This window comes from Rhodopirellula sp. SH410, assembly GCF_055811895.1.
On sequence record NZ_CM147949.1, the window covers coordinates 1,956,576 to 2,014,246 of the forward strand.

Sequence of the window (57,671 nt, forward strand, 5' to 3'; positions counted from 1 at the left end):
TCATTTGCAGCGGCTACAAAATTCTCGGCAGTGCCCAACGGCGTGTCCGGGGCGGGGTTTTGCAGCATGGCAGCCTGCTGTTGCGAGCATCAACTCACGCGGATGTTTTGCCGGGCGTGATTGACCTCGCGGCTGCTGCGGTGGATGCCGTTGCCATCTCGCAGTCGATCGCCAAGCGGATTGGTGAAGTCTTGTCGATCGCATGGCAGCCGGGCGAATTGAGCGATGCCGAGCGTCAGGCCAGCGCTCAAATTCGCTCCGATCGCTATGCTGCTGCCGAATGGACGCGGCGCCGCTGATCCGGCCGCTGCAGCGAAATCGTGACAGGATGACGATCGAAACAATCTGTCTGCAAAAACCGGATTGACATTTCGATGGCATCCGGGTGCGAAATCAACCGCTGATGTGTCGTCGACAGTACCGCATGGTCGCGTTGGCCGGGCAGATGGGTCGCTTCGATAGCGACCACGAAATCATGTTCGGCGGCGATCACGCCCACGGACATCTGCTGTAGCGGCGGCAGTCGACGTACGTAGCTATCGGGTGCCTCGGACAACTCGCAGAGTTGGGGGAACGAGGATGCGAACGGGCCCAGCGGAATCCGCGTCAGGCGAGAGCCGCCGTTGGGGGGCGCCAGCATCACGATCCGTCCGACTTTCGAGGCCCAGCGAGTCTCCAGTCCCGATTCGTGGATCGCGGCCCGTGCGATCACGCTGCCCATGGAGTGCGTGACCAGATGGATGCGACCAAATTCGGGTGATTGAGCGAGTTCGCAAAGGTCCTCGCTGAGTCGTCTGGCGTGACGCTCCATCGACCCCCGCAGACTCGGGTAATGCCAATGCCGCGTTTGATAGCCCGCCGCTTGCAGGCCATCGTCGAGTCGTCGCATGCTATTCCGCCCGGCCATGAGACCGGGGACGGTCACGACGATCTCCCCCGCAGTGATCGGGATTTGCGAGCTCACGGGTGACGTTGACGAAAAGGCAGCCATGGCATCCTTATCGGCGGCGCAATCGTAAAACTTTGCAAAATCGTTTTAGACGGTAAAAACGAATCGTTGAGATCGGCAGCATTTCGAAGTACTGCCCGGCGGGGTAGAATCGCGACACATTACGGCGCCCCGCGTACCGACCGGTTCGCGCGGGCGACTATTTTTGACTTTTGCGTTTTGACACGATATGCCTCAGCCCACTGCTTCCGCGACCGAAAAAATGCCCGATCCCACGCCGCAGGAGCAGTGGGATGCGATGCCGCTGTTGCAGCAACGAGCCGCCGTATTTCGCGTGCAGGGTTGGCGAGAAACCGCCGAAGCGATTGTAGTCGCCTTTGTACTCGCGTTACTGTTTCGGGCGTTTATCGCCGAAGCGTTCGTGATACCGACGGGCTCGATGGCCCCGGCCTTGATGGGGGCTCACAAAGACGTTTTCTGCCCCGAGTGTGGTCAGGAGTTCCCGATCGGGGCCAGCCTCGAGAATCGCAATGATGCGACCGAGCATGTGGTCGTCGGCGGAATCTGTCCGAATTGCCGCTACGTCTATCCGCTGGATCTGAAAAACAATCCGGGGGATGCCACCTTCAGCGGCGACCGGATCCTCGTCAGCAAATTCGCTTATGCGTTGGGCGATCCCGAGCGTTGGGACGTGATCGTATTTAAAGTCCCGATCAATCCGAAACAGAACTACATCAAACGGCTCGTCGGGTTACCCAATGAGACTTTGACGATCATGCATGGCGATATTTACTCGCAGCCGGGCACACCACCGGCTGATGCCGAGCCGACGATCGGAAATCCCGGCGATCCGCTTGGCGAGATCGTGCGCAAGCCGCCCGAAAAGCTGCTGGCGATGAAGAGCATGGTCTACGATAGTGCTCACCAACCCGCGGCCCTGGTCGATGCCGACTATCCGACGCGGCTACAACCGTGGCGCCCGGGTGCCTCGATCCCACCCACCGATTCGTGGTCCGTCGAGCATTCGGATACCGGCGTCATCGCTCAAGTCGATGCCACCAGCGAGGCGGCCGAGTGGTTGCGGTACTACCACCACTGGCCAACAAAGGACGAGTGGGCCAAAGCGGAAAGCGGCGACTCGCTGGCGGGAGTCGATCCATACCAGGGACGTCTGATCACCGATTTCTATGCGTACGACGCCTATTTGTTTGTCGATGCCGATCGCGTTTACGATCGCAAGCCATCGTCCGCTGGGGCATCTCGCATCCAACGGTTGCTGGGGAACTCTCGTAGTGGCGGCGTGTTTCGACCGAGCTATGATTCGGGAGCTAGCCTCGATCAGTTCCGCAATCACTTGCACTACGGGGGCTCGGGACACGCCGGAGACGGAGTGCACTGGGTGGGCGATCTGATCGTCCAGGCGGACGCTGAAATCGCACCCGGTACGAAATCCCTGACCATGGAAATTGTTGAAGCCGGTGTGAAGTATCGTTGTGAGTTTGATTTGGCGACCGGCCAGGCTCAGCTGTCGATTAACGACGGGCAACCGCGGCCAGGTGCCTTCGATGCCGGCGACCTGGATGAAACGCTCAATCCCACGGCCAGCACAGAGGTCCGGGCGGGCACGCGGCACAGCTTGCGATTTAGTAATTGCGACAACCAACTACTGCTCTGGGTCGATGGCGACGTCATCAGCTTCGATCGCCCGACGACCTATGATATTTCGAGTTTCTTAAAACCAGAAGACGTGCGACCGGTCTACAACGGCCCCGGTGACCCGTTGGACGCATCGCCGGTGGGAATCGCTGTTCAAGGTGGGGCCGCGACGCTGCATCGTCTCACGATCGATCGCGACAAGTACTACATTGCGACGACAAACGGCAACCAAATGTTGGACTATGACATGCCCTCGCTCAGCGAGTATGCGGGCGCCAACGTACGGGTTGAGGAGATTCAAGCGGTGATGGCGGAACCCAAAGTCTGGGACGAGTTCCCCGGCTGGGCGACGCGCCGGCGGGTTAGCTTTCCAATTGGCGAAGATCAGTATTTCCCGATGGGCGACAATAGCCCCGAGAGTCTCGATGCGAGGTGTTGGGCGGGTACGAAACTGCGTTACGGTGCCGATCGAAGTGTCGATCCCGAATCCTACCGCTTTGCCAATGCAGCCTTCGTGCCACGGGATTTGTTGGTCGGCAAGGCATTGGCGATTTTCTGGCCCCACCCGTGGCCGACGCCAGTCCCGTTTACTCCCAATTTCCAACGCATGCGGCTGATCCGTTGAGGGGTGGGGGGGGGTGCATGACAGGGTTTGTTAGGTAACTTTGGTTTTGGTCTTGCGATGGCGGAAGCCGTCGTTTCGCTGGCCTCGACGATGCCAGAAGGCGTCTCGGTCGTGCGTTTCGCTCAGGTCGTCCGCTTTGAGCTGCAGTAGTGGCTCAAGCGAATCGTCTCGCCAAAACTTTTCCGTCCCTTTGATCCGCTCGTTGATTTGCTTCTGAGCCGATTCCACGGGCGAGGTGGTCACTGGAAGTCCCGCACGCCGATAACGAGCATACTGCATCCGCGACGCGTTGTTGCTCAGGTAGGTGATGGCCCGACGCAGGTCTTCGGGAACATCTTCGTGACCGGCAGCTTGCTGTTGCATCGCCGTGATGACTCGATCGACATCACCGCTCCACGTCCACTCGAGCCACTGGATATACAACTGCCAGCCATCTTCGATCCGCCCGCAGGATGCGATCGCACCGCCGTAGACGTAAGCCAAGGCGTGCATGATGTCGACGATCGGCGTGTAGTGCGAGAAGTGACTCGACCACAGCGACCAGTTCACTTTCAAGCCGTCGCCCATGAAGGCTTTGATTTTGGCTTTGTTAAAACCACGCCGATACGCCTCGGCCGCCAACGCCAACCCGAGATGATCATATCCCAGTCGGGTCGCAACGATCGTTTGTACCAACGGATCACCGCCGCTCCAACGCTTGTGATCCTTGCGTGACGACTTGCTGTTTTGGCTGGCTGGTTCTGCCGAAGCTGATTGCTTTGATGACGGCTGGCTGTCACGCGATGGCTCACTCTCAGGTTCGCCTGAATCACTTGATGAACCGCTGCTGCGATGGATTTCATTCACTTTGGGAATAATCCACAGCGGATCTTTCAAACATTCTGGGACCTCGGGGTGAGGGTCCACGTCCGATGGCCTGGACTGATACGTTTGCAGCACGCCGGCCTGAGTCTCTCGCCACCAACGGTGCTTTTTGTCGCTCGGTTTGTCCTGCCCCCAAAGCGAATCGCGAATCTGAGCACGACCGCCGTCACCCTGTATCACTGCGGCACGTCCGCTCCAATCATTTGCTGGTGCATCGTGGCTTTGGCCGTGCTGTTGCTCGGGGATGCTCGCGGCGGTGTAGCGATCAATGCTTTGTTGCTGTTCGCCGAGTCGTTCGTTGCCGATGCGAATGGCGATCCGCTGACATTGCTTGGAAGAGATGGTCAGTTCAGCGAGGTCTCGCAGGTTGCGACTGGCCACCGCATAGGAACGGTCTCTCGCTGCGGCGATGGTAACTTTCTGTAGGACTGCGGGCGTTTGCTCGATGTCGATGTCACACTGCAATGTTCTCATCTGAGGGAAAAAAATCGAGGCGGCAAGCCTCGCAATGAGATACGTCGGTTTTGAATTTCACTTGGCCTCGTCTACTTTGCAGCGAGCGATGCTGAGCCTTTTTCGGTGTCATTTCCATACCGCATTTGGGACAGGCGGTCACCGGATCGGCCTCTCGAGACTGCTTGGCGAGCAGTTCGCTCATGACGATTTGCGTGACCCGGTCGACTTCCTCGATGGTCCGTTGCTCGATCGTCATCAAGTTGGCGTTGGCGAGATCGGGAATCCCGCCACCATCGATGAGCCGCTGCATGACGAGGTCAGCGATTTGTTGGGCGGTGGGTGTGGCTGATGCCGATTCCATGGCGATTCCCTCGAAAAGTGTTCTCTAAAGCTCCCAGCCTTCCCGGCTGCACGCCGCAAAGTGTAATTCATATCCAAATTCAAGCCGACCCCAATCCCAGCCGCAAACCCTGTCATGCACCCGTGGGGGGGAAGTTCTTGTACCGGACTTGCGGCACGGCGGGAAAATTTGATACCGCAGGGTGTTAAATGACCAAACAGCGGATTTTTGGGGCTACGATCCCTAACGCGGTTTTCGAAGAAGTCTGATTTCTCGCCATGGAAGGCCAGTCAGGAATGTTTGCAGGACGTCAACTATCGCTGTTTGCCGTGTTCGCGATCGGCATCGCCTCACCGTTGGGTTTGGGGCTACCTCTCTTTCCGGGTTTCCCCACGGGATCGGTTGCCTCGGCCACGGAAGCTCAGTGGATTTGGGCTGGGGGCACAACGCTCGATCAAGAGATCGCCGTCGGCGAGACCTGTTGGTTCCGCAAGGTTCTGAACCTGCGCGAGCGCGGGGACGGCTTCGTCGAGATCGCTGCCGACGATAACTACGAAGTCCGGGTGAACGGTCGTGTAATCGGTGAGGGCCAATCCTACCGGCAGATGCAGGAATTCGAAATTTCCGACTACCTGGAAACAGGCCGCAATGTTATCGCGATTCGAGTCGAAAACACGGCAGGGGCTACCGCGGCCTTGGTCGCGCGAGTCTCCATTCGTCCGGAAAACGAAGACAAATGGTACACGTTCAGCTCCGATGAGACCTGGCGAACGAGTCTCAAAGAACAGGGCATGTGGGACAACCCCACCTTCAACGACCGGACGTGGGAGTCGGCGTCCGCGTTCGGTGTGTTGGGCGAAACGGTGCCTTGGGATCGCGAACAAAACGTCGCTGTTGAATCTGAAAAAGAGCAGAGCGAACGATTCCAGATCCAACGCGGCTTCGGTGTCCAACGCGTTCTTAACGATGATCAGGTCGGCTCGGTGATCGCGATGGCGTTCGACGAATTTGGGCATGTGGTGCTATCGCAGGAGCAGGGGCCCCTGTTGATTGCCGTTGACCGTGACGATGACGGGGTCCCCGAAGACGTGCGCACCTATTGCGATCAAGTTGAATCCATTCAAGGCATCCTACCGCTCAACGGAGAAGTGTTTGTCACGGGCAAAGGGCCCGATGGCACCGCCCTGTACCGGCTCAGCGACAAGAACCGCGACGGCACGCTCGAGACGGTCAAGACACTGATGAAATTCCGTGGCGAGGGCGGCGAGCATGGTCCCCACGGTTTGCGTCTCGGCCCCGACGGGATGATCTACGTGTCCCTGGGCAGCTACGTGCAACCGATTGGCAAAGCCGGCAAGGGTGAAACATTGCGCGACATCTACGAAGGCGATTTGTTGCCACGGTATGAGGATCCGGCTGGCCATGGCCGCGGCATTCACGCCCCCGGTGGAACGATCATTCGGACCGACATTGACGGGAAAGTCGTCGAACGTGTCGCCGGTGGACTGCGCAATACCTACGATCTCGCATTCCATCCATCGGGCAGCCTGTTCGTGCATGACGCGGACATGGAAGCTGATTTGGATACGCCCTGGTATCGACCGACCGCATTGATGGAAATCACCGAGGCGGGCGAGTTTGGTTGGCGTCCGGGTTGGGCCAAATGGCCGGAATACTACTACGATCGATTACCCAATCTACTCGATACCGGTCGCGGGAGTCCGACGGGCATCGAATGTTATGAGCACCACATGTTCCCCGTTCGGTACCACGACAGCCTGTTCTTGGCGGATTGGTCGGAGGGGCGCATCCTGAATGTGCGTTTGAAGCCGGATGGCAGCGGCTACTCGGCCGACAGCGAAGTCTTTCTGAAGGGCACACCGCTGAATGTGACCGACTTGGCCGTCGGTGCGGATGGTGCGTTGTATTTTAGTACCGGCGGTCGCGGAACCGCCGGCGGTGTGTATCGGGTTGTTTATCAAGGCAAGGTGCCCGATGCGATGAAACAGATGGGATCGGGCATCGCCGCGGCCGTTCGCCAACCACAGCTCGACGCCGCATGGGCCCGTCAAGCCATCGCCACGGTTCGTCATGAACTGGGCGATGATTGGGATCGGCAGGTCGCTGGGGTTGCATACAGTGATGAAAATCCCGCCGCATATCGCATTCGAGCAATCAACTTGATGCAAATGTACGGTCCTGTACCGAGCGAAGAGTTGCTGATTGAACTTTCTAAAACAGCAAACGAGGCTGTCCGCCGCCGCGCGACGATGCAGCTCGGACTGTCTCCCTCGCACGGAGCGGCGAAGCGTTTAGAGGAGTTACTCGGTGATGGAGATGCCCGGGTCGCGCGCACCGCCTGCGAAGCGATCCTCCGCAGCAATCAGTTCCCGAGCGACCCCGACGCAATTTTTCCGCTGCTGTCCAGCCGCGACCGCAACGTGTCCTATGTGGCGCGACAGGTATTGCAGCGGTTGCCCGTGAATGATTGGAAGGAAACCGTCCTCAGCTCCGATGACACACGCACCGCCATCGTGGGCATGCTCGCATTGGTGGCTGCCGAGCCTACTGCCGAGACGGGAGACGAGGTGCTGCAGCGGACCGGCGAGTTGATGCAGGGGTTCCTCAGCGACAAGGATTTCGTCGATGCCTTACGGCTGTGCCAAGTGACTTTGGCGAGGTGCAAAATCGAGCCGAACGCCGTGCCGTGGTTGCGAGACCGAATCGCAGCGGAATTCCCCTCCGGTGACTCCCGCATCAACCACGAATTGATTCGCCTGGCGACGTACCTCCAGGCCGACGCCATCGTTCCGCGAGCAATGGAATACATCGAGTCGGACGCTCCCCAGCTCGATCGGGTGCTGACCGCGATGTGCCTGCAGTTTATCGATCACGATTGGACGGCTCAGGAACGCTTCGCGATGCTGAAGATGTACGAGCGTATCGCCAGCGAGGAATCCGAGGGTTCGCTGCCGATGTACATGGTCGCCGTCACACGAGACTTTGGCCGCAATCTGTCGATTGATGACGTGCAAGCGATCCTGGACGAAGGAGCACGCTGGAGAAACGCGGCACTCGGAGCGATCTTCCGCCTGCCACGTCCCATTGACGATGCGACCGCTGCGAAGCTGCGAAATTTGGATGACCAGCTCGTTGCTGAACCCAAAATTGACGACGTTCACCGTCGGTTGAGGACCGGTATCATCGCGATGCTGTCAACGGCCGACGATCAAGAGTCTGCCGAACACCTCCGTAAAATTTGGCGGACCGAGCCGGAACGGCGTGCTGTGGTGGCCCTCGCACTCGCCCAGAAACCCGATGGAGAGAATTGGGATTACCTCGTTCGCAGCCTGAATATTCTCGATGGCCCGTCCGCCGAAGAGGTCGTGAGGAGACTGAAAGAAGTACCGATTGCGACCGACGATCCGATGGCGCTCCGCGCCCTCGTGCTGATGGGTTTGCGTGCCGAGCAACAGGGGACTGCGTTCGAAAAGGTTGAGCGGCTGCTGGAGCACTGGACCGGCATGCAGCGTCCTACCGGCGCCGCCCCCACCATGGAACTGTGGCAGCGATGGTATGCCAAAACGTTCCCCGATCGTCCGGCCGCCGAACTACCCAGCGACGATGAGTCGAAATGGGATCTCGAGCAACTGCTGACCTATCTCGATTCGGATGAGGGTGAAGCGGGAGATACTCACGCGGGGGCGGGAATTTTCCAGACGACCCAGTGTGCGAGCTGCCACCGCCATGAAGGAACGGGCGTGTCGATCGGCCCCGACCTGACCAACCTTGCCAAACGCTTCACGCGGCGTGAGATTCTCGAATCGATCCTGCATCCTTCGCATGTCGTCAGTGATCAGTACGCTAGTAAGCAGGTTTTGACGACGTCAGGACAAGTTCACGTGGGCATGGTCAGCAACGTCGGCGACGGTCTGCAAGTCCGTGACGCACGAAATGAGCTCACAGTGATCCCTCAAGACGACGTGGACTCGGTGGCGCCCAATGGCACGAGCATCATGCCGAGCGGTTTGATCGATGATCTCACGCAGTCGCAAGTACGCGACCTGATGGCGTACCTGGGACTGGTTCGCCCCATCGAGATTGCGACCCGCCCGTAGCTGAGGAATCAGACATCGATTTGCTCGGGGGCAATGGTCCCGAGCTACGTCGCCCTCGAGACGGCGCGCCAGGCGCGCATGTCGTTGGGGCCGCAGAACTGCAGCAGGATCGCGCCGCGAGCGGCGTACTGGTCGAATACCTGTTCATGGAATTGGTCTTCGCCAGGCCATGGGTAGCTGTAGACGACAGCAAAGTCATCGAGGCCCCAGCCCAGGGTGCGATAGGCGGACTCGGCAAGGTGCCCCAGGCTCGGCAGGGTCGGGTCATCGGCCAGATCTTCCGCACCCGGGGGCAAGAAATTTCCCAATACGAGTTCGGGCGGCGGGGAGGTCGATCCGGGGAGATCCTCACGCAGCGGTCCACACCAATCCGCCAGCGTTCGCCGACCGTGTTCCATTAAAACGGCTTCGGATTCGATCCCCAGGGCATCCCACCCCAGTGCATCGGCCATCAGCGTGACTGCGGCGAAACCACACCCCCACTCGACGAAACGATTGCCGATCATCATCTGTGACTCACGCAGCCACGCGAGTGTTTGGTAGACCAGTTGATAGTCAGCGGCCACAAACTGCTCGATCTGAGGCATGTCCCAGCGGTCTTGGAAGGCTTCGATTCGGCATCGCAGGTCATGCACCATCGCATGCACGGGAGCGGGGATGGGGCGACTGTCGAGCTGACGCGGCAGTGGAATGGATTGCAACATGTGGGGGCCTTACTGGTTTTCGTCCTGATACCAACTGGCATACATCAGGTAGTTGGTGGCAATTTTTTGGATCATCTCACGGGCTTGTTCGGGATCGACATCCTTGATTCGCCTCGCCGGCGTGCCTGCGTAGAGACTGCCGGGTTCGATCTGCGTACCAGATAAAACGACGGAGCCGGCGCCGATGATCGAGCCTTCGCCGATGTGAACGTGATCCAGGATCACGGAGTTGATACCGATCAAGCAATTTTGGTCGATGCGAGCGCCGTGGACGCATACGTTGTGCCCGATCGAGACGTTGTCAGCGATCTCGATGACCGATTTCTGATAAAGTGTGTGAAGTACCGACCCGTCCTGAATGTTGACGCGGTTGCCAATACGGATCGAATTCACGTCGCCCCGGACCACCGTGCTGAACCAGACCGAACAGTCGTCCCCCATGACGACATCGCCCACGACGACCGCATTGTCGGCAAGGTAGCACCCACTTCCAAACTGGGGCGTGAAACCGCGTACGGATTTGATCAGAGGCATGGCGAGCTGGGACGGTTCAAAAGAGATGGGCGACAGCAAATGGATCCACGAGTAGCCACATTCGCCAGAATATGGATCCCACGCTCTGGCGAGCCCAGCTACCTTGGATTCGAAGCGATTTAATTGTCTCGCTGTTGCTTGGTAAATGAAAGCAGCCGAGAGTGTAGCGAAATTCCCAAACGAGACTGAGTACCGATGCAACTACCGAAATACGCCCTTCTGTGTTTGATCCTATTCCCCGTTGTCGCCACGACGCTCGCCGCCACGACGCTCGCCGATGAGGCGTCCGCTGGCGAGGCGTCCGCTGGCGATGCCAAACCACACGTCGTGATGCTGATTGCCGAGCGGGAATACGACACGCGGGAAACCCTGCCGAAATTCGCTGGAAAATATCTCGCCGATGATTACGAGGTGTCCTTCGTGTACGCGGATGACGAGGACCCGAACACCTTCGACGGGATCGAGAAGGTGCGTCAAGCAGACGTTTTGTTGGTGAGCGTCCGACGGCGTACCCCGCCGCCGGAACAGCTCGACATCATCCGAGCGTACGTTCAGAGCGGCAAACCGGTGATTGGTATTCGCACGGCCAGTCACGCGTTCTCTGTCCGCAACCAAGCCGTCCCTGAAAAACGCGTTCAGTGGCTCACGTGGGATCAAGACTTGTTTGGTGGCAACTACACCAATCATTACGGCAAGGGAAGCGACGTCACGGTGACCTTGGTCGCCCCCGAGTCCACACCGGCGATATTGCTGCAAGGGTTAACCACCGATCAGACGTGGACTTCCGCAGGGACGCTCTACAAAGTCTCCCCGCTGGCGGCGGGCACCGAGGTGTTGCTGACCGGAAAGATACCAGGCCAACCGGGCGAACCGGTCGCGTGGACTTTCCGCCGTCACGATGGTGGGGCATCCTTCTACACCTCGCTCGGTCACCCCGACGATTTTGCGGGACCACTGCTGCCGCAATTGCTCGTCAACGCGATTCAATGGTCAAGCGTCAGGGCGGCGAAGGGGGCTGATGACGGTCGATAAGCGGGCGTCGGGCCTCCCCGGAAGATCTCGCTGAACGCGAGATCCCGGCCCCTCGTCTCGATCGATCAATCGATCAATCGATCAATCGATCGAGCATCGCCGTCGCGAGTCCGAGGACCAGGAAAAAACCGCACATGTCGGTGACCGTTGTTAGCAACGGGCCACTGGCAACGGCGGGATCGAAACCTAAGCGTTTGAGCAGCAGTGGTACCGTGCCACCGATGGAAACCGCGATCAGAGTATTGATAAACAGGGAAATCCCCACCACCAGCCCGAGGTACGGATTACCGTCCCAGATGATCGCAACGATCGCGACGAGCAACCCGAGTGCGGCGCCGTTGACGAGCCCCACGGCAGCTTCCTTCATCCAGACGCGCATCATCTCCGTCGGCCGGACCAAACCCAGCGACAGTTCACGCATGCTGACCGCGACGGCTTGATTGCCGCTGCAGCCACTCATGTCGCTGATGATGGGTAAGAACACGGCCAGCGCGATCACTTGGGCGAGTGTGTCTTGGTACAGCGCGATCACACCCGCGGCGCCGATATTGAGCACGATGTTGATGCTCAGCCAACTCAGGCGGCGGCGTGCACGCTGCATCAATGGCATCGTTCGCAGTTCCTCGCCTCCAATGATCCCCTGGCTCTTCAGGAAATCACTCTCGGCGGCCCGCGTTGCTTCGTAGTCCACCGCGTTGCGGTGGACTACGCCGAGTAGCCTGCCATCGGCGTCAACAATCGGCACACCGAGAAAGCGGTGGGTGTCGAAGAATTCGATCAAATCGTCGAGTGGTGTGGAGTCCAGCAACGATAGCGGGTCCGCGATCATGATATCGGCGACCGGTTCTCGCCGGCGAGCAAATAGCAAATTGCGCATCGGCACCACGCCGACGAGTCGTTCGTTCTCGTCCGTGAGGTAGGCGTACTGCACGTCATAATCACGGAACTCTTCAGCGTTTTCGGACAGGGTTTCAATGACCTTCGCGACGGTCGTCGAGCGGTTGAATCGCAAGATTTCGCGGACCAGCAATCCCCCGGCGACGTCATCGCTATAGGCCGCCAATTCGCGTGCGGCCGTCGCGTCGGCGCGCGGCCAGGCCTCGAGAATCGCAGCGGCTTGGGCGTCATCCAAATCGCCCAACAAGTCGGCTTGCTCGTCGCTGGGCATCTCGTAAACGATCGCAGCCGCTTCATCGGCCGGCAACGATTCAACGAGTTCGGCAGCCTGGCTCTCACTCAGGTGACGCAGCAATTCGGCAGCGTCCCCGACGGCCAACGTCGTTAGCACCAGTTGATGGTGCGCCTCGTCCATGCGGCTCAGCGCGAGCGCTTGATCACCCGCTGAGAGGCTGTCGAGGTATACCGAGAGCGACTCAGGGTCGCCATCGTGAGCGAGTTGCTCCAATCGCTCCCAGGGGCGATCATTGTTTTCAAGCAATCCCGCGATCGTCGGTGCCGACTCGGTCTCATCGGGTAGGGGAGACATGCTCATCTTAGCTTAAGGTAACCTCAGCATAGGTTTCTTCACTCTCCCACAGACGGATTTTGTAGGCGTCCGCCCCGCTATCGCCGAGGATAATGGGGCAGACTTCCTCGAGAAAATGCTTCGCCATGTTCTCGGCGGTCGGGTTGCAATCGAGCTCGTAGATGCGGTGGGGCTGGGAACTGCGGATTGCCGCGAGTCCGTTTTGATCCTGATCCCAAAGCACGAACGCATGATCCCAATGCTCATCGATCCAGTTCTTGCACCGCACTTTCAATTGTTTGAAATCGAGAATGCGGCCGACCGCGTCCTGCTCATGCCCCGTCACGTAGACCTCGAGCACGTAGTTGTGTCCGTGCAGGTTTTGGCATTTTCCTTCGTGGCCCACCAATCGGTGGCCGGCACAGAAGGTAAATCGACGCATGATGGAAATCGACACAGGCACTCCGCGAAGAGAAGATGGTTACAGAGACGAACGGGACAGCGGCAGAAGTGGACGAGTTGTCTGGTTTCAATTTAACGAGTCGACCCCGTGGCGCAAGGTGCTCCCCAACTTGTTGACTGCTTTTACATAACTATGCTTGGCGAATGGCCGCTGCGCTGCCATACTGTTACCCCGCCTCGCAGCATCTCGCATGCGAAACCCCTCTTTTTTGCGTTCGTCTGGAGAACCCACTCCGTGGCCAAGATTTTGCTTTTTCCGCTTCGTTTGGCCGTCGGCTACGGGCTATCGCCACGCATTCTCGGATATCTGGCAGTTGCGATGCTGGTGATTCTGCGGATCACCATCGGATTCCATTTCCTCAGTGAAGGAACCGAAAAGTACGCGCAGGGCGATTGGTCGGCCAAGCCGTTTTTTGCCAATGCGAAGGGCCCCTTTGCGGCCGATTTCCGCCAAATGGTCTGGGATTATGACGGTGCCACACGCCTGGATAAGAAGCAAACGCAGATTATCTGGGCGACGTATCGCAACAACGTGGGCGACCATTTTGGCTTTGATGCCAAGCAAAAGGCGGCTGCCCAGGACAATTACATCACCGCCGTTGAGCAATACGAGTATGTGATCGAACTCGACGCCAACGCGATCCAAGAATACAGGCTCGGCCTGGATCGAATCGCGGAACTCGATGCCGATCCTGTTCGCGATGGGGTGACCTCCCTCGGCGGGCAGCGTGAGATGGTCCGAAAAGAGCTCAATAGTTTGATTTCGGCCACGTTGGAACAGATCGACTTGATCTGGGAAAATTACGAAACCGCTCAGAATCAGCTTGCCACCGACGAACAGCTTGCCCAGCATCCCTCGTACAAACTGGTACGCCCGCGACTGGCGATGATGGATACAAGCGTCATTGATGGCATGATCCCCTATTTCGACATGGCGATGGGGTGGCTGTTGATCCTTGGACTGTTTACTCCCGTCGCGGCTTTGGCGGTCGGTGTGTTCCTGTTTTCAGTGTTCCTGAGCCAGTATCCACCGACGACAGGACCGGGGTCCTCGAACTACCAATTAATCGAGAGTTTGGCATGCTTCGTACTGGCCGCCACGGGTGCCGGACGTTTTGCAGGACTCGACTTTTTCCTGCACCTGATCGTACGAAAAGTGTACGGTCCGGGCGAAGCGGCACGGACCGTTTAGACCACCTCTCCCCACCTCTAACAACACTCCTCACGGGACCTTGACTGCGATGGTTGATAAACTCTCTAAAGACCAACGTGACGTTGGCGAATCCAATTACTACAACGCCGTGGGTAGTTATTACGACGTCAACCGCCGTGACTTTCTACGCGGTGTCGTCGCAGCCGGAGCTGTCGGCGGGGCTGGCGTCGGGGCCGCCTACTTCGGTTACGAAAAAATCGCCGATCCCGTCCGCGTGGCCGTTATCGGCACCGGTGACGAAGGCAACGTGCTGATCGGTGGCTGTAACCCCGAATACATCGACGTCAAAGCGATCTGTGACATCCGGCCTTTCGGACAGCACCGGGCGTTTCATGGCGATTGGTCCAGCTCATCGGCCCTCAAACGCCGGCCCGGACTGATCAGCGTCGCGGGCTACAAAGACGAAGCCGAAGCGAGAAAGAACGTCAAAGTCTATGACGGCACGACAACCGGCGGCATTATGGAGTGCCTCGATAACCCCGATATCGAAGCCGTCATCATTGCCCTGCCACTCTGGCTGCATGCTCCCGTCGCCGCCCAAGCGATGAAGCGCGGGCTGCACGTGCTGACTGAAAAACTGATGGCCCGCAACGTGGCTCAGTGCAAAGTCATGTCGCGGATGGCGGGTGAACTCAAAGATAAAAACGGCAATCCGATCCATTTGGCCACCGGCCACCAACGCCATTACAACATCAAGTACGAGAACGCCGTCAACCTGATCCGCTGGGGATTGCTCGGGCAACTGCACCACATCCGCGCCCAGTGGCACCGTGGCAACCTGCCGGGCTCAGATAGCTGGTCCATGCCGATCCCCGGTGGCGAAAAAATTGCGAATGGTGGGGGAACCTTCGATCGCATTGCAAGCGATCTGAAGTACCGTCAAAAGGCACTCAAAGAGGCGAAAACCCCCGATGATATCATGCGTCTTCAACAAGAGGTGGCACTGTTCACCGCTTGGGATGCAGACAAAAACATCGATCCGAAGGAGTTTGGCTACGAAGATTTCTCCGTCGGCGACAAAATGTTCTCCGCCGAAGAAGAACTTCATCGTTGGCGTCTGTTCCAACGCACCGGCGCGGGACTGATGGCCGAGCTTGGATCACACCAACTCGACGCCGTCAGTATCTTCCTCAGTTCGCTACGGGACGACGGCAAGAAGGCTCATCCGCTGACCGTCCACGCTGTCGGTGGCCGTGAGATCATGCCCTTGGATCGCGAAGTCCGGGACCACATTTACTGCATGTACGAATTCGCTGGACCGGAATACCCCGCGTCCTTCGATGTCGGCTACTACGACCGCGTCGAGGACTATCCGAAGTCCAAAAAGACGAAATCCGGATATGAGCAGATCGACCCTGTTGCAGGCTACAACAACGATCCCAACAAGAAAATTGTGGTGACCTATTCGTCGATCAACGGCAACGGTTTCGGTGGCTGGGGCGAAGTCGTGATGGGCACCAAGGGAACCTTGGTCATGGACAAGGAAACCGACGTCTTCCTCTACCGCGATAGCGACACGAGCAGCAAGGCAGGGGTTGCGAAGAAGTCCAGCGGTTATGCCCTGGATACTTCCGCATCCGGTGACTTTGCCGCCCCCGTTGCTCAGGCCGCGACATCAGGTCCTGTCAGTCGTGGATATCAAGAAGAAATCGAGCACTGGGCGTACTGCATCCGTAACCCCGACCCAGAAAACCACCCACGCTGCTACCCCGCTGTCGCAATGGGCGACGCTGTGATCGCGCTGGGGACGAACGTGGCCTTCGCCCGCGCCGATCGGGGCGAAAGTGGTTACATGAAATTCGAAGAATCGTGGTTTGATGTCGATGACGATGCCACCCCCGATGGCAGCGATATCGCTGCCGAAACCGAGTTCATGAAGAAGCCGGTCGCCTAATCGCCTCGGTTAGTTCCGGCGGCAGCGACCGTAGATGCAAATCTCGCTGAGGGAATGCGATTTCAATTCCCTCAGCCTGGAATGCTTGGTTGATTGCCGTGTGCAATCCATGGATAGAGCTCAAGCGATTTTCCAAATCTGCTAAATAGCACCGCAGCACGAGATTCAAGGTGGAGTCCCCGAACCCTTCAAAGGTGACCACCGGTGATGGATCCTCAGCGACCCACTCAACCTCGGCGCAGACCTTGCGCAGTACCTCGCAAGCGTGATTGGTGTCGCTGCCATAGGCGATGCCCACATTGATCACAATGCGGTTGGTCGTGTCGGTCAACGTCCAGTTGATCAATCGGCCGGTGATCAAGTCTTTGTTGGGGATCACCAATTCTTGGCGGTCCCAGTTCGTAATGGTGGTTGCCCGCATCTGAATGCGCGCCACCACGCCGGTGGTGTCTCCGAGTGTGACAACGTCGCCAACGCGGATCGGTTGCTCAAAGAGCAGAATGAGCCCACTGACGAAGTTCGCAAAGATCTCCTGTAAACCGAATCCTAGCCCCACGCCGAGGGCAGCGACCAGCCACTGAATGTTGTCCCAGCGCAGGCCCAGTGTTTTCGCACTCATCGCCAAGCCGATGAACATCAACAGGTAGGTCCCGAGGGTGGTGATGGCGTAGCGAACCGGCTTTTCCAACGGCAATCGCTCCAACAACACCGCTTCGATCAATCCCGGCAGGTTGCGCACGGAGGCCAATGTCAGCACTAGAATCGGGATCGTCTTAACCAAATCTGCCAGCGTGATGTAGCCGATTTCACCTTTCTCGTTGACGCTCGACCATAGCCGAATTGCTTCCAAGTAGCCGACCGCGGGGAGCACAGGTGACCAGATCCAGGCGATGCCAATCACTGTCCCGATTGCGAGAAACGTACTGACGAGACGACTCGTTTGGGCGTTAATTTCCGACGCTTCCAGGCTCGCTGTCGGTTCGACGTCCACGCCGGTCAGCCCCAAACGCTCGGATTGCTCAATTCGCTCGCGATGGACTGCCCAGGCCAGTCGGCGCCGCTGCGTGAGCAACCATCGCCGAGTTGCCCCGCTGATAAAGAACACGAGGATGAGCAAACAAAAGGTATAGTAAAACTGCCGGATCAATACTTCCGATGCACTGCCATAGCCCATCATCGAAGTGATCGCAAAGACGATCGGTGTCCAAACGATGGGCAGAAACCAAATGTTTCTTAGACGCGCCAACCAGCCGTTGGGATGCTCTCGAATGGAAACGGAGAAGATGCCCCTGTTTGGCTCGAGCGTCCGCCACAGCACCACGCTCAGCAATACCATCCCCGACATCAACATCACACGACTGAGTGCCTGGGTTAGCTGATACCGTCCCAGTTGAGTCGCGGTGACATAGAGAATCAAAAGCGGCAGACCGATATCGATCAGGATTCGGAGCCACCGCCTCAATCCGCGAATTGAATCCTCGTCAGTCCGAAAGTGCGCGATGGCCAGGCCCTCGGGACGTAGCCATTGGCGAAGTAGTTCGATAGGGCACACCGCGATCGCGGCAATCGAGAGCGCGTGTGAAATCGCCCGGACAATGGGCTCCTCACCTCCGGACGCAGCGAACGCCTCGCTACAGATCCATAAGATGGCAACGAGCGGTAGCATCAATACGAACGACCACAACGATGTTGTCAGCGTCGGCTGGAGCGATAGGTTCTGGCGACTCGATGCCTTTTTGCCGAGTTCGATAATGAGGCGGCGCAGTCGACTGCCCAAAAACACAATGGTAGTAAACGCCAGCAGACCAATCGCGATGAGAAGAGGGCGTTCCCAGAAACCCCAGCCCAATCGCACAGCCAGCAGGCGAATGTATCGGGGGCGAACCATCCACCGAAACGCTTTCCATGCTAAGGGGATGTCGCCGAGTTGAAACATGGAGTCATTGCGAATCCAAATGACATGCGCATCAATCTCCGCACTCAATGCCGACAGAGTCTTGCGTAGACCCTCGAGCTCACTGCGGCGCTCGGCGAGTTTCGTAAGGTGAGTCTGGAGATCGAGTATGAATTTACCCAGCAGTTCCGCCTCGGCCGTCGGCAGATGGTTCGATGTGCGATTCATTCCCAGCAGCACGCGATCGGAGAACATCTCCATCGGCAACTCACCGGCGACCGAATCGTCCATCCCTTGCAAACTCAGTTCGAGTTGTCGCTGGAGATCGCGGCGTTCCTCGATGAGCCCGTCGATGACATTAATCTGGCTGCTGATTTGACCAATCGACGGCAATCGATTCTTCATCAATTGGAGTTGCAATCCCATACTGCTCGACAATCGCTCGCCCCCGCGTTTGGCCTGTGCGATTTGAGCTTGCGTTTCAGCGAGCTGGGCCGACCACTTGACCGTCTCTAACTTTTCTTTGGCGAGGTTCCGATCGGCTTGATCGGTTTCGCCGATGATGTCGACCCACAAAGTTTCCAGTCGCAGGATTTGTGACTGATCGGCGTCTCCGCCCGCACCCTCGACTTTCTCCTTGTATCGCCTCAGTGCTTCCTTAATTTGGCTCTGCCGCCGGTCCTTCAACAGACTCGACCAGCGGTCGTAGATCAGCTCCGCTTGCTGTACGTTGCGTTGTTCGGCGGCGAGTTGAAGGGGCAATAATTCGGCCTGCGCTTCGTGCAGCAACTGCTCTCTTAGCAATCGGTTCAGCCGCAGTTTGGCGGCTTCTAGTTGTGCCGTCCGCAGTGACTCATGCACGAATCGGACACGCCCGTCGGGGTCGTCGTTGAACTTGCCAACCGACGACGCCTCGATGGCTTCGATCTCGCGGCGAAGCGAGGTGATCTCCGTGGGCAATTTTTCCAATCGCGTCGTCCGCGCCGAGATCGATGCTTCGGCTCGGTGCAATCGCTCCCGGGCCTCCGCCAGTTCCGTCGTTGCCTGCAGTTCGTTCTGTTTGACTTCATCGATGGAAAGAAACCGCTCATCGATGGGTTCGAGTTCAGCCAACGGCTTTCCAGCGAGCCGCTTCGCGGCGGCTTTGTCCGATTCGATACTCGCCAGCGCTTTCTCGACGCCCGCCAGTGAATCGGCGGTGGCCCGTTGATCGGTGTAGACCTTGGTGAGTTCCTGTAGCGCTTCCAGCACGAGGTCCCGCAGCATCGGGTCGATCGATTCGTCGGCCGTCACCCGCTCGATCTCGGCCGCCACGGCGTTGGCATTGGTCAACGGTGCATGCTCGACCGGCTTTGCCTCGGCGTCCGTCACGCCGGCTCCGGATGCGGTCGCGCCCTCACCCTGGAGGGGGCTGACGTAGGCAACCTGCTGTGTTGAAGCATGACGTGCCTTAGAGCCGGGCGGCAGCGCGAACGCTCGCGTGCCTACGAGGCACCCCGTGATGGCAATCATCGCCATGAGGACATGTGTTTTGACGCCACACGGCTGGGCAGGCAGTGCGGTGCAGGAGTGATAAACAGAGCGATTGCGTCTTTTGAGTGTCAACATAGGAACCAGTGTCGGAAATCGAGCACACTACTCGAAAGCCCAAAATCACTGCGATCGCTCTTGAAACCGACTCGTTGAATCTGTTAGCCGTTCAGATCATGGATAAGTCCTTTCATCATTCACGCGTTCCCACCAAAGCCGTCATGCGAATCGATCGTCAATGCTTCGGCATCGTGCTCAGCATGAGCCTCAGCGTTTTTGCATGGATGAACGCAACGGCTCAGTCTCCGTCGACGTTAAAAACTCAAGGTCAGTACGTCCTGCTGGACAACGACCAGGTGCTTTCGGGGACTGTTTTTCGCCAAGGTACGTCGGTCATCGTGCGACGCGGCAATGAAGCTGAATTGACGCTGCGGGCCGCTCAAGTCATTGCCGTGGCGGAGGATCTACCGACGCTCTACCAGGCCAGAATCGAGTCGCAGCGGCGACGCTCGTCGGCGACCCTGGTCGAGCGAATCAGCGACGTCCGGTGGTGCATCGACAATGCCATGCCTGCCCACGCCACCGAAGCCCTGATGAGCGTCTATGCTGTGGCGCCGAATCATCCTGTCGCCATCCAGCTCGAAGGCCGCTTGCGACGTTTGCTCGAACAGCCCACGCCGTCCGCGCCGGCGACCATCGCGACCGCCCAATTCAGTGACGACCCGTTCCGTCGCGATCTCGCCGGTAGAGATGCCGTTGAAAGCGTCGGATATACCGAACCCGAGGCGACCCACAGCCCTGCGCCACTCGATTCCCGGACGCTCGTCCATGCCTCGTCGGCGCCCGCTTCGCTACACGAATTCACAGCCAAAATTCAACCGATACTGCTGTCTCGCTGTTCGCAGTGCCACCATCAACAATCCGGTATGGCGACGAAGTGGAACCTCGACCTGCCGCCTGGCGGAGCAATGCGGCTGACCCAGCGAGGCAGCCTCGTGAACCTGAATGCGACGCTGCCCCTCTGCAATCCGAACAACCCAAAACAAAGCAAACTCTACCTGCAGGCGACCACAGCCCACGGCGGCACACCGACCGCGAAGCCACCTATCGCCGAACACGAGACCAATCTAGCGAGAACGTTAGCTCACTGGATCGCTACCCTCGATGCACAGCCGCCCGAAGCAGCCCCTGCACCCAACAATGTGGAGCCGGCAGCTTTCGCAACGAAAACGAAAACGAAAACGAAAACGAAAACCAGCTTCCCACCGCTCAGCCCAATCAATCCCGCCGATGTGGCTTCGTCCTTGGCCAGTCCTGAGCCGTTCTCGACGATGCCTGAATCACCTAGCGACCCAAAAGCGGATCGCGATCCTGACAATCAAGGCCGCCCCTCTCGCCTGCCGTCGGTCGACAACCCCAATGACGTCGAGCAGTTCAACCGCCAAACGCGACTCCGCCGCCGCCTCGGACTGCACTAGAACGCATGCGCGGCGATGCCCACGTGGCGAAACGAAAGACGGGATCGAATGCGTCTATTCCGTCTCGCCTCTCCATCACGCTTCGCGGGAGAAAGGGGGTGACGGTGAGGGGGGGCAGGTTGAGCACATGCCCTGCGGCTACGAAATAGAGCCAGAGGACGGGGAATTGAAAAAGCGAACCAGGAGAATGAAAACGGCCTGACAAGCCTGTGGTGTCTTGCAGGGGTTCATTCCCATTGAGCTCCTCGCGATGAATCATGCGAGCCAATGAGCCGTATCTCGGCTAGCAATCAGTCCACACGGGTTGTTGGATTGCGCAGCGAGGGCTTGCGGACTTCCAGCGGTGGTGGTCGCAGTCGATAGCACGCTCCATAACGCGATCACGCCACCGAGGAACAATGCTAAGGCCGCGATACTGCCGGCACCCAACGCAACTACCAGCCACAGCGGGATCGCACTTGCACCCATGCTCGCCTGGGAGTGGTCGGCCTCAACGGGTGCGAACCCAACGGGGTTGGGAGCAGCGCTCTGCAGCGGTGTGGACTGTCGATAGGGATTGTCTGCAAGGCTGTCGAAATCGAGCGAATCGGGTATGGCGTGCTGAGCCGGTCCTGCATCGAGCGATGCAGTCGTGAGCACGGACGGCGTCGGCGCACTCGTTGGAGCCGGTGTCGGTTGGTTGTTCTCTGGCGGAGCAGAGTTCGGCGGCGAGGCCTCCGGTGTCGATGCGTTTGAGGGTGGCGTGGGTGCTGCTGGAATCGTGAGGATTTCCTGGCACGCCGGACAACGCGCACGCCGGGCCTGCACCGCGGGCGTCGTCCGAAGTCGTTTGGAACATTGGCTGCACTGAATGACTATCTTTTCGCTCATCTGCGATCCCGTATTCTGTTTTGGAAGGCTTGGTTAGTGCCCCGCGGTCGACCATGCCGAGTTGGGAGCGTTCGCCGACTTACTTTCCGCTCAGCGACTGAGGCAGTTGGAAGACTTCGACTAAACTGCCGATCGGAGCGCCGACGGCGGCGCAGTGGATACCGTCGGGCGAGAATGCGACGTATCGAACGTACCCTGAATCGCTCATTGTCATCTCTTTCAGAATTTGTCCGGTAGCAACATCCCACAGCGTGATCTTGCCCGAACTGCCTGTTAATAATTGCTTTCCGTTGGGCGAGAATGCCGCCGACCATTGAATCTGTTTCCCATCGCAGGTGGCAAGTTTCTGGCCGGCGACCGTATCCCACGTTTCCATCTTGTAGGTGTCCCCCGCACTGACCCGTTTGCCATCCGACGAGACCGCAACACTTTGGCCGCTGCCCCGTGCTAAATCCATTTTCTGAAGCAGTTTGAAATCGTTGACGTTGACCAGCACGGCGTTTCGGGTATCGCAAATCAATGCCTGCGCATCATCGCTGGAAAAGTGAAGTGCAGCCGTCGACCCGAAACGGAAGTCGCGATAGCGGGCAAGAATATTGCCGGTTGCAAGTTCCCACAGACAGGCATCGCCACCGGAATGAGCACTCACGACATGCTTGTTATCCGATGAGATGGCAAGCGCCTTGACCTCTCGTTGGTCGATTTTGAAACGGTGCTCGGGAACCGGTGGCTTGCCTGACACCCGCTTCCAAACCAGTACGTACCCGTTCTGGGTGCCTCCCAGAATACGACTGCCATCGGGCGAAACCGCCACGCAGGTGCGGGTACTTGCTTCCCGGTCGTCGAGCTTGAACACCTCAGACTTGCCCGTGTCGATGTTCAAGAAGCTCACGTTATCACTCCCGAACGTAATCAGTTCAGAACCGTCGCGTGTGAACACGAGACCTTTGTAACCCCATGATCCCGATCGGAACTGTCGGATCGAACCCGAGTCGTTGGTGGGCGGCACATTGATCTTCGAGACTCCAAGATCGGTGGCTGAACGATTCGACGCGCCACTCGGACCCCTCACCAACAACTGATCCAAGTTCAAGGATACAGGCAACGACTTGATGCTCAGTTCAGTGCCACTATCTTGGCTTGGCGATTTCGTGGCGTCGGCAGATGGATCCGGATCGAATTCAATCGACCCCTTCATACTCGCTTTTCGTTGCTGCTCGACGAGGCGTGCGGCTTCCGCTTTGGCGAGTTCAGCCGCGAGTTGTGCTTTCGTGACGAGCGAATACTTCAGCTCAGTAGGAATCGTCAGCGTGATGTTCTCCTGCGAGATCAGAACGTCGGCATGGTATTCGAAATCCAGCATCAGACCCGTCTTCTGATTGAAGTGCCCCGTCCCGGTACCGACGACCTTTAGCATATCGGGCTCCCCATGCGACTTGCTCGGAATTCGGAGCTCGTAGTTTTTCGTGACCTCGACGATATCTCCGTGACGCGCACCGACACTAAGCGAACTTGATTCCGTTCCCGTATGAGACTCGCGTGGCGTCCCTCGATCAGGAGTCGAACGCATCCACGGGCGTCGAAAGCGGTCTGGCAGGCGGGCATAGGGATCCAAGCGAGACGAGCGATTGCCCTCGGGATCGATCTCAATCGTGATCACTCGCTGCTCGGCGATCCGCCCGGGAGCATGGTTGGGGAGTCGCTCAATCCCGATTTCGGCGGCATTGCCGAGCAGGTAGGGTAGCGCCGACCGATTGTCGAGTTCGGTGGCTTGTCCCAACGAGTCAAAAAATGCTTCACCGGAGAAATGGGCGTGACGTGGTGGCTGGAATCTCGCCATTTGTCCGAATCCACGCGGATCCTTTTGGCGAGTTGATTCCATCCAGAAGTTTGAAAACTTCATTTCGCGGGCGGGCGTGCTGCCGATGCCACCGGGACCGCGAGTCACCTTCAGCAGCACAACCGCGGGACTCACCTTGGCAATCAAATCCGGTGGTGGCAGAACATTCGGTTTGCTGTCGAACTGAACCGGGAGATGATGACGGCGTGCTAAGTTGGCGACCTCCTGGGCGGGAATGGCGAATCCGACCTCCGAAATCCCCAGCCCTGCCAACAGAGCATTGGCAACGCCGATGACATGACCGGAATTGTCGATCACGGGGCCACCGCTATTTCCCGGGTTGATGCTCGCATCGATCTGCAATCCCGAAGCCCCGTGGGGGCCACCCTTGCCTGAGACCTCACCCCGTGTCACCTTCACCGACTCGCCCAATAGATCGGACAGCGGGAACCCGACGACGCGTACCTCGTCGGCCAATCGCACATGATCGGAATCGCCCATTTTCAGGAATGGGAACGCTTGTCCTTCGATTTGCAGGGCCGCCAGATCGAGGTTGTCATCGATCGCGATCGCTTTTGCTTCGTATGTGTCGCCACCCTGGACAACTTCGATACCGGTCGCACCATCGATCACGTGTGCGCAGGTGATGAGGATGCCGTTGGGGGTGACCAGAAATCCGCTGCCCGTCCCTTCGTTGACGGGCTCGTCGATCGTTGACGCTGCCGGTTTCCGACCCGTGGGACTCAATGTATTGCGTCCGTTAAAAGAAACCACGCTCGAGCCAATCTCGGCACTCCCGGAAAACTGGTAGACAAAGGATTCCTGGGCAGGCCATTGGTACGCCAATCGCGTTAACGCTTCGGAGGAGTGCTGTTGGTTGCTTGGCTCTTCAGCGTTGGCCACGGCGGGTGGGCTGGTTTCCACAGCGGTGTCCGATTCCGCAGAGAGGGTGGGCGCGGTCGACGTCGGTTCGGATTCGTGAACGCCTGCCGTGTCGGTGGCAAGTGTCGCGGCTAGCGACGGCTCCGTGCCGGAGGCGGGCTGGGACTCCGATTGGCGTGCGTCCGCGGTCGCGTCGAGTTGCACGCCCGGTTGCACCGGAGTGTTCGTCGCCAGTGGCGCGGCACCACGGGTGGGCTGCGCCGGTGATGGATGCGCCGGTGATGGCTGTGCCCCGGCGGCCGTGTCTGCGACGGTTGCGGAATCGCTGAGGCGTTGCGAAAGATAAATCCCAGCGGCGACTAACAGCATGCACAGGCCCATCAGGGCGGTCGTGGAAATGCCAATCAACGAGTACGTGACGATGCGATCGCGGCGGCGGGCAGACGAGTCCATACGATTTACCTCAGAGTTGCAAAATCGGGGCACTCTCGGATCCTTGGGATCGGTGCGCTGGAACGGATCGGCAAGGGACGAGGCCCGGGCTCGAACGCGGCGCTAAGGATGGGCGAGTGACACCCCCATCATAGCGAGTCCCTCGGCCGAGTGCATGAGACGCTCGACCGAGAGCCCCCGCGCGTAAGACGCTCGTGTGATTCGAAACAGGATCCGACTTTCCCGAAAGCGCGTGTTGCTAGCTGAAACCCAGCGGTCCGCTGTGCCAAAACCGGATCGCTCGGATCGTTTTGCCCACCGATTCTGCCGAAGCGTCATCGGTGAACGTGGGGTTCCACAATAGCTCGACTTAGGCCCCTGCGGTGCGAGTTGGAATTTGCACCAACACGTCCGCGATCGAGTACAGTGGAGAGCACCCCCCTACACTCCGAGGATCGCGGGAACCGCGCCTGAATCATCCGCGTCCTCTCGTCGTGGATCCGATTCAAGATCGGGTGACGGCGGATCGGTAGCAAAATCCGCTACGCTAGCTATTGTCCCCATGATCTCCAGCACTTTGATGAGTACCGATATGCGACGGCATGCCTTGCGAATCCCCCTCTTGGTCGCCGCGATATTGGTGGCAGGTGTCGTTCGTGGCGAGCGTCCGAACATTTTGATCGCGATTTCGGATGATCAGTCATACCCACATGCGTCGGCCTATGGCGACGCGGCCGTTCGCACACCCGCGTTCGATCGCGTCGCGAAAGCGGGCGTTTTGTTCAATGCGGCCTTCACGCCGTCGCCAGGTTGCAGCCCGATGCGAGCAGCGTTCCTGACGGGCCGCGAGATTTGGCAAATTCGCGAAGCGGGAACCCACGCCAGTTCTTTCCCCACTGACCTACCTGTGTTTCCCAGCCAGCTAGAGAGGTCCGGCTACCGTGTCGGCCTGACCGGCAAGGGCTGGTCGCCCGGGAAAGCAACCGACTGGCCCCATAACCCTGCTGGGGCGGACTACGGAAAAAGAAAACTAGATAGCCCGTCGGGAATCTCTAACAAAGACTACGCGGCCAACTTTGACGATTTTCTTGCCACACGTGACGACGACCAGCCGTTCTGTTTCTGGTACGGCGGCCATGAACCGCACCGCGGCTACGAGCCTGGCATCGGCGAGCGGAACGGCATCGAAGTCGATAATGTCACGGTCCCTGGGTTCCTGCCCGATGCACCGGAGGTGCGATCGGATATGGCGGACTATCTGTTTGAGATCCAGTGGTTCGATCAGCATCTCATGCGCATGCTCGATCGTTTGGACAAACTCGGCGAACTCGAAAATACGCTGGTCATTGTCACCAGCGACAATGGCATGCCGTTTCCTCGCGCCAAGGCGAATCTGTATGAATACGGGATTCATATGCCGCTGGCGATCAGTTGGCCGGCCCGCATCGACGCGGGTCAAGTCAACGATGATCTCGTCGGTTTAGTGGACGTAACGCGAACGATTTTTGCCGCAGCGGAAGTCGCTCCCGAACAATCCGATCAGCTAGCCGGGTTCAATCTGCTGCCGCGAATTGGCAGTGCCGCCAACCGAGTGCCACCACTGCGATCAGCGGTATTTAGCGGTCGCGAACGGCACTCGTCGTCCCGGTTCAACACGCTGGGGTACCCCTGTCGCTGCATTCGAACCCAGGATTTTTTGTACATCCACAACTTCCGTCCCGAACGTTGGCCAGCGGGTACGCCACGCAAGTATGAAACCGCCAAGTACGACGTCGATGGTGAACTCGTCTCGGCGACGCTCGGCAAAGATCACGGTGGCTATCACGACATTGATAGCTGCCCGACACTCGACTACATGATCCAACAGATCGACGATCCCGCAGTCGGGAAACTGCTCGATGCGTCAGTGGGACTGCGACCGGAGCACGAGTTGTACAACATCGCCCATGATCCAGCGTGTCTGCATAATTTGGCGAATGACCCCAACTTCCAGCCTGTGTACGAAGACTTGTCACAGAGGTTATCAGAATACTTGGTCGCCACCGGGGATTTGCGAGAGACCGATTCGCATGCGAGTGAAGTTTGGGAAACGTATCCGCGCTACAGTCCACTGCGTTGGTTCGAGACACCCGAATGGGCCAAGGAATCGCCGGAGAAAATACCCCAGCAAAATTGGGTCGAAAAGAGGCGACCGCACTGATTCGTTCTCTGTTGCGTCGACGCGATGGTCGACGCTTCCCGCGAGAGAATTCAATGGGTCAGTTGATTTTTGGTTGACATCGGTTGTGACTGCACCGGAGAAACCCGTTTCTCCTGCTTGGTCGGTGGACGCTTTTCCCATCACCACCGCGTCAGCAAGTTCGTCTTATCGAAAAAATCCGCCACCCTTCATGCAGCGATGCTAGCCTCGGCAGGCGGAATACTGAAAAATGAAGGGGCGACCGCAGTGTCAGTAGCTGATCTCACTCTCAGCGACGTGGTAGACTACGCTGCGATTTCATTCATAGCATTCACGATGTTCCAAGGGAGCGAGACGATGAGAGCCAAACACAGAGCTCAGCGAAGACGCTGGTACACGATCGCCGCAGTTGTCTCCATCACCACTGCGGTTAGCAGTTGGATGCTTGTTGGCGGCGATGTCTTAGCTGCTCAGCCGGAGGCACCCGTGTTTCGCGCCGGCGCTGCCAAGGTGGAGATCAAAACGCCGCTGGGGATGCCGATTGTGGGCAATTGGAATTCACCGCCAGCGACCAATATCCATGACGAGTTGCATGTCCGCTGCTTACTACTGGACGATGGCCAAACCCGTATAGCATTCGCGATCTGTGACAATGTGGGGATTCCTCGCGACGTGTTCGATGCAGCCCGGAAATTGATCGATGCGGAGACCGACGTCGATGCGGGAAACGTTCTGATGGCGGCCACGCACACGCACAGCGGAGTGTCCGCTCGTGATCCACGAGTCGTCAACGGCGAACAGATCCTCAGCGCGTATCAACAACTCGTGGCGCGGCGGATCGCTGACGCGGTTGCTAAAGCGGAGCAGCGGTTGCAACCAGCAAAGATTGGTTGGGGCAGCGTCGAGGTGCCGTCGGAAGTCAACAATCGTCGGTGGTATGTGGATGACGAGAAATTGCTCACCAACCCATTCGGTGGCGTCGACAAGGTTCGCATGAACCCACCGCGAGGGAACGACGCTTTGGTCAAGCCCGCGGGCCCCACCGATCCGGAAGTGTCCTTCATCAGTGTGCAATCTCGTGATGGCAAGCCGCTCGCGTTACTGGCCAACTACTCGCTGCATTATGTGGGCGGTGTACCGGTTGGTGACATCTCAGCGGACTATTTCGCCGCCTTTTCGGAACGCATCGGTGGCTTGATCGGCGTTGAGGATGCCGACTCTGATTTCGTTGGCATCATGACCAATGGGACCAGTGGCGACATTAATAACATTCGCTTCGCGGAAAAGAATTCGCCCTCTAAAAAGTCATATGAGCGGATTGATGAGGTTTCGAAATTGGTGGCTGAAAAGGTTGCCGCGACGTACCCCTCGGTTACCTACCAAGATGACGTTTCACTCGATGCGGCGCATGCGGAGTTGACGTTGGCGATGCGCAAGCCTGATCCCGAAATGCAGCGTTACTTTGCGAGTCTGCCTGACGAGGCAGACGATTCGGCCAATGTCCATCGTTTCGCTAGGATCTATGCAGGGCGTATCAAACGGTTGCAGGAAGGCCCTGATGACGTTTCGGTTCTATTGCAGGTCTTTCGCATTGGTGATCTCGGTGTGACGTCGATTCCCTTCGAGGTATTCGCCGAAACAGGGCTGGATCTGAAAGCTCGCAGCCCGTTCGAGGACGCGTTCACGATCGAACTGGCCAATGGCAGCTATGGGTATTTACCCACACCAGCGCAGCACAAGCTCGGTGGCTATGAAACCTGGATGGGAACCAATCGAGTTCAATTGGACGCGTCGGACAAAATCTCCGATGTACTGTTGTCACTATCAAAGCAGATCAAGAAATAATGACGTTTCAAAGAATCCCACTCGTGATCTTGGCGATCGCGAGCAGCGCCGTGTTTGTGACGCTGCCAGCGACCGGGCAAGAGATTCCTCGACAATCAGCGGCGGCGTCTGGGGACCATTCGCCGGATGAAACGGCGCGGCAGCTACGGGTCCGTGCCGGTGAGACCGTCGCCTTGGCTGCCGCCGAGCCGGACGTTGTCGATCCCGTCTCCGCAGCCTGGAGCAGCGATGGCAAGTTGTGGGTCGTCGAGATGCCAGACTATCCGCAGCCGCGTCCCGGCCAGACGGAAATGCATGGTCGCATTCGCGTGCTCAGTGACCGGGACGAGGCTGGCCGATTTCACACCGTGACAACGTTTGCAACCGGACTGAATTTCGCTACCGGGGTCCTGCCTTGGCGCGATGGTGCCATCGTCACGGCCGCCGGCCAGATTCTGTATCTGAAAGATACCGATGGTGATGGCCGATCTGACGCCCAGGAAGTCTGGTTTTCAGGATTCACGATCGATAATGAACAACTCCGCGCTAACCACCCCACCCTCGGTCCCGATGGGCTGGTCTACGTTTCAGGCGGCCTGCGCGGCGGCCAAATCACGGCAGTCGCCGAGCGTTTTGATTCGCATTCCAAATCGCTCAGTTTGCAGAACCGTGATTTCTATTTCGACCCTCACGGTGGCGATTGGGGCGTCGTGTCGGGAAAGAGCCAGCATGGACTGACGATCGACGATTTCAATCGCCGGATCGGGTGCAGCAATCGCAACCCTGCGATTGAATCCTCCATTCCCGCTGACTTGATCGATCGTGATCCGTACTTGAACGCCGCCGACGGCATTGTGGATGTCGGTCGGGCTGGCTTTGAATCGTCCGTCTCTCCGATCAGCAATGCATGGACGACCAGCAATCTGCATGCGGGGCAGTTCAGTGCCGCGTGTGGCGTTTGTGCTCCTGGGTGGGAGAACGGCCCGGATGCGGAGTGGTTGTTGGTTTGCGAGCCGACGGGGTCCTTGGTGCAGCGTCAATCGTTGCAGCTGATCGACGGAACCTGGCGGAGTGAACGCGAAGATCAAAAAACAGAATGGTTGGCCTGCGCCGATGATTGGTTTCGGCCCGTCGATGTGGTTCCCGATTTCAATGGTGCCGCCTTGGTGGTCGATATGTCGCGGGCGGTGATCGAGCACCCGCATTGGGCACCTCCGGAGCTCAAGAACCGACCCGACACCTGGGACGGAAATGATCAAGGCCGGATCTGGCTGGTCTATTCCGGCGAAGCCGTCCCGCAGGTCCATTCGATCAAGAATGATCGCGCGGCTCAGGCGGCGATTACGGCAGAGGATCCGCTGCGGCGAAGCTTGGCATCGTCGTACTGGTACGCGAACTACACGGCCGATTCGTTGCCCGACGCCGCCGTCCTGGACTCACTCGTCGCGAGTTTGGACCAACCGAAGACGCACCCCAGCGGTGTGGCGAGGATCGCATTGCTGCTCAATGGATGGGGCAAGCTCACCGCCGATCAACTCGAGCGGCTGAGCGCAAGCCAACACGCCAAGGTCCGTGGTTTGGCGGCCGGAATGCGTGATCGCAATCGACCCGATGGCTCACCCCGACGAAGTCTTCTGCAGTTAACGCAATCGTTAAGTGACTCGTCTTTGTTGGTACGTCAGTTGGCACTGCAGTCGATCGCGGTCTCGATCGTCGATAGCGATGACATCGATGTCGCGGCATTGATCGGCTTAGCCGTCCAAGATGCCAAACACGCGCGTATGCAGAAACTATTGGTTTCCCTACCGCCCTCTTCGACGATCGAACTGCTCGGTGCCAGCCTCGATACAGGGGCCGATGTCGCGGTCCCGGTCATGGAGGGTTGGATGCTGCGTGCGTCGGCACAGTTCCCCGCCCGCAGCGCGACGCTGTTGGCCGATTGGATCGACAGCCGAGCGAAGCTGGATGCTCGCGGTTCCGATGCGGACCTCGCGATGCATTTGGCGATTGCGTGGAAAACAGGCTCCGCCACCAAGAAGCTCTCCGAGGCCGGAGACGATCCCTGGAATGCTGAACGTTTGCGCCAATCCATGGCGCGGTTTGCTGTGATCGATCCGATCGCAGTAGCGATCGCGGTCGACGACTCGCATGACGTTTCCACACGTTTGGATGCTCTCGCGTGGTGCCGGACGTTGAACCCACTGCCCACCGAGATCCGTCAGCTCGTTGAATCACGCAACCCGTCGCTGCTGCGTGCGGCCGCCTACCGTGTCTTGATGCAGCGTGATACCGCGTGGTGTCAGGACTACATTGGCGAGCACGCTGATGAGATTCCCCCGTCGGATCGCGCGGCGATCGTGTCGGCCGCCCAACAGCAAACGGCCACGGCGGTTTGGTTGCTAACCAAGATTGAGCAGGAAGAACTTCCACGGACATTTGTCGATCCCGCCGCCATGGATTGGTTCCGGAATCATCGCAATGCCGATATTTCGGAACTGGGTAAACGGACGTTTGCTCCGCCCGGTGATGTGGCGGCGGCGATGCAAGAGTATGCACCGGCGCTGCAGCAGGTCGAAACCGCCGACGTTGTGGCGGGCAAAGCTTTGTTTGCTGAGCACTGTTCGAGTTGCCACCGCATCGATGGGATTGGACACGTCGTCGGGCCCGACATCAGCGACAGTCGCACCAAGACCCCAGCGGCGTTGCTGGCGGCGATTTTGGATCCCAACGCTGGTATCGATGCGTCCTTCGTCACCTACCGTGTGCTGACGGCCGATGGCGAGGCCATCACCGGGTTGCTCGCGGGTGAATCGAGCGATGCCATCACGCTGCAACTCGCCGGTGGTCAAACGCGACGAGTCGATCGGGACGAGATCGAAATCTTCCAGCCCTCGGATATCTCACTGATGCCGAGCGGACTCCAGCGAGTCCTCACCGTCAATCAGATGCACGACCTGATCGGTTACCTCAAACGCTGGCGCTACGCGGCCTCGCCGTAGTGCGGATGGATGACGAGGGGGAGCACTCAGCCGATATCGAGCAGGTGTGCTTCCATCGTGACGCCACCTTGGATCAACTTTGAGATCGGGCAGTCTTTTTCTGCCTGTTTGGCGGCCTCGATAAATCGCTCCGGTGAAGTCCCTGGTATGATCGCGTGGACGTTCAGGTGTGACCTGGTGACGGCCAATCCGTGGGAGGTCTCTTCGAGCGTCACGGTCGCCTCGGTTTCAATCTTGGCCACGGCGAACTCATCACCCCGAAGAATCATTGAGAGCGTCAATGAAAAACAGCTCGCGTGGGCCGCGGCGAGCAGTTCCTCGGGGTTCGTCGTGCCTTGGTTTTGAGTGCGAAAACTGGAGGTAAAGGGCGTTCCCTCGAACGCCTCGTTGCCGCCCGATAGGTAGCCATTGCCCTGGCTGATGCCCCCGCGCCAAACTGCGACCGCCTTACTTTGCATCGTCTGCTCCCTCACTGGAATTGATAGTGGTGAGCCCTCTACTATAGCATTTCACTGCGTGATGGCGGCGTAGGTTCGCTTGCCTTGACGGCCGATCCACAGTCCCATGGGTGTCTCGCCGCAGGATTTCATCCGGCGATTGAGGACAGCGGGATCAAAATCGCCACCACGCACTTTGATGACTTCGGGATACCCATCATGGGCGCGAAACCAGCGGCGAAGTTTGCGATCGTCGCAGCCGACGACATCGATCACGCGGGCTGCGTTCGCCATGTGAGCCCAATCTGCCAAACCCTCTGGATCGTCACAGGTGAGGAAACCACTGGGGCCGCCCACCGGCCGTGTGCCGGTCGCCTGGGCGAAGGCTTCGGTTAACCCCGCCGCACGGATGGCCGGGTCGGGGTCGATGATCCACTGTCCCACACCGCTACCGGAGTGATCCGTGGTGGGGGGCGCGTCGACGGCGACGGCGAACACGCTCGCCACGCCATCGCGAATCGAGATCGCCGATCGGCCACCGAGCGCCATCGCGTGCTCGTTGACCCACGGATGGTTGAGAACCTCGCCGGCCAGCACCGTCTGTTCACGGACGCTACCCCCGGCCGCGATCCAGGTTCGATGGAAGTTTGCCGCAGCCTCGTCGGGAAGTTGCGTGGCGGGAGCGAGTTTGATCAATCCGCCGCGACAGGCGCGCAGCAACTCGGTCACTCGCGACCAATCGGGCACGAGATCACTCGCTGTCGTATGCCGCTTGCCGTCGGCGCGACGATCTGGATCGATATGAATGAGATCCATCTCCTCGATCAGTTGCATGACGGCATCGGTGGTCACGTCGAGTTGATAGAGCGGTGCCGACACCGCGGCGGCGCTCAAATTGGCAGCGTTAAATGCGAGCACGTCCTTGTCGACGTCGACTCCGAACGCGGGGCCACGGCGGGCCAATGCCACCAAGTCACTGCCGAGTCCGCAGCAGAGATCAGCGACGCGACCCGTTCCCATCCAGGTTGCTTTGAGGCCCGCGACGGCATGCTGGGTCGATTGCTGTAGCGAATGACGCGTTACCCACCATGCCTCATCTGCCTGTGCCGGAGGCCCAAACGTCCGTCGGGCTTTGACCTGCAGCGACGCGATGTCGATCAACACCGCGCGGGTTGCTGACGAGAGTGAATCCGGCTTGGATTTCGACTCAGGATCACGACTCAGTTCAGCGAGTCGCGAGCACAACTCCGGCGTGATCTCACCGAGCGCGCTATGTTCCAAGGTGGCCGTTGGCATCACGTTCATTCTTTTCCAGAGCGTAGACATTGTAATTGATTCAGCGCCGACTCCGCGTCGCTGGCATCGGCAATCGCCTGGATCCATCGTACCTGCCGGGCGTTGATCGGCAGTGGAGCGTCGTCGGGCAGTCGGTCGGGACGTAGTCGATGGGCGATGGCGGCAATCAGATCATCGATACCGTCGTTCGGCGGCGCCTGATCGACGCCACCCATTGCACCGGAGTCAAGGGATGTGGCGATGGTTTGGATCAAGCCGTCACCGTTCATGCCAATCAGATCGCTCGCATCGATGCGATCCGATTTGTTGAGCACCCGCAAAATACCTGCGGTACTGGTCAGTTCACCAATGGTATGCTCGATCGCCGAGCGGTCGTTCATCGTCATGGGATCGACAACGACCAGGATCAGATCGGCGGCGCCAATGGCCAGTGAAGCGCGACGGATGCCCTCCCGCTCAATCACACCACCGCCCGCGTGAATACCGGCCGTGTCGCCCAACCGGATTGGCAGGCCGGCGATCACGGTATCGCTGTCGACCACGTCACGCGTGGTCCCTGCTTCGTCGTGAGTGATGCTGCGCCCGTAACCGACGATGCGATTGACCAAACTACTCTTGCCGACGTTTGGAGGGCCAGCCAAGACAACCCGGTAGGGCTCCGTCAGATGCAGCCCCACCGAGCGGCGTTTCGCTAGCTCGGCCGCGGAGAGTTTGAGTTCGCCCCAACATGCGGGCTGCTGAGCGAGTCGTTCGCTCCAGTGGCGTGTCCAATCGAGTAACACGCCACGGCGTTGGTGCAGAGCAATGGCCGCATTGGGCCGCGTCGTGCAGCGGATGAGGACCCGTTCGGCTTCCGCGATCAAGGGCTCATCGGGATCGTGGTGACGTCTGTTGAGCTGCTGGTTCCACGTCGCTGCGTCCACCGCCGTGGCACCGAGTTGGACGAGCGAGCCCATGATTCGAGACACCGCCGCAGCACCGCCATGCCCATGGATTTCGAAATGGTCGCCCGCCATGGGCGTCAATACCACCGACTCACCATCCACCTGTTGGACAACCGAATCGTGGCTGGGACGCCACATGCCGTAACGGATCTGACCCGCTCGCCAGGGTGATTTCGTGGCTGGTTCAAAGCATGCGGATAGAAATTTTTCCGCATCGGGCCCACACAGCCCGACCACGGCAACAGCCGATCGCCCGGCAGCCGTCAGGCGACTGACAATGGTCTCGGTCATGACCGCTTGGCAGCATTCGTCCGCGGTGACAAAGACGGCAGCATCGCCCACAAACGTGCATCGCCAAGGGTGTCAGCGACTAGATGGACGCCATCGAACGGTTGGTCGTGAGAGTGCTCGTTGGGGACTGCGACGGTGATCGCGCCGGCCGCCATGGCGGCGGCAGCCCCGTTGCCACTGTCCTCGAGGACGAGCATGTTGGCGGGGGCAATCGACAGTCGTTCCGCCGCTCTTAAGTACATTTCCGGATGCGGTTTCCCGTGCGTGACATCATCCCCCGTCAGCACAAAGCTGAGTTGATCATGCCACGTTGTCGTTGGCAAAATCATCTCGACGAATTGACGCTGGCTGCTGGTGGCGACGCCGAAGGGCACCCCCGATCGGCTGAGGTGATCGATGAAACGGTCCAGGTTCGGCATCGGCTCGAGATTATCGAGCAGCAACTCCGCATACACGACATTCGATTCGGCAAGCAGCTCGGCAGGCTCGTCATCGAGTTGATGGAAGGCAATCATTTCACCGATCGCGCTCAGTCCCACGCGTCCCATCATCTGCTTCTGCAGATCACTACTAAAGCGATAGCCACGCCGTTGCAGCACGACATCGCCAACTTGGAAATAGATCCGCTCGGTGTCAAACAGCAAGCCATCCATGTCGAGCGCCACACCACGAACATCATGCGCCGATGATGCCTGTGATGGGTTGGGTTGATGTGGGTGAGTTGTCAAAGTTCCATCTCATCAAGCGTATCGACAAGCCGGTCGAGCTCATCTTTGGGTTGGGAGTTGCGGGCGGCTTGGCGTTTACGCAGAACAGCGTCGACACCCACGGTACCACGGCCGGCCAGCAACAACTGTTCGTCACGTTCGCGAGCCGCCGTGGCGATGGGATCGTCTCCACCGGCGGGGGCACCAAACAACTGTGACAGGTCGATTTTGAAACCCTCGTCACCTTCGGTTTCAGCCCCCGCGATGGCGGGAGCCTTGTGCTGTGGGAAAATGATCGCGTTTTCGGGGCAGACGCGACTGCACGCGGGGCAGCCCTTGCGGCAATTGTCCGGCTGCTCGACAAAAATACTCTCGACGCCATCGAGCCCGTAGACTCCGAAGAGACAGAAGTCGACGCACTCCATGCAGTTCGTGCAGCGACTGTAGTCGATCACCGGGTACCAACGCCGGCCCGTCGTCTCCTCAACCGTTTCGATGGTCCCGCCGACGATCGGCAGCGTCCGCGTCGGGGCGACGCCAACGCCCATGATACGCTGGATTTCAGCGACGAAGTCCGACGTGGTTTCGGATGTCCGGAGGTCGATCGAGTAAATCTTTCGTTCGGGGCGAGGGTACATCTCCGTCATCCGCAGCACCGCTTCGGGTTCGCTCGACCCGTTGGGCACCTGACCGTTCGACCCGTTGTCGGGCACCTGACGGCTCGCAACGGCGGCCTGCTCCGGCAAATCATCGGCCGCTTCTTCGCCGCCCAGTTCCACGGTCCCCACCCGGCCACCGATCCCGTTGCGGTCGAGTACCCAGTGGGCAGCGCGGGGAAAAATCCAACTCGCGAGGATGATGTCCCCACCAATTTCGCGCAGTCGGGTCACCGTCTCACCACTCTTGGGCAAGTCATACAGGTGGGGGACCACCACCACTTCTAGCTCAGGGATCTTACCGCCCGCGTCCGCAATCGCGTCTTCCAAGGCCCGTTTGGCGGGGTTCCGCGACTGGCCCTTGGAAACCACCAAGGTGAACGATTGTGTTTTCTCGGCAAGGATCATGAGGAGAATTCAGTGGGAAGATGGCGGCAAACATCACCACTCTATCGTGACCACTCCCGCCCGGATGATCAAGCCACCCCGCCTCGCCCGTCAACGACGCAGTCGGGTGGTATGGATCCATCCAACGTGCCCGCAACGTGTCAAAAGGGGTTAGTTTTCGGCGGTGGTCGTGATGGCACCGTTCGCTTGCGAGTCTTGGTCCGTATTTTTCAGCCTGACGAGGATCTCGTTGCGACGCAGCGGAGCGGGCGTGAATGGGGGATCATAACCGGCCGCTTCTGCGGTGGTTTCCCCCTCTAATCCGCGTTCCTCTAACCACGCCCGTAGTTTTGCCTCTTGCTCTTTGGCGACCTTGGAACTCAGACGCCCCGGAAAACGGATCACGGCAAATTGACCGCCCTTGCGTTCGCGAACTTTCACCCCATCACCACTGGGCTCGGGAACGCCTTGTTCAACGACTTCTTTGGGCACGACGAAGCCCATCGATGTGTCGGACTGACCCGCTCTGCCCTCCATGAACACGGGGGTGGTCATGGCGATTTTTTGATCTGCCGCGTTGGCGCCACTGATATATTGGAACAGACGCATGAAGCTGCCGTCACGGCCGTTCGAATCCATCTTCGAATCAGTCGCGACCAACATCAGATCCGGGTACTCGCGAATCTCGATATTTCCATCGGTCTCGACGACTTTGTAATCGGCAGACTCGTACGCCCCACGGGCGGTCAGCGTCCAAGCAGCCGTCCCGATCAAAATCAATCCGAGGACGGTAGCGGTGTAAGTCATTTGTTTCTTCATAGCCTGGTAACTCTTTAATAGAGGTGGGGAGATTATCAAGGTTCTAGCAGGGCAATGAGAATTGACCAACAAAATGAGGCGCTGAGTCTCCATCTGACGACGCCGATTGCTGGGTTAGAGACCTTGAATTCGGCGCGTTCGATTGTCTTGCGGTCGCTTACCTCGGTTCGTCCTCCGCACCCTTCCCGCAGCCCCGCAGGCGGACGCCCAATGCAAAACGCTGCCGCCGCTTCGCCATTGGCGCGTGTCTCACGCTGAGTGAGGTCATCCGTCTTCAGTCGACGTCGCTCACGATCCGGGGCTCGGTCATTAGCAGGCAGTACGCCCAGAGAAGCAGCCGGTACGCCCAGCGAAATAAGACGAATCGAACAAAAACGCAGTCTTCGAAAGCAACGAGACTGTTTTTTGCGGCAAGAGAAATCTGTCGCTGATGGCTAACTTATTTGGGTCGCGTGGCTTACGATGGGTTTGGCACCGCACCACACCATCAAGGAAAACGCCATGAGCAGCATCGAAGTTGGCTGCCGACTGAACTATCGCGTCCGCTCACCCGCCGTGTTTCTGTTGAATGTTTCTGTCGCCCGAAACATTCACCAGAGCGTGAGTTCGGAGACTTTGGAGATTCAGCCTTTCCAAACGGTGGAGGAATGTGAAGTCGGTGCGTTGGGCAATCGGATCGTTCGGCTCAATGCACCGCCAGGCGAATTGGCGATCAATTATCGTGCCACCGTGGGGCTGCAAGCGGATGCAGTGGACTCCACGAATGTTTGTGAAACGGATTACGAACAACTTCCCGCCGATGTCCTTTCGTACCTCAATCCGAGTCGCTATTGCGAGTCGGACAAGTTGTATCGATTTGCATTTGAAGAATTTGGTCAGTTGCTTCCAGGCTATTCGCGAGTCACGGCGATCTGCAATTGGACATTTGAGCAACTCTCGTACACCCCTGGCAGCACGGGGCCGACGACGACAGCCTGCGATGTGTTGCTGCAGCGGACGGGTGTGTGCCGAGATTACGCCCACGTCGCGATCAGTCTGTGCCGGGCGATGGGGATTCCCGCCCGCTATGTCTCTGGTTACGCCGTTAATCTGCAGCCGCCCGACTTCCACGGCTTCTTCGAAGCGTATTTGGACAGACGCTGGTTCCTCTTTGATGCCACCCGTCTGGCGCCCGTTGGGGGTCTGGTCCGCATTGGAACCGGTCGCGATGCCGCTGACGTCGCATTTGCGTCGATTCGAGGGGAAGCGGAGTGCGTGGGCATCGATGTGTGGGCAAATAACATGGACCCGAGCGACGGCCTACTCAGCTCCGACAACGTGCAGACGGGTGTGAGTTCGGCATAGCAGTGCTCGTTGAGTCGCCAATCGCTGACTTTGCGATTGCGTGGCCCCAGGGGCGTGGTAGCATACCACGTTGGCCTGCGCGAAATGATGCACTCAGGTGCCCCGCCGATCTGCCGCTGTAAATCGCGGTCGACGACTCCTTTTTCGCAACCCGCTATTTGCTTTCGCCGAAGACTCTCTTCGCCTGACAGATCGCAGCAGGTCTTTGCATTCGCCCAAGGAGGCGATCATGGTGGCTGGATCTGTTGAACCGGCTGTGTTGCTCCACGGATTGGTGGCGACGCGTTTCAAAACTCAGTGGGGTGAGCATTGAGGGCCTGACCGGCAGCGGGTGTGCCACCCGCGATCGTGGCAAACTCAGGCGATGAAAACGACTCGTTATCAACGGGTCCGACCCCTGTTCGAATTGGCCCCCAGGAAAATGTAAATGGAACGCATGGAAGGAAAGACGCTTTCGAGTGGGCTCGCCCAAGGGGTTGCTGTCGTCGTTGGCTACGAGTTGCAGCGAACGCTTCCCACTACGAACTTTGGTGAGCCCGACAGCATTCTCCGCGCAGAGGTTCAGCTCGAGTGTGATCGAATGGATGGGGCGTTAGAGAAATCGAAGCAGGACCTGAACACATTCACTTCGGTCGCTAGCGAAAAACCGTCACTTGCCGCGGCAGTCGAACTGTTATCGGCTCATACGGCGATGGCTGGCGAAATTGCGTCTTCCGTCAAAGACCGGATCTCGAGCAGTCTTGTCGGTGTCGAAGACGCACTCGATGCGGTGATCGGCCAGTGGATCAGTCGCATGCAAAAGATCGACAACGAGTACCTTCGCGAGCGAGAGACCGATGTCAGAGACGTCGGGCAGCGTCTGATGCGGCATCTCATCGGCGTCGCGCCCGTCGGCGAAGTTGAATATCCGCATGGCTCAATCGTCGTCACGCGTGAGCTCATTCCATCGGACGCGATTGCCCTGGCTAACTCGGGTGTCGTGGGGATTGTGACGCAGTTCGGCGGGACACTCGGACACACCGCCATCATCGCTCGATCACTCGGGATTCCGGCTGTATCGGGGATCCCGAATGTCACCCAGCAAATTGCCAGTGGCATGACACTGTTGGTCGACGGAGATGCTGGTATCGTCATCGCCGAGCCAACGAAGGAGCAACGGAAAACGTTTTCAGACGCCATGGCTGATGCCAAACGCGAGTCGCAGCGAGACGAAGGGATCGACGTCGGGCCGTGTCGAACCCTCGACGGAACCGAGATTTCGCTCTTCGCGAATGTTGGATTGCCGGCTGACCTCGACCACGTTTTGGCTCGCGAATTCGCGGGCGTGGGGCTGTTCCGTACCGAGTTTCTGTACTTGCAATCGAACGACCGCCCGAACACGGAATCTCAACGTCGCATCTACACTCAGATGGCCGAAGGGCTTAGCGATCGCCCCTTGGTCATCCGTACCTTCGACCTCGGCGGAGACAAGCTTCCGCCGTTTCTATCGCTTGACCCTCACATTGCTCCCTCGAGTTTGAGCTTGCGAGGTTTGCGATTCTCGCTGGTTGAGCGAGATCTGTTTCGAGAGCAACTGACGGCGATCGTGCAAGTTGCACAAACCGCGGACGTTAGAATTCTGTTTCCCATGGTGATCGGCGGGCACGATTTTGGGCAGGCCATCGACATTGTCGAGGAAGTGATGAACGAATGCGAGGCGTTCAGACGCCCGCAAATTGGCGCGATGATCGAAACGCCTGCTGCCTTGTTCTGTTTAGACGAAATCCTCGAACTCGCCGACTTCATCGCCATCGGGACGAACGATCTCACCCAGTTTCTGCTGGCAGCGGATCGTGAGCTCTCTGATGAAAGTGATCATTTCACCGCGATGCATCCGGCGGTCTTGCGAGCGATCCATCAAGTGGTTGTCGCGGCGCAGAAGTGGGATTGCCCCGTATGCGTCTGCGGTGAAGAAGCAGGCGAACCGGGGTTTGCGTCGCTATTGATTGGATTGGGGATTGATGAACTAAGCCTCAGTGTTTCGCGGGCGAGCGAGATGCGTGCTGCCATCGCGAAAATGGATGTTGCAGTCGCACGCGAGTTGGCGAAACGAGCGCTCGCGTGTGGAAGTCCGCATGAGGTGCGCGAGGTTTTATCGGAGGCCGGCCAATCGATGGCTCGATCCGAACAGCAGCGCACTTCGTCACAAGTGCAGGGCGCCAGCACATGACCGCCCGACTGTCGAGCTCACTGCTAGTACAACCATGTGACGTCCGCCCCTCACAGCGAGGATGGGAGGTTGTTGGAGTTTTTAATCCCGCCGTCGTGATGGTCGGCGATGAACTGGTCATGCTAGCGAGAGTCGCCGAGCGCCCGGCGGAGAAGCGGCTCGGCTGGACAGGGCTTCCCCGCTGGTCATCGGGTGGAGAGGCGACCGTGGATTGGACGCGTGATCAGGACCGGCAGCCAACCGATGCGCGGGTGGTCGCGTTAAAAGACAGTGGCGATCTTCGACTGACGTCGGTTTCTCACTTCCAGCTGCTTCGCCAATCGACCGAAACCAGAGCTTGGCAAACCGTTGCTGCGCTGCTGCCCGAGGGCGTTTTGGAAGAGTACGGCATCGAAGACCCTCGGATGACCAAGATCGACGAGACCTACTGGATCACCTACGTGGCCGTCTCGCGATCGGGTGCGGCGACAGCTCTGATGTCATCGACGGACCTCGTGACGTTCCAACGTCATGGAATCATATTTCCAAGTGAGAACAAAGACGTCGTTTTGTTTCCCGAACGCATCGCGGGTGACTATGTGGCACTGCATCGCCCGAACCCACGATCGCACTTTCACCCACCACAAATCTGGATCGCCCGCTCGCCCGACCTTATTCACTGGGGCCGCCATGCTCCGTTTCTCGGCGGGGCTCGTCCTTGGGAACGCGACCGTGTGGGCAGTGGAACGCCACCGATTTTAATCGATCAAGGGTGGCTGACACTCTACCACGGCAGTGCATCCCCCCACATCGCTGGCACGGTCGGCCAATATGCCGCGGGCGCACTGTTGTTGGATCGGGACGATCCGAGTCGCGTGATCGCTCGTTCGAGCGCGCCGATCATGTGGCCCACGATGGACTATGAAATTAGCGGTTTTGTGCCGAACGTCGTGTTTCCAACGGCAATGTTGGATCTGGGCGAGAAACTACAAGTATTTTACGGAGCGGCCGACACCTGTGTCGCTACTGCATTGTTTTCAAAAGCGTCTGTTCTGGGAGCGTTTGGGAACGCGGAATGAATCAGTGTGCCCGAGCGTTCTGCGGTCGGCAGCCACCCCAGCGAACGCAGCGCGTTCGCCCTCATTCGGAACGACGCTATTTATTTAAAGGTAAACTTCAATCATGACCACACACGGCTTACTCAAAATTGCATTCGTTGGCGACTACCTGCCACGCAAATGCGGCATTGCAACATTCACTCACGACCTGCGGGGCGCGATCGCAAAGAGTTCAGGCGCGGAGTGCATTGTTGTTCCCATGGACGACATTGCGGGCGTGTATACGTACGAGAGTGAAGTGCAATTTCGGGTCGCCGAGCAAGAACTCGAAGACTACCGAGCGGCAGCCGATTTCCTCAATTGCAGCAATGTCGACGTGGTCTCGCTGCAGCATGAATTTGGCATCTATGGCGGTTCTTGTGGCAGTCACGTTTTGGCACTTTTGCAAGATCTGCGAATGCCGGTCATCACCACGTTGCATACCGTGCTGTCGGAGCCCAACCAAACGCAGCGTGCTGTCATGGGCCAGTTGATTCGGTTGTCGACGCGGCTGGTCGTGATGACGGAGCGTTGTCGCCAAACTCTGATGAACACGTACGCCGTTGATAGCGACCAGGTGGACGTGATCGCACATGGGATCCCCTGTGTTCCCGACACCGATCAGCGAGTTCTGAAAGAGCAGTTCAACATTGAAGACAAGGCGGTCGCACTCACGTTCGGTTTGCTTTCACCCGGCAAGGGAATCGAGTACGTGCTGCAAGCGATCCCCGAAATCGTGGCTAGTTTCCCCGACTTCGTCTACCTCGTGCTGGGCGCGACGCACCCGAGCTTAATTCGAGAGCAAGGCGAGCGTTATCGAATCAGTTTGGAACGCATGGCGAAAGACTTGGGGATCACGAAGCACGTGAGCTTCTATAACCGGTTCGTTGAACTCGAAGAGCTTACGGAATTCATTGGAGCTGCGGATCTCTACATCACGCCCTACCTGAATGTCCAGCAGGCGGTTTCGGGAACGTTGGCATACGCGTTCGGGTGTGGACAAGCGGTCATCTCCACGCCGTATTGGCATGCCGAAGAACTACTGGCGGATGATCGCGGAGTGCTCGTCCCCTTCGCTGACTCGTCGGCGATTGCCCATGCGGTCATTGATTTGCTCGGCGATGACGATAGGCGTTTGGCGATGCGGGCAGAGGCCCACCGGCTGGGGCGAAGCATGACCTGGGACCGAGTTTCCCAGTTATATGTCGCTTCGTTCAACCGCGCGCGAGAGGAACGCAGCACCCCGCGGAAACCGCTGGCCGTTCGCACTCTCGATGAACAGCCACTCGCGCTACCGAAGATGCAGCTCAGTCACCTGCGGCACCTCAGTGACTCCACAGGCATCGTGCAACATGCCATCTATACGATTCCCGATCATACCCACGGTTACTGCACCGACGACAACGCCAGAGCCTTGATCCTGACAGTGTTTCTCGAAGAGTTAGGGAAAGATTCACCGGAGGTTCATTCACTCGCCTCCCGTTATGCGGCATTCCTCAACGTGGCATTTGACCGGGACAAAGGTCGCTTTCGAAACTTCATGAGCTACGAGCGGCGATGGTTGGAAGACGATGGCTCGGACGATGCGCAAGGCCGCGCGTTGTGGGCATTGGGGACATGTGTCGGTCGGTCCCGTCGGGCGGGATTGGTCGCTTGGGCGGGCGAGCTATTTCATCGGGCGCTGCCAGCGTGCGAGAACACAACGTCGCCTCGAACATGGGCTCTTGGGATCCTTGGGATTCATGAGTACCTCAGACGCTACAGTGGCGATCAAGAGGCTGTCACGATGAGTCAGCGACTCGCCGAACGGCTCATTACGATGTACGACGCGACCGCGACGGAGAGTTGGCCGTGGTTCGAGAATATCATGACGTACAATAATGCGAGATTGTCGCAATCATTAATCACTCATGGACGCTGCTTCCACGAGCCGCGTGCGACCGAGATCGGCTTGGAGTCTCTGCGTTGGCTCTGCGAGCAGCACCTTTCGCCTCGAGGCCGTTTTCGACCGATTGGCTCCAATGGATTCTCCCGTGAGGGTGGCGTGGCGGCGGTATTTGACCAGCAAGCGATTGAAGCTCACGCGATGGTTGCGGCATCCATCGAAGCCTTTGTGGCCAGTGCGGATCCTTTCTGGGTGGAACAAGCGCATTTAGCATTCGACTGGTTCCTGGGGCGTAACGACCTCGGGGAGCCCATTTACGATGCGTCCACAGGCGGTTGTTATGACGGCTTGATGGAAAACCAAGTCAATCAAAACCAGGGTGCCGAATCGACGCTTGCGTTCCTACTCTCGCTAGCCGAAATGCGCCAACTCGCCATGCGGACACTCGAGCGATAGCCAAAACCACTATCCGTCGTCGTCGACGATTTATTCGTTTGCCGACAGTCGTCACTCGTGGCGAATTCCGCCACGAGATTTGATGTGAATCCCAAGCAACGCTCCCCAGGCATATTATGCAAGTCAATCGAACCGGAATCGTACTCTCGCCCAATAAACAACGTGTCGTACTGCGGCCGTTCCAGCCGCCGGGAAACGAGCGTGTGCTGCGGGTGATCGCCCGTGTTTCGACACTCTCGGAACTGGAGGTCGACAACCTGCTGGCGCAAGTCCTCAAAGAGTTCTATGGCCGTCATCAAAAACCGAAGGCATTCTTTCAACAGCGGTTTCACGACCTGCGTCACCACCTGCTCACCGATACGCCCTTGAGCGAGAACCGTCAGTTGCTGCTCGGCGCATACTTCACGCAGGAATACGCCCTGGAATCGGCTGCATTGTTCAATCCCTCCCTGGTGTGGCATCCCGACCAGACGAATCTAGCGCCGGGATCGAGGCGGTTTGCCATGAGTCTGAGGGCAGTCGGTGAGGGACATATCTCGTCGATCGTCTTTCGCAGTGGGACCATCGGCAGTGATTTAAAGATCACCATTGACGACCCCATCCGGTTCGTCACAACGCCACGATACGTGCCGGATTCCTGTTACGATAATGTTTTATTCCGACGCAAGTTAATCGAACTGGGCCTGGGCAATCCATTTACCTACGATGTTCTAGCGGAGCTCCCTGTTGAGTTCACGCTGGATCAACTCGAAACGTGTTTGAGGACTGCACTGCGCGAGCAACGAGCTCGCCACAACGAGCTCGCACCGCTGGTGGAGCAAGTCGTGATGTTGGCGAAATCCAATTACGAAATTCAATACACGCCCGATCACGAATTATCCGAACGCGTGATTTTTCCATTCAGTCCGACGGAAACCAACGGCATCGAAGACGCACGATTCGTTCATTTCCACGATGACGACGGCAGCTGCCGTTACTATGCGACCTATAGCGCCTACGACGGTGAAATGGTGTTGCCCCAACTGCTTGAAACGAAGGACTTCCTGCGGTTCAGAATGCACACGCTCAATGGGCCAGCGGTCTCCAATAAAGGCATGGCGTTGTTCCCGCGAAAGATCAACGGGCACTACGCGATGCTGGGGCGGCAGGATGGCGAACACCTGTTCTTGATGTATTCGGACATGCTGTATTTTTGGCACACGAAAGAGCTCATCGTCAAACCCACCAACCCGTGGGAATACGTCCAGATCGGTAACTGCGGCTCACCGATCGAAACGGACTCCGGCTGGCTCGTGCTGACCCATGGCGTGGGTCCGATGCGAAAGTACAGCATCGGCGCGATGCTGTTGGATCTAGACGATCCATCCAAGATCATCGCGCGACTACACGAACCCCTGATCACTCCCAACGAAGTCGAGCGAGAGGGTTACGTTCCGAACGTCGTCTACTCCTGTGGTGCCATCGTACACGGAGATCACCTGGTGATCCCGTATGCCATGTCCGACTACGCCACCACATTTGCGACGATTGAAGTCGCTGAGCTCATATCGGCCATGACGCCACAGTCGCCTGCGGAGTAACGGTCGATCGAAGTGCGCTTGCTGCATGGATACTCGACAGGCGGAGCAAGTTTGTCGGGAACCGATGGTCAGCCTGCTCCCCTTTCTGTTCGGTTTGGAACGGCCTATGCTAGGTACGTTGTCGCGAATGGATTCGTACTTCGTTCTATTCTGTCTTGCACCATGGAATTGCGGGCTCAGTGATCACCATGCCAGCGAGTTGCCGAATGCGTAATCGAGGAAGTCGCATGTGGATGCCAATGGCGGCGGGTGCGCTTGGGATTTTGGTGACGGCATCGCAGGCGGCTGCTCAGATTCCAGAGGTCTTCGATCCCGCGGGACCGGCGGCCGAGTCGATTGTGAATTTGTTCTGGTTGGTGATCGCCGTCTGCGGCGTCATTTTCATAGCGGTAACCGGGGCGCTCCTCCTGTTTATCTATCGCTTTCGTGAGCGGGCTGAGGATGGTGAATCGGAGCCACCCCAGTTGTACGGAAGCCAGCCGATCGAAATCGCTTGGACGGTCGCTCCCTTAATGATTGTGTTGGTGTTGGCCTTGGTCGTCATTCGATCTGTGGTCGATTTGCGAGTCGATCCACCCGCGGAGAATGCCGAGCGGGTGCGGGTCGTCGGGCATCAATGGTGGTGGGAGTTTGAGTATCCCGATCACGGTTTCACGACGGCCAATGAGCTGGTCATTCCGGTCAGCGATGAGGACACCGATCGGCCGATTTATCTCCAACTGGAAGCTGCGGACGTGATCCACAGTTTTTGGGTGCCGCGGCTGGCAGGCAAGACGGACTTGATTCCTGGCAAGACGAACGAAATGTGGATTCAGGCTGATCATGAGGGGACATTCGCTGGTCGCTGTGCTGAATACTGCGGGACGCAGCACGCAAAGATGTTGATTCGTGTGCGTGCCGTCACGCCCGCGGAGTTTTCCAAATGGATCATCGCCCAGCAGCAGAGTCCAGCATCCTCGGAGACTTTATCCTCGGCAGCCACGGCCGGGCGAGCTCGCTTCATGGACCTGGCATGTGCGAACTGTCACACGGTTCGCGGGACACATGCGACGGGCAAATTCGGTCCTGATCTGACCCATTTGATGAGCCGGCAAACGATTGCCGCAGGGATCATGAAGAATGATCGGGAGCATCTGACGCGATGGATCAAGGATCCCAATTTGGACAAGTCGGGATGCCGGATGCCCGACATGCGATTGTCGGATACCGATGTTGAGCAAATCGTCGACTACATGATCACCTTGGAGTAAACCATGACGATTGCCGAATCCACCATCGAATCGAACACGCCACCCCTGGTCACGCGGCTGCATGGGTGGGTGACGACGGTGGATCACAAACGTGTCGGGTTGATGTACCTGATGATGAGTTTGTTTTTCCTGGTCATCGGTGGCCTGGAAGTTATCTGGATTCGCATGCAGTTATGGTCTCCCAATAACACCCTGGTTGACGCTGATACGTTCAATCAGCTCTTCACGATGCACGGTACCACGATGATTTTTTTCGTGGTCATGCCGATGATCGCGGGGTTTTCTAACTACCTGATCCCGTTGATGATCGGGTCGCGTGACGTGGCGTTTCCGAGGCTCAACGCGTTGGGATTCTGGATGTCGTTGTTTGGCGGCACGATTCTGTACCTGAGCTATTTCACCGGCGAGGCTCTATACGGGGCTGGATCGGCGCCCGATGTGGGCTGGTTTGCCTACGCACCGTTAACCTCTCCTGCCTATTCACGCGGCAGCAGTGTCGACTACTGGATTCTCGCGACGCTGATTAGCGGCGTGGGAACGCTGATGTTTGCAATCAATTTGATTGCCACGATCGTGTCGATGCGTGCCCCGGGCATGACGATTGGTAAATTGCCCCTGTTCGTTTGGATGATGTTAGTCGACGCGTGGTTGATTGTCTTCGCGTTTCCGCCGCTGACCGCTGCGCAGGTGATGCTGTTGATGGACCGGCATTTGGGGGCACACTTTTTTGATACCCAGGCGGGCGGATCGGCGGTATTGTGGCAGCACCTGTTTTGGTTTTTTGGGCATCCTGAGGTGTACATCATGGCGTTGCCCGCCTTCGGGATCATTTCGGAGGTGGTGCCGGTGTTTTCCCGCAAAGTCATTTTTGGACACACGACGCTGGCCATGTCGACCGCAGCGATCGGATTCATCAGCATGGGCGTGTGGGCTCACCACATGTTCACCGTCGGCTTGGATGATGCGTTGGACGCATTCTTTTCGGCGGCTAGTTTTCTGATTGCCGTGCCCACCGGGATCAAGATTTTCAATTGGACCGCAACGCTGTATGGCGGTCGTCTGCGGCTGCAAACTCCAATGCTGTTTGCACTTGGTTTTCTGTCGATGTTCTTGATCGGCGGGCTGACGGGGGTGATGTTGGCGGCGGTGCCCGTCGACTGGCAAATTTCGGATAGCTACTTTTTAGTCGCCCACTTTCACTATGTGTTATTTGGCGGCAGTTTGTTTGCGTTGATGGCGGGATTCTATTATTGGTACCCCAAGGCCACCGGACGGATGCTTGATGAGACGTGGGGCAAGTGGCATTTTTGGCTGCAGTTGATCGGATTCAACCTCACCTTTGCGCCCATGCACATCACGGGGCTGATGGGCATGCCGCGGCGTGTCTACACGTACCAGCCCGGACAGGGGTGGGAGATTTGGAATCAGATCTCGACGATCGGCGGCTTTGTGATGGGTGCTGGTTTCGCGGTCCTGTTCGTCAATTTGCTCTGGTCGCTGCGGCATGGCAAGGTTGCTGGCGACGATCCTTGGGACGCGTGGACGTTGGAATGGGCGACCAGTTCACCACCGGCGTCTTACAATTTTGAAAAGATACCCGTCGTTTGCAGTCGCCGCCCGTTGTGGGATCAAAAACACCCCGAAGATCCGGATTGGTTGCATGAGTGAGATGATTTCCGCGAGCGATACGCGGCCCATGCGTGAACCGGCACCGTCGAAGCACGAACGGATGCCTTCGGCGACGAAGGTCGGCGTATTGACGTTTTTATGTTCGGAGGCTGTGTTCTTCGCAACATTGCTGATCGCATACATCACCTACAAAGGGGCGACGCTGCATGGACCGACACCGGAGACATCTCTGAGCTTGCCACTGGCCATTTTGGATAGTGTGTTCTTGCTGACCAGTAGTGTGACGATTGGGTTTGCGGTCAGAGCATTTGGACGCTGCGACGTTTCGGGATTCACACGCTGGATGTTGGTGACGATTTCACTGGGGGCGATGTTTCTGTGTGGCACGGCCTACGAGTGGTATCAATTGATTGTCCATGATGGGTTGACGATCAGTCGGAATTTGTTTGGTTCGACATTTTTTACGTTGATTGGTTTTCATGCCGCGCACGTGACGATCGGATTGGGCGTGATGAGTCTGTTGGTTTGGAAACATCGGCGACGACAGATGGCCGAGGATAGCGAGGTGCCTGAGTTGGTGTCGTGGTATTGGCACTTGGTCGACACGGTGTGGATCGTGATCGTGGCCGTGGTGTATTTGTAGTCCTCTGCGGCGAAGGTGAGTGAGCATTTTATGAGCGAAGAAAGCGAAGAGACCGAAACGATCGCGATGCCGGCACCGACGGCAATGCCGATGTTGACGGCTGCCGGTGCGGCCTTGGCGGCCGTCGGGATCGCGACCAATCCGTTCATCTCCGTGGCAGGTGTGGTTGTGTTGCTGTTTGCGATTCGCGGGTGGCTGGGTGAGTTGGCACCAGGCTGCGGGGAAATCGAGGAGGCCTGGGTGCCGCGAGAGCAGCGTGCCAAAGCAGTCGCCGTGTCGACTCGTCGCGTCGCCCAACCGCGTCCTGGTTTGCCGGGCCATCGCAGTCACTTTCCTGAACGTGTGCATCCCTATGCCTCCGGTGTTGTGGGAGGGTTACTCGGCGGAGGTGTGATGGCGTGTACCGCGATGCTGTTTGGCATCGTCAGTGGCCGTGGGATTTGGTACCCGATCAACATGCTCGCGGGGATCGTGCTGACACGATTTGACGACGTCAGTAGTCTGGAGCTGGGTCGTTTTAACGCGACCGCTTTCGTCATCGCACTGGTGTTGCACCTGATTGCCTCGGCCTCGGTCGGGTTGTTTTTCTGTATCGTGCTGCCCACCCTACCGATGTCGCCCGTGTTCTGGGGCGGCGTGGTGGCGCCACTGATGTGGACGGGCGTACTCTATGGGTCGATCGGCATTCTCAATCCTCTCATGAGTCAGCACATCGTGTGGTCGTGGTTCATCGTGTCCCAGTTTGCGTATGGATTGACGATGGGGATGTACGTGGTGAGGGCGAAGAAGGCGACAGCCAGGCGCGTCGACGGTGGTTCGCCTGGTGGGGGTGAGTCATGAAGCGGTTCGGTATGGCTTGGCTGGTCGTTGCCATGGTGGCAGTCGGGTGTGGGAAACCAAACCCCGCGGATCGCTATGTCCGTCCTGATCAGGTCAGCGATTTCGCGGCTTTGTTTGGCGAAAATTGTTCGGGCTGTCACGGAGCGGATGGGCAATGGGGGCCCGCGCCGCCATTGAACGATCGATTGTTCCAAGCAATCATTTCCAGCGAGGATTTGACCCACCTCGTCGTTGGTGGTCGTGCCGGCACGCTGATGCCCGCTTTTGATCGCACGCAGGGCGGCTCGCTGACAGACAAACAGGTCCAAATTCTCGTGTCGGGGATCCGCGATCGGTGGGCACAACCGCTCGAGGAGCCACCTGGAAATTTGCCGGAGTACCGGGTCAGCGCCGACGATCCGGCGGGAATTCAGCAGGGGAATGTGGCTGAGGGAGCAAGCCTGTTTGCAACGGTATGTGCGACGTGCCATGGTGATGAGGGACGCGGTGGTGACGCCGGTTCGATTGCAGGTCGCGAATTTGGGCAACTGATCAGCGACCAACTACTCCGCCGGATCATCATCACGGGCCGCCCGGATTTGGAGATGCCGAATTATATGGAGAGCGGCAAGGAGTCAAAATTGGGGCGTCCATTGACGTCGCAAGAGATCGTCGACATCGCGGCCTACGTGCGAATGATTCAACAGGGGAAACATGAGAATGAGTGATCAAGGCAATGGCGATTGTCCATGCAAAAGCGCCGCGTCGGTTTCGCGGCGAGGCGTCTTGGAGTGGAGTACGTACGTGCTCGGCGGTCTGGCCGCGACGGTTACCGGGATCCCGATCATCGGGTTTTTACTCGGGCCACTCGCCAAGGACCCTGACCAGTGGATCGAGGCGGGAAGCGTTACCGAATTTCCCGAGGGAGAAACCCGCCTGGTCGATCTCCGCAACCCACTGGGGAAAACGACTGATGGCGATAGCGGGAAGATCGCCGTCTATGTGCGGCATGTGACGGGTGCGCAATTCCAGATTTTTGCAATCAATTGCACTCACTTGGGATGCCCGGTGAACTGGATCCCGACGGCGGGCTTATTCATGTGTCCCTGTCATGGCGGTGTGTTCTATGACGATGGTTCGCATGCCTCCGGGCCGCCGCCGCGGGGGCTCTATGAATACGAGCACCGCATTGAAGCGGGCAGCTTGATGGTAAAACTCGGTCACCTTCCCACGCTGCAGCAACCCGCATGAAACCGCTCATCGCCATCAAGAAGGGAGCGATCGATTCGCTGAACTGGTTCGAATCACGGCTGCAGTTGCGGCAGTCGATCTGGCCGGTGATGCGGCATCCGATCCCCGCCGAAGTCGCTCAGAAGAAGGGCTGGTGGTATGTCTTTGGCAGTGTGACGATGACGTTTTTCCTACTGCAGGTGGTGACCGGGATTTGTTTGGCGATGGTTTATGAGCCGACGGCTCAGTCCGCCTACGATAGTCTCATCGAACTCAATGAGGTCACACCGTTCGGATGGCTGCTGCGTTCGATTCACTATTGGTCGGCCACGGGGATGGTCGTCATGCTGATCGTTCACATGACACAAGTGTTTTTAATGGGGGCGTTCAAGTATCCGCGTGAAGTCACATGGCTATTCGGCGTGGGATTGTTGGTGTTGACGCTGGGGCTCGCGTTCAGCGGACAGGTCCTGCGGTTCGATTCGGATTCCTATTGGGGTGTGAGTGTTGCGGCAGCCGCGGCGGGCCGGGTCCCCTGGGCTGGTCCCTCGATCGTGCACCTGATTTTGGGCGGAGAGATCATCGGCACCAACACACTGGGGCGGTTCTATTCGCTGCACGTCTTTGTCCTGCCCACGCTGTTGGTTTTGTTGCTCTCGGGGCATATCTATTTGGTGGTCAAACGTGGCATCTCCGAACCTCCCGAACCTGATGAACCGGTCGATCCAGCAACGTATGATGCGAAGTATGAGAAACTGCTCGACCGCGGTGTGCCGTTCTTTCCACATGCCGTGTACCGGGATGGGATCGCCTGTGCCGCGGCAGTGTTGGTGGTGGTGGGGTTGGCGGTGACGCTCGGGCCCAAGGGGCCGATGGCGCTACCGGATCCAACCATCGTCCACGCCGAACCGCGACCTGACTGGTACTTCCTGCCTTTGTTCGCGGTCGCGGCATTGTCCCCAGCATCGATGGAGACATTTTTGATGCTGGGCATGCCTGTGCTCGGTCTATTGGTGCTGGTCGCGATCCCGTTCATCTCGGGGACAGGACAGCGCAGTGCCCGTCGTCGGCCGGTCGCCGTGTTGGTGGTCACGATGATGTTTGTGTGTCTGACGATTCTGGGCTGGTATGGGCAGGTTTCGCCATGGTCCCCCCAAATGGATGCCTGGAGCAGTGAGGCGGTGCCCACGCGAATTGTCAAGGAACTCGCACCGCTCGAATTGCAGGGGGCCGTGGTGCTGCAGAACAAGGCGTGCCGTAACTGTCATGCGCTCGATGGCCGGGGCGGCCAACGCGGGCCAGACTTAACCGATGTGGGGACGCGACTGAACCGCGAGGCGATGATTCGTCAGGTGGTCCAGGGTGGTGGGAACATGCCCGCTTACGGTCAGAAACTCAGTAGTGCCGAGACGAAAGCATTGGTAGCATTTCTGATGGCGATGCGGCCCGCGGGGCAACCGCCCGCGAAGATGCCTGCGGCCCCAGCATTGACGGCGCCAGTGGCAAAATCGTCGGCGCCCGCACCGGCCTCGGGTACGCCCGGTGCGACAAATCCTGCGATCGGTTCTGACGCCGCAAGAACAACGCCGTGAGTCAGGCCGATTGGATCGCGATCCTCAGCTCGTGGCAGTTCAGCCCGACGGTGTTGCTGGGGCTGATGTTGAGCGTGATCGTCTACATGCGTGGCTGGTGGCGTTATCGGCAGAAACGTGATTCACCGTTTTCGGGCATGCAGGCTGCATCCTTTGCGATGGGGATGGTCGTCGTCTTCGTTGCCCTGCAGTCGCCGCTCGACGCGTTGGCGGGTTTTTCGCTGCAGGTACACATGGTGCAGCACTTGCTGCTGATGATTGTCGCGCCGCCGCTACTGCTGTATTCCGCGCCGACGCTGCCTGTGATTGCGGGACTGCCCAAGGGATTCCGTGATGGATGGATCACGCCGTTCGCGACGTGGCGTCCACTGCGTGGGTTGCTCTCACGCCTCTTCCATCCGGCGTGGACGTGGTGCCTCTTTGTCGCCTCGTTATGGATTTGGCATGCGCCGTACTTTTATGATCTTGCGCTGCGGTCTGACGTGTGGCACCGTGTCGAGCATTTTTGTTTTCTGACGACGTCGATTCTGTTTTGGTGGCCGGTCATGCAGCCGTATCCATCACGGCGGCCGCAATCGCAATTTTGGTTGGTTCCCTACCTGTTTTTAGCTGGAGTTCAGGGCACAGCCCTCGCGGGTATCCTGACGTTTTCGGATCAGGTTCTCTACACGAATTACGAACGAATGCCCAGCCTATGGGGGATTGATCCGCTGACCGATCAAGCGATCGCGGGCGCGATCATGTGGGTTCCCATGTCACTCGCGTTTTTGATTGGGCTGGTGCACGTTGTTGGTCGACTGATGGCGACGGCCGATCCTGTTCGCCGCGTCGGGGCTAGCACCCAGGCGGCTAGCACCCAGGCGGCTAGTCAGGGTGACGCTGTCCCGCGAAAATCAGCGTCTCGCGGTCGATCGGTCGGCCTAGCAATCGCAGGTGTCTCGGGGCAGTCGCGCGGAAACCGGCAGTCATGCGTTCATCTGCTGTTTCAATCGGCCGTCACCCGTTCGGTACTGCGAGCGGGGATGTTCGCGTTGGCGCTGCTCGTCATCGTTGACGGGATCTGGGGCCCTCAAGTATCGCCGCTGAACCTTGCTGGTGTGCTGCCATGGATCCATTGGCGAGGCATCCTGGTGCTGACGCTGCTGGTGGGAGGTAATTTCTTTTGCATGGTGTGCCCGTTCACCTCGCTGCAGAAGTGTGTCAACGCGATCGTGTGCTGGCTACACCTACCATTGCCTCGGCGGCGGCAATGGCCGCGGCCGCTGCAGAACAAATGGCTGGCGATTGGAACGTTGGTGTTGTTCTTTTGGGGTTATGAAGCGTTCGCGTTGTGGGATCGGCCGTTTTGGACGGCGATGATCGCGATCGGGTTCTTTTCGGCTGCGGTTGGCTTCGAATTATTTTTCGTCCACGCACCTTTTTGCAAGTATGTGTGTCCGATTGGGCAATTCAATTTTGTTCAGTCGATGATCTCCCCGACTGAGATCGGCGTGTCCGACAGCCAAGCTTGCTCGAACTGCACTACCAAAGACTGCATCGCGGGGAACGCGGCCGCGCCCGGTTGTCAGACACATTTGTTTCAGCCCCGCAAGCACGGCAATATGGACTGCACCTTTTGCTTTGACTGCGTCACCGCTTGCCCGCATGACAATGTGGTCCTCATGTCGGTGCCCCGCACCTTGGACTTAACGAGCGACCGCTCGCGGTCGAGCATCCGCCGCTACAGCGAACGCCCCGATTTAGCGGCCATGATTATCCTTCTGTTCTTTGCCGCTTTGGTGAACGCAGCATGGATGACGGGGCCGGTGCTCGGTTGGGAGGACAGGATGGTGGGTTGGCTCGGTGTGGGGCGATTGCCGGTCCTCACGGCGGGGTTGTTCGCGGCCCTGATTCTGGTCCCGTGGATCATCGTGACGACGATGACACGGCGATCGGAAATTGCCCGTTTCGCGCCCGCTCTCGTCCCGCTGGGGTTCGGAATGTGGCTCGCTCACTATTCGTTTCATCTTTTTACGAGTGCGGACGCTGTGCTGGTCGCGGGAGCTCGGATGTGGAGCGACTGGACGGGCGGGGAGTTTACGGTCGGCCCGGTCGCCTGCTGTTGCTGTCGGGCTGATTCGATACCCTGGCTGTTGCCGCTGGAATTGATTTTCCTGGGCGTGGGCCTCTGCATGTCGTTCGTGGTGGGCTACCGGATTGCCCATCACGCATCCGATCGAGGCCGTGTTGGCTGGCGTCCACTGATACCCTGGCTAACACTGATGATCGCGTTCTATTTCTGCTGCGTGTGGGTGCTGCTGCAGCCGATGCAAATGCGTGGTGCCTTGATGACAGGGATGTGAGATGCGTTCCATTTTCGTCAGCACGTTGATCGGCATAGCACTGATGAGTTCTGCGATGGCACCGCACGCGATTGCCGATGGCGGTAGGCTGCAGTTGAGCCACGTCGTTGACGGACGCCGATACACCGCCTTCACTTCTCCGACACCGCTGCAGCCCGGGATTGCGGATATCAGTTTGTTGATTCAAGACGTTGCTCAAGGACACGTCATCGGCGAAGAAACGCTGCATGTCACGTGTCGACACCGGCAAAGCGACCGTGTCGTAGAGGGCCGAGCAAGTCATGCTGATTCGACGAATCGGCTGCTGCAATCGGCGAAGTTGATGCTACCCGATACCGGGGCATGGCAAATCGAGATCGTCGACCTCGCGGCAGAGTCGCCGACCGAACCGGTCGCCAGCTTTGCTGTGATGGTCGAGGTTCAGCGATTCAGTATCCCCTGGACAGCGGCGCTGGTGACAGCGCCGCTGTGGTTCATTGCTATCTTTCTACTGCGGGAACGGATCCGATTTAGAAAGTGAAGATCGCGTCCATGCCGAAGATAGCCTTGTTGCGTGCCTTGTCTTCGTTGACGCCGGTCCGGTCGTAGTCGACAATCCAACGCACTTCAGGACGAACCATCAGGTTCGAGTTGACTTTGTAGTTGATGCCAACGGTTTGGTTGAACAGATCGGCACTCTTCAGTCCCGGATTTGCAGCACGTACTTGTGGCGTTGCCCAGTTGAAATACTCCGTACGGCTTCCCAACGCCAAACGGTCCGACACTTCATAGATGAAGTATGTATTCAGACCGTAGGTGCGACGCACGAGCGCGTCGGCGGCGTCCTCGGTTCCCAAGTAATCAAACTGGGTCAAGTTCAGCAGTTTGTCGGTCAACTGTGTTGTCGCGATGAAACTTTGAACCGAACCGCGTTCGCCGTAGTTAGGGCTGGCAACGTCGTCGTTGAAGCGTCCGATACAGGTCGCATAGAGCAAGTTGAAGTTGTCCGTGAATTGGTGGCTAATGCCGCCCAAGAACGCGTCTCCATTGTCGCTAAACGCACTGTCCCAACCTGCTACCCAACCACCGTGCACAACCGTCTTGTCGTTGTCGAAAGTGTGTGTTGCCAGCACACCGCCGTGGGTGAAGGGCTCGGCATTGTAGAACGTGAATTGACGGCTGTAGAAGAAGTTTCCGGTCGCTGCGACCACTTCATTACCGACGATGGTGAAAAAGTGACCCACTTTCACCTTGGTATTGCCGTAGGCCACTTCGCCGTAAAGCTGTGGGATTGCGTGGCCATAGGCACCACCATTATCCCACGGGTTGTCGAAGCTATTGTTGGCGATGCCGAATGCCTGGGTGTCAGGACCATCGGTACCATAGAGATAGTCGATCCGACCACCGAAACTCAGTCCGTCGCTGCCGTCGGTCGCCTTCTCAGCGTAGAGCCACTGCTGCTGCAGCTGGACGTGGTCGGCATAGTTGTTGAAGTTAGCAGGGGCTCCGCCAGCTCCGAGGATGCCATTTCCGGCGTTATTGCTGGTGAAGTAGCCGAGTTCCGACCAGCCACCGAAGGACCATCCGTTGCGGTCTTCAAAGAGCTGCCACGGGTCGCCGAGGTCCTTCCCGCCGCACAGGCCGCTATCGCAACCGCCTGCGGAATCGCACCCGCCGTCACAAATGTCTCCGTCACAGCTGTCCAGAGCGAAATCTCCGAGATCGTAGGTTGGCCCGGCGGATTCGCATCCGCAAACGGGTTGGCCACAATCACACTGTGATACGTGCGAACTCAATTGGATGTTGTTGTTTTGCTCTGCTGAGGCAGTGCCCGAGTGGATGCCACATGCGATGGCTGCG

41 protein-coding genes (2 of these 41 cut by a window edge) are annotated in these 57,671 nt (G+C 58.3%); 24 read left to right on the forward strand and 17 right to left on the reverse strand.

Annotated elements, in window-relative coordinates; all coding sequences use genetic code 11:
• Positions 1 to 299: the 3' portion of a lipoate--protein ligase family protein gene (locus SH410x_RS07380; RefSeq protein ID WP_473675847.1), read on the forward strand. Its footprint begins 517 nt before the window's first position; only the last 299 of its 816 coding nucleotides appear in the window; the start codon falls outside the window, past its left edge; it ends in the stop codon at positions 297 to 299.
• On the opposite strand, the gene SH410x_RS07385 is transcribed toward SH410x_RS07380, so the two are convergent.
• Positions 266 to 964, reverse strand: a complete 699-nt coding sequence (locus SH410x_RS07385) for an esterase/lipase family protein (RefSeq protein ID WP_473675848.1) — start codon at positions 962 to 964, stop codon at positions 266 to 268. The genes SH410x_RS07380 and SH410x_RS07385 overlap by 34 nt on opposite strands.
• A 214-nt stretch (positions 965 to 1,178) precedes the next feature.
• Here SH410x_RS07385 and lepB point away from each other — a divergent pair, with 214 nt between their 5' ends.
• Positions 1,179 to 3,230, forward strand: a complete 2,052-nt coding sequence (gene lepB / locus SH410x_RS07390; protein WP_473675849.1) for a signal peptidase I — start codon at positions 1,179 to 1,181, stop codon at positions 3,228 to 3,230.
• Positions 3,231 to 3,260: 30 nt separating this feature from the next.
• Here the strand turns inward: lepB and SH410x_RS07395 are convergent, their stop codons facing one another.
• Both SH410x_RS07395 and SH410x_RS07400 read right to left on the reverse strand, forming a co-directional pair.
• A complete protein-coding gene (locus SH410x_RS07395) occupies positions 3,261 to 4,568 on the reverse strand; it encodes a hypothetical protein (protein WP_473670264.1) in 1,308 nt (435 codons plus the stop codon).
• Positions 4,549 to 4,911, reverse strand: coding sequence for a hypothetical protein (locus tag SH410x_RS07400; protein WP_473670265.1), 363 nt, complete (start codon positions 4,909 to 4,911; stop codon positions 4,549 to 4,551). The genes SH410x_RS07395 and SH410x_RS07400 overlap by 20 nt, the downstream gene beginning before the upstream one ends.
• 257 nt (positions 4,912 to 5,168) lie before the next feature.
• Here SH410x_RS07400 and SH410x_RS07405 point away from each other — a divergent pair, with 257 nt between their 5' ends.
• Positions 5,169 to 9,008 (forward strand): DUF7133 domain-containing protein, encoded by a 3,840-nt coding sequence (locus SH410x_RS07405; RefSeq protein ID WP_473675850.1) that lies wholly within the window; start codon positions 5,169 to 5,171, stop codon positions 9,006 to 9,008.
• A 44-nt stretch (positions 9,009 to 9,052) separates the two neighbouring features.
• On the opposite strand, the gene SH410x_RS07410 is transcribed toward SH410x_RS07405, so the two are convergent.
• Positions 9,053 to 9,712, reverse strand: coding sequence for a class I SAM-dependent methyltransferase (locus tag SH410x_RS07410; protein WP_473675851.1), 660 nt, complete (start codon positions 9,710 to 9,712; stop codon positions 9,053 to 9,055).
• Positions 9,713 to 9,721: 9 nt separating this feature from the next.
• The gene (locus tag SH410x_RS07415) at positions 9,722 to 10,246 is read right to left on the reverse strand and encodes a gamma carbonic anhydrase family protein (protein ID WP_473675852.1); all 525 of its coding nucleotides are present in this window, start codon (positions 10,244 to 10,246) and stop codon (positions 9,722 to 9,724) included.
• Between the two features lie 195 nt (positions 10,247 to 10,441).
• On the opposite strand from SH410x_RS07415, the gene SH410x_RS07420 reads away from it, so the two are divergent.
• Positions 10,442 to 11,278, forward strand: coding sequence for a ThuA domain-containing protein (locus tag SH410x_RS07420; RefSeq protein ID WP_473675853.1), 837 nt, complete (start codon positions 10,442 to 10,444; stop codon positions 11,276 to 11,278).
• A 73-nt stretch (positions 11,279 to 11,351) separates the two neighbouring features.
• On the opposite strand, the gene mgtE is transcribed toward SH410x_RS07420, so the two are convergent.
• Both mgtE and SH410x_RS07430 read right to left on the reverse strand, forming a co-directional pair.
• Positions 11,352 to 12,764, reverse strand: coding sequence for a magnesium transporter (mgtE, locus tag SH410x_RS07425; RefSeq protein ID WP_473675854.1), 1,413 nt, complete (start codon positions 12,762 to 12,764; stop codon positions 11,352 to 11,354).
• A gap of 7 nt (positions 12,765 to 12,771) precedes the next feature.
• Positions 12,772 to 13,185, reverse strand: a complete 414-nt coding sequence (locus tag SH410x_RS07430) for a 6-pyruvoyl trahydropterin synthase family protein (protein ID WP_473675855.1) — start codon at positions 13,183 to 13,185, stop codon at positions 12,772 to 12,774.
• 255 nt (positions 13,186 to 13,440) lie between these two features.
• Here SH410x_RS07430 and SH410x_RS07435 point away from each other — a divergent pair, with 255 nt between their 5' ends.
• A complete protein-coding gene (locus tag SH410x_RS07435; RefSeq protein WP_473675856.1) occupies positions 13,441 to 14,397 on the forward strand; it encodes a DoxX family protein in 957 nt (318 codons plus the stop codon).
• 49 nt (positions 14,398 to 14,446) lie between these two features.
• Positions 14,447 to 16,312: a Gfo/Idh/MocA family protein gene (locus SH410x_RS07440; RefSeq protein WP_473675857.1), complete on the forward strand. Its 1,866-nt coding sequence runs from the start codon at positions 14,447 to 14,449 to the stop codon at positions 16,310 to 16,312.
• On the opposite strand, the gene SH410x_RS07445 is transcribed toward SH410x_RS07440, so the two are convergent.
• Positions 16,290 to 19,814: a mechanosensitive ion channel domain-containing protein gene (locus SH410x_RS07445; RefSeq protein ID WP_473675858.1), complete on the reverse strand. Its 3,525-nt coding sequence runs from the start codon at positions 19,812 to 19,814 to the stop codon at positions 16,290 to 16,292. The two genes, SH410x_RS07440 and SH410x_RS07445, sit on opposite strands and share 23 nt — an antisense overlap.
• 98 nt (positions 19,815 to 19,912) lie before the next feature.
• On the opposite strand from SH410x_RS07445, the gene SH410x_RS07450 reads away from it, so the two are divergent.
• Entirely contained in the window at positions 19,913 to 21,214 is a 1,302-nt protein-coding gene (locus tag SH410x_RS07450; protein ID WP_473675859.1) for a hypothetical protein, read from the forward strand.
• A 255-nt stretch (positions 21,215 to 21,469) separates the two neighbouring features.
• Here SH410x_RS07450 and SH410x_RS07455 read toward each other — a convergent pair whose 3' ends face one another.
• Both SH410x_RS07455 and SH410x_RS07460 read right to left on the reverse strand, forming a co-directional pair.
• Positions 21,470 to 22,084, reverse strand: coding sequence for a hypothetical protein (locus SH410x_RS07455; protein WP_473675860.1), 615 nt, complete (start codon positions 22,082 to 22,084; stop codon positions 21,470 to 21,472).
• A 79-nt stretch (positions 22,085 to 22,163) separates the two neighbouring features.
• Entirely contained in the window at positions 22,164 to 25,259 is a 3,096-nt protein-coding gene (locus tag SH410x_RS07460; protein WP_473675861.1) for a trypsin-like peptidase domain-containing protein, read from the reverse strand.
• A 541-nt stretch (positions 25,260 to 25,800) separates the two neighbouring features.
• Between SH410x_RS07460 and SH410x_RS07465 the strand changes: the two genes are divergently transcribed.
• From SH410x_RS07465 to SH410x_RS07475, 3 genes are all read left to right on the forward strand, one after another.
• Positions 25,801 to 27,438 (forward strand): sulfatase family protein, encoded by a 1,638-nt coding sequence (locus SH410x_RS07465; protein WP_473675862.1) that lies wholly within the window; start codon positions 25,801 to 25,803, stop codon positions 27,436 to 27,438.
• Positions 27,439 to 27,774: 336 nt separating this feature from the next.
• On the forward strand, positions 27,775 to 29,262 hold the full coding sequence (locus tag SH410x_RS07470) for a hypothetical protein (protein WP_473675863.1): 1,488 nt from the start codon (positions 27,775 to 27,777) through the stop codon (positions 29,260 to 29,262).
• Positions 29,262 to 32,240: a PVC-type heme-binding CxxCH protein gene (locus tag SH410x_RS07475; protein WP_473675864.1), complete on the forward strand. Its 2,979-nt coding sequence runs from the start codon at positions 29,262 to 29,264 to the stop codon at positions 32,238 to 32,240. The genes SH410x_RS07470 and SH410x_RS07475 overlap by 1 nt, the downstream gene beginning before the upstream one ends.
• Before the next feature lie 26 nt (positions 32,241 to 32,266).
• On the opposite strand, the gene SH410x_RS07480 is transcribed toward SH410x_RS07475, so the two are convergent.
• The 6 genes from SH410x_RS07480 to SH410x_RS07505 all read right to left on the reverse strand — a co-directional run bounded on the left by SH410x_RS07480 (position 32,267) and on the right by SH410x_RS07505 (position 37,777).
• Positions 32,267 to 32,698, reverse strand: a complete 432-nt coding sequence (locus tag SH410x_RS07480; protein WP_473675865.1) for an OsmC family peroxiredoxin — start codon at positions 32,696 to 32,698, stop codon at positions 32,267 to 32,269.
• Between the two features lie 51 nt (positions 32,699 to 32,749).
• Positions 32,750 to 33,973, reverse strand: a complete 1,224-nt coding sequence (locus SH410x_RS07485; RefSeq protein WP_473675866.1) for a class I SAM-dependent methyltransferase — start codon at positions 33,971 to 33,973, stop codon at positions 32,750 to 32,752.
• A gap of 5 nt (positions 33,974 to 33,978) precedes the next feature.
• A complete protein-coding gene (locus tag SH410x_RS07490; RefSeq protein WP_473675867.1) occupies positions 33,979 to 35,208 on the reverse strand; it encodes a GTPase in 1,230 nt (409 codons plus the stop codon).
• Entirely contained in the window at positions 35,205 to 35,936 is a 732-nt protein-coding gene (locus SH410x_RS07495) for an HAD family hydrolase (protein WP_473675868.1), read from the reverse strand. Before SH410x_RS07495 ends, SH410x_RS07490 begins: the two co-directional genes overlap by 4 nt.
• Positions 35,933 to 36,979, reverse strand: a complete 1,047-nt coding sequence (locus SH410x_RS07500) for an ATP-binding protein (protein WP_473675869.1) — start codon at positions 36,977 to 36,979, stop codon at positions 35,933 to 35,935. The genes SH410x_RS07495 and SH410x_RS07500 overlap by 4 nt, the downstream gene beginning before the upstream one ends.
• Before the next feature lie 150 nt (positions 36,980 to 37,129).
• Entirely contained in the window at positions 37,130 to 37,777 is a 648-nt protein-coding gene (locus SH410x_RS07505; RefSeq protein WP_473675870.1) for an SOUL family heme-binding protein, read from the reverse strand.
• 501 nt (positions 37,778 to 38,278) lie between these two features.
• Here SH410x_RS07505 and SH410x_RS07510 point away from each other — a divergent pair.
• The 14 genes from SH410x_RS07510 (at position 38,279) to SH410x_RS07575 (ending at position 56,352) form a co-directional block, all read left to right on the forward strand.
• Complete coding sequence (locus SH410x_RS07510; RefSeq protein ID WP_473675871.1) at positions 38,279 to 39,121, forward strand: transglutaminase-like domain-containing protein; 843 nt, start codon at positions 38,279 to 38,281, stop codon at positions 39,119 to 39,121.
• A gap of 427 nt (positions 39,122 to 39,548) precedes the next feature.
• On the forward strand, positions 39,549 to 41,330 hold the full coding sequence (gene ptsP / locus SH410x_RS07515; protein WP_473675872.1) for a phosphoenolpyruvate--protein phosphotransferase: 1,782 nt from the start codon (positions 39,549 to 39,551) through the stop codon (positions 41,328 to 41,330).
• Positions 41,327 to 42,388 carry a glycoside hydrolase family 130 protein gene (locus tag SH410x_RS07520; RefSeq protein ID WP_473675873.1) on the forward strand — a complete coding sequence of 354 codons (1,062 nt, stop codon included), beginning with the start codon at positions 41,327 to 41,329 and terminating at the stop codon, positions 42,386 to 42,388. Before ptsP ends, SH410x_RS07520 begins: the two co-directional genes overlap by 4 nt.
• A 103-nt stretch (positions 42,389 to 42,491) precedes the next feature.
• A complete protein-coding gene (locus SH410x_RS07525) occupies positions 42,492 to 44,747 on the forward strand; it encodes a glycosyltransferase family 4 protein (protein WP_473675874.1) in 2,256 nt (751 codons plus the stop codon).
• Between the two features lie 116 nt (positions 44,748 to 44,863).
• Entirely contained in the window at positions 44,864 to 46,327 is a 1,464-nt protein-coding gene (locus SH410x_RS07530; protein ID WP_473675875.1) for a glycoside hydrolase family 130 protein, read from the forward strand.
• Between the two features lie 227 nt (positions 46,328 to 46,554).
• A complete protein-coding gene (gene coxB, locus SH410x_RS07535) occupies positions 46,555 to 47,577 on the forward strand; it encodes a cytochrome c oxidase subunit II (protein ID WP_473675876.1) in 1,023 nt (340 codons plus the stop codon).
• Between the two features lie 3 nt (positions 47,578 to 47,580).
• Positions 47,581 to 49,245: a cytochrome c oxidase subunit I gene (gene ctaD, locus SH410x_RS07540; protein ID WP_473675877.1), complete on the forward strand. Its 1,665-nt coding sequence runs from the start codon at positions 47,581 to 47,583 to the stop codon at positions 49,243 to 49,245.
• On the forward strand, positions 49,238 to 49,849 hold the full coding sequence (locus tag SH410x_RS07545; RefSeq protein ID WP_473675878.1) for a cytochrome c oxidase subunit 3: 612 nt from the start codon (positions 49,238 to 49,240) through the stop codon (positions 49,847 to 49,849). The genes ctaD and SH410x_RS07545 overlap by 8 nt, the downstream gene beginning before the upstream one ends.
• Before the next feature lie 30 nt (positions 49,850 to 49,879).
• Complete coding sequence (locus tag SH410x_RS07550; RefSeq protein WP_473675879.1) at positions 49,880 to 50,689, forward strand: hypothetical protein; 810 nt, start codon at positions 49,880 to 49,882, stop codon at positions 50,687 to 50,689.
• On the forward strand, positions 50,686 to 51,396 hold the full coding sequence (locus tag SH410x_RS07555; protein WP_473675880.1) for a c-type cytochrome: 711 nt from the start codon (positions 50,686 to 50,688) through the stop codon (positions 51,394 to 51,396). Before SH410x_RS07550 ends, SH410x_RS07555 begins: the two co-directional genes overlap by 4 nt.
• Positions 51,389 to 51,919 (forward strand): QcrA and Rieske domain-containing protein, encoded by a 531-nt coding sequence (locus SH410x_RS07560; RefSeq protein ID WP_473675881.1) that lies wholly within the window; start codon positions 51,389 to 51,391, stop codon positions 51,917 to 51,919. Before SH410x_RS07555 ends, SH410x_RS07560 begins: the two co-directional genes overlap by 8 nt.
• The gene (locus tag SH410x_RS07565; RefSeq protein WP_473675882.1) at positions 51,916 to 53,490 is read left to right on the forward strand and encodes a cytochrome b N-terminal domain-containing protein; all 1,575 of its coding nucleotides are present in this window, start codon (positions 51,916 to 51,918) and stop codon (positions 53,488 to 53,490) included. Before SH410x_RS07560 ends, SH410x_RS07565 begins: the two co-directional genes overlap by 4 nt.
• Entirely contained in the window at positions 53,487 to 55,832 is a 2,346-nt protein-coding gene (locus SH410x_RS07570) for a cytochrome c oxidase assembly protein (protein WP_473675883.1), read from the forward strand. Before SH410x_RS07565 ends, SH410x_RS07570 begins: the two co-directional genes overlap by 4 nt.
• A 1-nt stretch (position 55,833) precedes the next feature.
• On the forward strand, positions 55,834 to 56,352 hold the full coding sequence (locus tag SH410x_RS07575; protein WP_473675884.1) for a hypothetical protein: 519 nt from the start codon (positions 55,834 to 55,836) through the stop codon (positions 56,350 to 56,352).
• Here the strand turns inward: SH410x_RS07575 and SH410x_RS07580 are convergent.
• On the reverse strand, positions 56,342 to 57,671 hold the 3' portion of the coding sequence (locus SH410x_RS07580) for an outer membrane beta-barrel protein (RefSeq protein WP_473675885.1). Its footprint extends 26 nt past the window's final position; 1,330 of the gene's 1,356 nt are visible here — the last part of the coding sequence; its start codon lies off the right edge, out of view; the stop codon is at positions 56,342 to 56,344. The genes SH410x_RS07575 and SH410x_RS07580 overlap by 11 nt on opposite strands.

Excerpts from the sequence above, each read along its gene's own strand:
- ptsP (WP_473675872.1), top strand. The coding sequence starts at position 39,549 with ATGGAACGCATGGAAGGAAAGACGCTTTCGAGTGGGCTCGCCCAAGGG.
- SH410x_RS07430 (WP_473675855.1), bottom strand. The coding sequence starts at position 13,185 with ATGCGTCGATTTACCTTCTGTGCCGGCCACCGATTGGTGGGCCACGAA.
- SH410x_RS07420 (WP_473675853.1), top strand. The coding sequence starts at position 10,442 with ATGCAACTACCGAAATACGCCCTTCTGTGTTTGATCCTATTCCCCGTT.
- SH410x_RS07400 (WP_473670265.1), bottom strand. The coding sequence starts at position 4,911 with ATGGAATCGGCATCAGCCACACCCACCGCCCAACAAATCGCTGACCTC.
- SH410x_RS07560 (WP_473675881.1), top strand. The coding sequence starts at position 51,389 with ATGAGTGATCAAGGCAATGGCGATTGTCCATGCAAAAGCGCCGCGTCG.
- SH410x_RS07465 (WP_473675862.1), top strand. The coding sequence starts at position 25,801 with ATGATCTCCAGCACTTTGATGAGTACCGATATGCGACGGCATGCCTTG.
- SH410x_RS07395 (WP_473670264.1), bottom strand. The coding sequence starts at position 4,568 with ATGAGAACATTGCAGTGTGACATCGACATCGAGCAAACGCCCGCAGTC.
- SH410x_RS07530 (WP_473675875.1), top strand. The coding sequence starts at position 44,864 with ATGCAAGTCAATCGAACCGGAATCGTACTCTCGCCCAATAAACAACGT.
- SH410x_RS07415 (WP_473675852.1), bottom strand. The coding sequence starts at position 10,246 with ATGCCTCTGATCAAATCCGTACGCGGTTTCACGCCCCAGTTTGGAAGT.
- SH410x_RS07460 (WP_473675861.1), bottom strand. The coding sequence starts at position 25,259 with ATGGACTCGTCTGCCCGCCGCCGCGATCGCATCGTCACGTACTCGTTG.
- lepB (WP_473675849.1), top strand. The coding sequence starts at position 1,179 with ATGCCTCAGCCCACTGCTTCCGCGACCGAAAAAATGCCCGATCCCACG.
- SH410x_RS07505 (WP_473675870.1), bottom strand. The coding sequence starts at position 37,777 with ATGAAGAAACAAATGACTTACACCGCTACCGTCCTCGGATTGATTTTG.
- SH410x_RS07490 (WP_473675867.1), bottom strand. The coding sequence starts at position 35,208 with ATGACCGAGACCATTGTCAGTCGCCTGACGGCTGCCGGGCGATCGGCT.
- SH410x_RS07545 (WP_473675878.1), top strand. The coding sequence starts at position 49,238 with ATGAGTGAGATGATTTCCGCGAGCGATACGCGGCCCATGCGTGAACCG.
- SH410x_RS07480 (WP_473675865.1), bottom strand. The coding sequence starts at position 32,698 with ATGCAAAGTAAGGCGGTCGCAGTTTGGCGCGGGGGCATCAGCCAGGGC.
- SH410x_RS07500 (WP_473675869.1), bottom strand. The coding sequence starts at position 36,979 with ATGATCCTTGCCGAGAAAACACAATCGTTCACCTTGGTGGTTTCCAAG.
- SH410x_RS07450 (WP_473675859.1), top strand. The coding sequence starts at position 19,913 with ATGGATAAGTCCTTTCATCATTCACGCGTTCCCACCAAAGCCGTCATG.
- SH410x_RS07575 (WP_473675884.1), top strand. The coding sequence starts at position 55,834 with ATGCGTTCCATTTTCGTCAGCACGTTGATCGGCATAGCACTGATGAGT.
- SH410x_RS07475 (WP_473675864.1), top strand. The coding sequence starts at position 29,262 with ATGACGTTTCAAAGAATCCCACTCGTGATCTTGGCGATCGCGAGCAGC.
- SH410x_RS07445 (WP_473675858.1), bottom strand. The coding sequence starts at position 19,814 with ATGTTGACACTCAAAAGACGCAATCGCTCTGTTTATCACTCCTGCACC.
- SH410x_RS07405 (WP_473675850.1), top strand. The coding sequence starts at position 5,169 with ATGGAAGGCCAGTCAGGAATGTTTGCAGGACGTCAACTATCGCTGTTT.
- SH410x_RS07510 (WP_473675871.1), top strand. The coding sequence starts at position 38,279 with ATGAGCAGCATCGAAGTTGGCTGCCGACTGAACTATCGCGTCCGCTCA.
- SH410x_RS07525 (WP_473675874.1), top strand. The coding sequence starts at position 42,492 with ATGACCACACACGGCTTACTCAAAATTGCATTCGTTGGCGACTACCTG.
- SH410x_RS07410 (WP_473675851.1), bottom strand. The coding sequence starts at position 9,712 with ATGTTGCAATCCATTCCACTGCCGCGTCAGCTCGACAGTCGCCCCATC.
- SH410x_RS07470 (WP_473675863.1), top strand. The coding sequence starts at position 27,775 with ATGAGAGCCAAACACAGAGCTCAGCGAAGACGCTGGTACACGATCGCC.
- SH410x_RS07550 (WP_473675879.1), top strand. The coding sequence starts at position 49,880 with ATGAGCGAAGAAAGCGAAGAGACCGAAACGATCGCGATGCCGGCACCG.
- SH410x_RS07565 (WP_473675882.1), top strand. The coding sequence starts at position 51,916 with ATGAAACCGCTCATCGCCATCAAGAAGGGAGCGATCGATTCGCTGAAC.
- coxB (WP_473675876.1), top strand. The coding sequence starts at position 46,555 with ATGTGGATGCCAATGGCGGCGGGTGCGCTTGGGATTTTGGTGACGGCA.
- SH410x_RS07455 (WP_473675860.1), bottom strand. The coding sequence starts at position 22,084 with ATGAGCGAAAAGATAGTCATTCAGTGCAGCCAATGTTCCAAACGACTT.
- SH410x_RS07520 (WP_473675873.1), top strand. The coding sequence starts at position 41,327 with ATGACCGCCCGACTGTCGAGCTCACTGCTAGTACAACCATGTGACGTC.
- SH410x_RS07555 (WP_473675880.1), top strand. The coding sequence starts at position 50,686 with ATGAAGCGGTTCGGTATGGCTTGGCTGGTCGTTGCCATGGTGGCAGTC.
- SH410x_RS07485 (WP_473675866.1), bottom strand. The coding sequence starts at position 33,973 with ATGCCAACGGCCACCTTGGAACATAGCGCGCTCGGTGAGATCACGCCG.
- SH410x_RS07440 (WP_473675857.1), top strand. The coding sequence starts at position 14,447 with ATGGTTGATAAACTCTCTAAAGACCAACGTGACGTTGGCGAATCCAAT.
- ctaD (WP_473675877.1), top strand. The coding sequence starts at position 47,581 with ATGACGATTGCCGAATCCACCATCGAATCGAACACGCCACCCCTGGTC.
- mgtE (WP_473675854.1), bottom strand. The coding sequence starts at position 12,764 with ATGTCTCCCCTACCCGATGAGACCGAGTCGGCACCGACGATCGCGGGA.